Annotated in this window: 52 protein-coding genes (1 of these 52 cut by a window edge); 19 read left to right on the plus strand and 33 right to left on the minus strand. The window is 70.2% G+C overall.

What is annotated here, in order from left to right; all coding sequences use genetic code 11:
* Positions 1–126: 126 nt before the first annotated feature.
* Together trxA and HNV26_RS12605 are read right to left on the minus strand one after the other, a co-directional pair.
* On the minus strand, positions 127–513 hold the full coding sequence (trxA, locus tag HNV26_RS12600) for a thioredoxin (protein ID WP_090490239.1): 387 nt from the start codon (positions 511–513) through the stop codon (positions 127–129).
* A 141-nt stretch (positions 514–654) separates the two neighbouring features.
* A complete protein-coding gene (locus tag HNV26_RS12605) occupies positions 655–1,614 on the minus strand; it encodes a hypothetical protein (protein ID WP_171442094.1) in 960 nt (319 codons plus the stop codon).
* A gap of 463 nt (positions 1,615–2,077) precedes the next feature.
* On the opposite strand from HNV26_RS12605, the gene HNV26_RS12610 reads away from it, so the two are divergent.
* On the plus strand, positions 2,078–3,427 hold the full coding sequence (locus HNV26_RS12610; protein ID WP_171442134.1) for a sigma 54-dependent Fis family transcriptional regulator: 1,350 nt from the start codon (positions 2,078–2,080) through the stop codon (positions 3,425–3,427).
* Positions 3,428–3,508: 81 nt separating this feature from the next.
* Here the strand turns inward: HNV26_RS12610 and HNV26_RS12615 are convergent, their stop codons facing one another.
* From HNV26_RS12615 to HNV26_RS12625, 3 genes are all read right to left on the minus strand, one after another.
* A complete protein-coding gene (locus HNV26_RS12615) occupies positions 3,509–3,673 on the minus strand; it encodes a hypothetical protein (RefSeq protein WP_171442093.1) in 165 nt (54 codons plus the stop codon).
* Between the two features lie 119 nt (positions 3,674–3,792).
* Positions 3,793–4,944 (minus strand): hypothetical protein, encoded by a 1,152-nt coding sequence (locus HNV26_RS12620; RefSeq protein ID WP_253816512.1) that lies wholly within the window; start codon positions 4,942–4,944, stop codon positions 3,793–3,795.
* A gap of 177 nt (positions 4,945–5,121) precedes the next feature.
* A complete protein-coding gene (locus HNV26_RS12625) occupies positions 5,122–5,814 on the minus strand; it encodes a fimbrial protein (RefSeq protein WP_171442095.1) in 693 nt (230 codons plus the stop codon).
* Positions 5,815–5,950: 136 nt separating this feature from the next.
* On the opposite strand from HNV26_RS12625, the gene HNV26_RS12630 reads away from it, so the two are divergent.
* The 5 genes from HNV26_RS12630 (at position 5,951) to HNV26_RS12650 (ending at position 9,743) form a co-directional block, all read left to right on the plus strand.
* Complete coding sequence (locus HNV26_RS12630; RefSeq protein WP_090490243.1) at positions 5,951–6,964, plus strand: DUF2157 domain-containing protein; 1,014 nt, start codon at positions 5,951–5,953, stop codon at positions 6,962–6,964.
* Between the two features lies 1 nt (position 6,965).
* The gene (locus HNV26_RS12635; RefSeq protein ID WP_171442096.1) at positions 6,966–8,063 is read left to right on the plus strand and encodes a DUF4401 domain-containing protein; all 1,098 of its coding nucleotides are present in this window, start codon (positions 6,966–6,968) and stop codon (positions 8,061–8,063) included.
* Entirely contained in the window at positions 8,063–8,551 is a 489-nt protein-coding gene (locus HNV26_RS12640) for a GDYXXLXY domain-containing protein (RefSeq protein ID WP_171442097.1), read from the plus strand. The genes HNV26_RS12635 and HNV26_RS12640 overlap by 1 nt, the downstream gene beginning before the upstream one ends.
* Before the next feature lie 137 nt (positions 8,552–8,688).
* Entirely contained in the window at positions 8,689–8,943 is a 255-nt protein-coding gene (locus tag HNV26_RS12645) for a hypothetical protein (protein ID WP_171442098.1), read from the plus strand.
* A complete protein-coding gene (locus tag HNV26_RS12650) occupies positions 8,940–9,743 on the plus strand; it encodes a biliverdin-producing heme oxygenase (protein WP_171442099.1) in 804 nt (267 codons plus the stop codon). The genes HNV26_RS12645 and HNV26_RS12650 overlap by 4 nt, the downstream gene beginning before the upstream one ends.
* An 18-nt stretch (positions 9,744–9,761) precedes the next feature.
* Here the strand turns inward: HNV26_RS12650 and HNV26_RS12655 are convergent, their stop codons facing one another.
* The 8 genes from HNV26_RS12655 to HNV26_RS12690 all read right to left on the minus strand — a co-directional run bounded on the left by HNV26_RS12655 (position 9,762) and on the right by HNV26_RS12690 (position 18,623).
* A complete protein-coding gene (locus tag HNV26_RS12655; RefSeq protein ID WP_171442100.1) occupies positions 9,762–11,486 on the minus strand; it encodes a sigma-54-dependent transcriptional regulator in 1,725 nt (574 codons plus the stop codon).
* A 338-nt stretch (positions 11,487–11,824) separates the two neighbouring features.
* A complete protein-coding gene (locus HNV26_RS12660) occupies positions 11,825–12,709 on the minus strand; it encodes a class I SAM-dependent methyltransferase (RefSeq protein ID WP_171442101.1) in 885 nt (294 codons plus the stop codon).
* A 9-nt stretch (positions 12,710–12,718) separates the two neighbouring features.
* On the minus strand, positions 12,719–13,507 hold the full coding sequence (locus HNV26_RS12665; protein ID WP_090490250.1) for a ZIP family metal transporter: 789 nt from the start codon (positions 13,505–13,507) through the stop codon (positions 12,719–12,721).
* 30 nt (positions 13,508–13,537) lie between these two features.
* Positions 13,538–14,794, minus strand: a complete 1,257-nt coding sequence (locus HNV26_RS12670) for a COG3014 family protein (RefSeq protein WP_171442102.1) — start codon at positions 14,792–14,794, stop codon at positions 13,538–13,540.
* A 15-nt stretch (positions 14,795–14,809) separates the two neighbouring features.
* Positions 14,810–15,418, minus strand: coding sequence for a penicillin-binding protein activator LpoB (lpoB, locus tag HNV26_RS12675; RefSeq protein WP_090490447.1), 609 nt, complete (start codon positions 15,416–15,418; stop codon positions 14,810–14,812).
* Positions 15,419–15,432: 14 nt separating this feature from the next.
* On the minus strand, positions 15,433–16,260 hold the full coding sequence (locus HNV26_RS12680) for a hypothetical protein (RefSeq protein ID WP_090490252.1): 828 nt from the start codon (positions 16,258–16,260) through the stop codon (positions 15,433–15,435).
* Between the two features lie 14 nt (positions 16,261–16,274).
* Positions 16,275–16,841 carry a hypothetical protein gene (locus HNV26_RS12685; protein ID WP_011555639.1) on the minus strand — a complete coding sequence of 189 codons (567 nt, stop codon included), beginning with the start codon at positions 16,839–16,841 and terminating at the stop codon, positions 16,275–16,277.
* Between the two features lie 123 nt (positions 16,842–16,964).
* Positions 16,965–18,623: a mechanosensitive ion channel family protein gene (locus tag HNV26_RS12690; RefSeq protein ID WP_171442103.1), complete on the minus strand. Its 1,659-nt coding sequence runs from the start codon at positions 18,621–18,623 to the stop codon at positions 16,965–16,967.
* Between the two features lie 182 nt (positions 18,624–18,805).
* Here HNV26_RS12690 and HNV26_RS12695 point away from each other — a divergent pair, with 182 nt between their 5' ends.
* The 4 genes from HNV26_RS12695 (at position 18,806) to HNV26_RS12710 (ending at position 24,074) form a co-directional block, all read left to right on the plus strand.
* On the plus strand, positions 18,806–19,189 hold the full coding sequence (locus HNV26_RS12695; RefSeq protein ID WP_002634498.1) for a response regulator: 384 nt from the start codon (positions 18,806–18,808) through the stop codon (positions 19,187–19,189).
* A 5-nt stretch (positions 19,190–19,194) separates the two neighbouring features.
* Positions 19,195–20,748, plus strand: coding sequence for a multiheme c-type cytochrome (locus HNV26_RS12700; protein WP_171442104.1), 1,554 nt, complete (start codon positions 19,195–19,197; stop codon positions 20,746–20,748).
* Between the two features lie 151 nt (positions 20,749–20,899).
* The gene (locus HNV26_RS12705) at positions 20,900–23,014 is read left to right on the plus strand and encodes a LysM peptidoglycan-binding domain-containing protein (protein ID WP_171442105.1); all 2,115 of its coding nucleotides are present in this window, start codon (positions 20,900–20,902) and stop codon (positions 23,012–23,014) included.
* A gap of 64 nt (positions 23,015–23,078) precedes the next feature.
* A complete protein-coding gene (locus HNV26_RS12710) occupies positions 23,079–24,074 on the plus strand; it encodes a L,D-transpeptidase family protein (protein WP_171442106.1) in 996 nt (331 codons plus the stop codon).
* Positions 24,075–24,133: 59 nt separating this feature from the next.
* Here the strand turns inward: HNV26_RS12710 and HNV26_RS12715 are convergent, their stop codons facing one another.
* The 11 genes from HNV26_RS12715 to HNV26_RS12765 form a co-directional block, all read right to left on the minus strand.
* Positions 24,134–25,585 carry a DNA/RNA non-specific endonuclease gene (locus tag HNV26_RS12715; RefSeq protein ID WP_171442107.1) on the minus strand — a complete coding sequence of 484 codons (1,452 nt, stop codon included), beginning with the start codon at positions 25,583–25,585 and terminating at the stop codon, positions 24,134–24,136.
* Positions 25,586–25,654: 69 nt separating this feature from the next.
* Positions 25,655–26,212, minus strand: a complete 558-nt coding sequence (locus HNV26_RS12720; RefSeq protein WP_171442108.1) for a gamma-glutamylcyclotransferase — start codon at positions 26,210–26,212, stop codon at positions 25,655–25,657.
* Positions 26,213–26,272: 60 nt separating this feature from the next.
* Positions 26,273–28,030, minus strand: coding sequence for an ATP-binding protein (locus tag HNV26_RS12725; protein WP_171442109.1), 1,758 nt, complete (start codon positions 28,028–28,030; stop codon positions 26,273–26,275).
* A 75-nt stretch (positions 28,031–28,105) separates the two neighbouring features.
* A complete protein-coding gene (locus tag HNV26_RS12730; protein WP_171442110.1) occupies positions 28,106–30,607 on the minus strand; it encodes a protein kinase domain-containing protein in 2,502 nt (833 codons plus the stop codon).
* Between the two features lie 100 nt (positions 30,608–30,707).
* Positions 30,708–31,487 carry a hypothetical protein gene (locus tag HNV26_RS12735; RefSeq protein ID WP_171442111.1) on the minus strand — a complete coding sequence of 260 codons (780 nt, stop codon included), beginning with the start codon at positions 31,485–31,487 and terminating at the stop codon, positions 30,708–30,710.
* Positions 31,484–32,767, minus strand: coding sequence for an ABC transporter permease (locus HNV26_RS12740; RefSeq protein WP_171442112.1), 1,284 nt, complete (start codon positions 32,765–32,767; stop codon positions 31,484–31,486). Before HNV26_RS12740 ends, HNV26_RS12735 begins: the two co-directional genes overlap by 4 nt.
* Entirely contained in the window at positions 32,764–33,465 is a 702-nt protein-coding gene (locus HNV26_RS12745; protein WP_171442113.1) for an ABC transporter ATP-binding protein, read from the minus strand. The genes HNV26_RS12740 and HNV26_RS12745 overlap by 4 nt, the downstream gene beginning before the upstream one ends.
* Positions 33,462–35,117: a hypothetical protein gene (locus HNV26_RS12750; RefSeq protein ID WP_171442114.1), complete on the minus strand. Its 1,656-nt coding sequence runs from the start codon at positions 35,115–35,117 to the stop codon at positions 33,462–33,464. The genes HNV26_RS12745 and HNV26_RS12750 overlap by 4 nt, the downstream gene beginning before the upstream one ends.
* A 120-nt stretch (positions 35,118–35,237) precedes the next feature.
* Positions 35,238–36,041: a hypothetical protein gene (locus tag HNV26_RS12755; protein ID WP_171442115.1), complete on the minus strand. Its 804-nt coding sequence runs from the start codon at positions 36,039–36,041 to the stop codon at positions 35,238–35,240.
* A 15-nt stretch (positions 36,042–36,056) separates the two neighbouring features.
* Positions 36,057–37,244, minus strand: a complete 1,188-nt coding sequence (locus HNV26_RS12760) for an ABC transporter substrate-binding protein (protein ID WP_171442116.1) — start codon at positions 37,242–37,244, stop codon at positions 36,057–36,059.
* A gap of 10 nt (positions 37,245–37,254) precedes the next feature.
* Entirely contained in the window at positions 37,255–37,992 is a 738-nt protein-coding gene (locus HNV26_RS12765) for a PspA/IM30 family protein (RefSeq protein WP_011555655.1), read from the minus strand.
* A gap of 261 nt (positions 37,993–38,253) precedes the next feature.
* On the opposite strand from HNV26_RS12765, the gene HNV26_RS12770 reads away from it, so the two are divergent.
* A complete protein-coding gene (locus HNV26_RS12770) occupies positions 38,254–39,621 on the plus strand; it encodes a sensor histidine kinase (protein WP_171442117.1) in 1,368 nt (455 codons plus the stop codon).
* Positions 39,622–39,624: 3 nt separating this feature from the next.
* Here HNV26_RS12770 and HNV26_RS12775 read toward each other — a convergent pair whose 3' ends face one another.
* The 4 genes from HNV26_RS12775 to HNV26_RS12790 form a co-directional block, all read right to left on the minus strand.
* Positions 39,625–40,971 (minus strand): 5'-deoxyadenosine deaminase, encoded by a 1,347-nt coding sequence (locus tag HNV26_RS12775; protein ID WP_141254986.1) that lies wholly within the window; start codon positions 40,969–40,971, stop codon positions 39,625–39,627.
* A gap of 20 nt (positions 40,972–40,991) precedes the next feature.
* Positions 40,992–41,396 carry a cytidine deaminase gene (locus HNV26_RS12780; protein WP_140865829.1) on the minus strand — a complete coding sequence of 135 codons (405 nt, stop codon included), beginning with the start codon at positions 41,394–41,396 and terminating at the stop codon, positions 40,992–40,994.
* Positions 41,397–41,430: 34 nt separating this feature from the next.
* Complete coding sequence (locus HNV26_RS12785; RefSeq protein WP_228560323.1) at positions 41,431–41,796, minus strand: TIGR02266 family protein; 366 nt, start codon at positions 41,794–41,796, stop codon at positions 41,431–41,433.
* Positions 41,797–42,094: 298 nt separating this feature from the next.
* A complete protein-coding gene (locus HNV26_RS12790; RefSeq protein ID WP_171442118.1) occupies positions 42,095–42,505 on the minus strand; it encodes an SET domain-containing protein-lysine N-methyltransferase in 411 nt (136 codons plus the stop codon).
* A 426-nt stretch (positions 42,506–42,931) separates the two neighbouring features.
* On the opposite strand from HNV26_RS12790, the gene HNV26_RS12795 reads away from it, so the two are divergent.
* Positions 42,932–43,525 (plus strand): DUF4328 domain-containing protein, encoded by a 594-nt coding sequence (locus tag HNV26_RS12795; protein ID WP_366816858.1) that lies wholly within the window; start codon positions 42,932–42,934, stop codon positions 43,523–43,525.
* An 82-nt stretch (positions 43,526–43,607) separates the two neighbouring features.
* Here the strand turns inward: HNV26_RS12795 and HNV26_RS12800 are convergent, their stop codons facing one another.
* The gene (locus HNV26_RS12800; RefSeq protein WP_171442120.1) at positions 43,608–44,912 is read right to left on the minus strand and encodes a thymidine phosphorylase; all 1,305 of its coding nucleotides are present in this window, start codon (positions 44,910–44,912) and stop codon (positions 43,608–43,610) included.
* A 74-nt stretch (positions 44,913–44,986) separates the two neighbouring features.
* Here HNV26_RS12800 and HNV26_RS12805 point away from each other — a divergent pair, with 74 nt between their 5' ends.
* The 5 genes from HNV26_RS12805 (at position 44,987) to HNV26_RS12825 (ending at position 51,249) form a co-directional block, all read left to right on the plus strand.
* Positions 44,987–46,177: a BMP family lipoprotein gene (locus tag HNV26_RS12805; protein ID WP_171442121.1), complete on the plus strand. Its 1,191-nt coding sequence runs from the start codon at positions 44,987–44,989 to the stop codon at positions 46,175–46,177.
* 65 nt (positions 46,178–46,242) lie between these two features.
* Positions 46,243–47,697 (plus strand): ABC transporter ATP-binding protein, encoded by a 1,455-nt coding sequence (locus HNV26_RS12810; protein ID WP_436410038.1) that lies wholly within the window; start codon positions 46,243–46,245, stop codon positions 47,695–47,697.
* Positions 47,690–48,805, plus strand: a complete 1,116-nt coding sequence (locus tag HNV26_RS12815) for an ABC transporter permease (RefSeq protein ID WP_171442122.1) — start codon at positions 47,690–47,692, stop codon at positions 48,803–48,805. The genes HNV26_RS12810 and HNV26_RS12815 overlap by 8 nt, the downstream gene beginning before the upstream one ends.
* Complete coding sequence (locus HNV26_RS12820; RefSeq protein ID WP_171442123.1) at positions 48,798–49,727, plus strand: ABC transporter permease; 930 nt, start codon at positions 48,798–48,800, stop codon at positions 49,725–49,727. Before HNV26_RS12815 ends, HNV26_RS12820 begins: the two co-directional genes overlap by 8 nt.
* Before the next feature lie 352 nt (positions 49,728–50,079).
* Positions 50,080–51,249: a sensor histidine kinase gene (locus HNV26_RS12825; RefSeq protein ID WP_171442124.1), complete on the plus strand. Its 1,170-nt coding sequence runs from the start codon at positions 50,080–50,082 to the stop codon at positions 51,247–51,249.
* Here HNV26_RS12825 and HNV26_RS12830 read toward each other — a convergent pair whose 3' ends face one another.
* The 4 genes from HNV26_RS12830 to deoC form a co-directional block, all read right to left on the minus strand.
* Positions 51,250–51,891: a hypothetical protein gene (locus HNV26_RS12830; RefSeq protein ID WP_225888076.1), complete on the minus strand. Its 642-nt coding sequence runs from the start codon at positions 51,889–51,891 to the stop codon at positions 51,250–51,252.
* A 65-nt stretch (positions 51,892–51,956) separates the two neighbouring features.
* Positions 51,957–53,684 carry a phospho-sugar mutase gene (locus tag HNV26_RS12835; RefSeq protein WP_171442126.1) on the minus strand — a complete coding sequence of 576 codons (1,728 nt, stop codon included), beginning with the start codon at positions 53,682–53,684 and terminating at the stop codon, positions 51,957–51,959.
* Positions 53,685–53,748: 64 nt separating this feature from the next.
* Entirely contained in the window at positions 53,749–54,141 is a 393-nt protein-coding gene (locus tag HNV26_RS12840) for a TraR/DksA family transcriptional regulator (RefSeq protein ID WP_090490279.1), read from the minus strand.
* A 14-nt stretch (positions 54,142–54,155) separates the two neighbouring features.
* The gene (gene deoC / locus HNV26_RS12845) at positions 54,156–54,977 is read right to left on the minus strand and encodes a deoxyribose-phosphate aldolase (protein ID WP_171442127.1); all 822 of its coding nucleotides are present in this window, start codon (positions 54,975–54,977) and stop codon (positions 54,156–54,158) included.
* A 113-nt stretch (positions 54,978–55,090) separates the two neighbouring features.
* Between deoC and HNV26_RS12850 the strand changes: the two genes are divergently transcribed.
* On the plus strand, positions 55,091–56,287 hold the full coding sequence (locus tag HNV26_RS12850; protein ID WP_171442137.1) for a ComEC/Rec2 family competence protein: 1,197 nt from the start codon (positions 55,091–55,093) through the stop codon (positions 56,285–56,287).
* On the plus strand, positions 56,284–57,253 hold the 5' portion of the coding sequence (locus HNV26_RS12855; protein WP_171442128.1) for a ComEC/Rec2 family competence protein. The gene runs 374 nt beyond the window's last position; only the first 970 of its 1,344 coding nucleotides appear in the window; the start codon lies at positions 56,284–56,286; its stop codon lies off the right edge, out of view. Before HNV26_RS12850 ends, HNV26_RS12855 begins: the two co-directional genes overlap by 4 nt.

Here is a 57,253-nt window from a genome sequence, read left to right on the forward strand (position 1 = left end):
CTGCGGACCCGCTCCGCCTTGCACCAGGGCATAAAGCTCGCTCTGGCGGCCATCTCCCCAAGCGACGCAGCAGGCTGGTTCGCCTACTGCGGTTACTCCGTCGCTCAGCCCAGATGAACTGCGCTATCAGGCCTGGGACGGCGCGCCCTGCTGCGCCTGGCGATCCACCAGTTGTTTGCGCACCTCGTTCATGTCGAGCGCGCGCACCTGGCGGATGAGGTCATCCAGCGCGTTGGCTGGCAGCGCTCCCGCCTGTTCGAACAACATGATGCCGTCACGGAAGACCATCAGCGTGGGGATGGAGCGGATGGCGAAAGCCCCCGCGAGTTCCACCTCTGCGTCGGTGTCGAGCTTGCCGAAGACGAGGTCCGGATTCTTCGCGCTCGCCTGTTCAAACACGGGCGAGAAGGTGCGGCACGGTGCGCACCACTCGGCCCACCAGTCGAGGAGGACGATTCCCTCCTTCGAGACGATTTCCTTGAAGTTGGCTTTGGTGATGTCGATGGTTGCCATGCCCTGACACTGGGCCCTCCCCCCTGGAGGCGCCAGTGTCAGGAGGTGGCCAGCCAGGCTCCCCCCAGGGCCCGGCCCCCAGTCACCTCCAGCTCAGCGCGGAGGCCCATGACGGGTGGGCCGCCGGGACAGCGGTCGGGCTCAGCCCCAGACGCTCGCCCGGCCCATGAACTGCGCCAGGTCCAGGCGGTTGGACTGCGTCTCGCGGCGGGGCGCCTTCGCCGTGAAGGACTCCAAATCCTGGAGGCTGATGTGGACCTCCTTGCTGGACTTGGACTTGCTCGCGCCCTGGTCCACCGAGCGCAACGCCGTGGGGTGGTTGATCAGGAACTGCGCCGCCTCACGGAGCTCCTTCGGCGCGCCGCTGCTCGGGTCCGCCACGCGCTTGAGCTCCGACATGCCGATGTTGTTGTCCCCGGCGCCCTTTCCGCTGGCGTTCATTCCCACGCCCTCGGCGAAGTGAAAGTGGTCCTTGAGCGTCTGGGCCGCCTTGTAGACGTCCATGGGCTCGTGGCGGCCAGCGCCGAACGGCGGACGGGACGGTGGGCCGAACGAGGGGCCGCACAGGTCCAGCCGCGGCGGCAGGTTGGGACGGTGGGGGTTGGGCAGGCCGCCCGGGCCACCGAGTCCGCAGCCGCCGCCGAAGCCGGAGCCGAACAGCGGCGGACGCAGCGGGAAGCCAGGCCGCTGCGGAGCCCCGGAGCCCGACGCATTGCCCGCGCGCGCCTGGAGGTCCGCCTTGCTCAGGTGCACCTCGTTGTTGCCGCCATGGGCCTTGCTGGCGCCCTGGTCCAGCGAGCGCAGGGCGATGGGGTGGTCGAGCATCCACTTCGCGGCGGCGCGGACGTCGGGCGGGAAGCCACTGTTCGGGTCCGCCACGCGCTTGAGCTCCGACGTCCCGATGTTGTTGTCCCCGGCGCCCTTGCCGCTGGCGTTCATTCCCACGCCCTCGATGGCGTCGAAGTGCTTGAGCACCGTCTGCGCCGCCTTGGACGGGTCCATCGACTGATAAGCCGCCTGGTAGCGGTCCGTGGGGCCGCAGCCACGGGTGTTGCCGGAGAAGCCGTTGCACAGAATGGACTTCGCGATGGACATGCTCATGGTCGTGACTCCTGATATCGATTGCGACGATGGTTTGGATTGGGGACAGGTGGCTGTCTCAGCCGAAAGCCCCGCGCGCTGACTACATGAACATTCTCCGTCGGATACGCGCGGTGTTTCGCGCCGTGTTTCTGTTTATTTTCCACGCACCCCCGAGGAGAGCGAGCACAAAACAAAGACAAACAAGCTCACCCACGAAGTGCCTTGCCATTCAAGGCAAGACATCGCGGGCGGGCGGCGCGGAGGTGTCGTTCTCGATGCGGCCCCAGGTCATTGCAGTGGGTGTGCCAGGGCCCTCCAGCGCCTCCTGAGCCGAGGAGAGGCGCGCGGGATAGAGGAGAACGCGCGGCAAGGCGCTCCAGCGGGACTGGCAACCGCGGTTGTCAGGTGGCAACAACAGTTGTCACCCCCTCCCCTGCCTGGGTGCGGTGGTAGCCTGCCCGCCGTGGCGGACCCAGGTGACATGGACACAGAGGTGGACGCGCTGGTCCAGACGGCGCCCGTCCCGGTGGCTCGGCGCGGCCCCTTGCGGTTGAAGCTGCTGGTGCTCTCCGGGGAACAGGCGGGCCACAGCCACGTCCTGCGCCCGGGGGTGGTTCGGCTCGGCACGTCCTCGGCGTGCGACATCGTCTTGACGGACCGCGTCGTGTCCCGGCAACACCTCCAGTTGGAGGTGACAGACGAACGGGTGGTAGCCACCGACCTGGGCTCGCGCAACGGCTCCTTCCATGAAGGGGTGCGCTTCGCCGAGTTGGAGGTGCGGCCCGGGGCGTCGCTGACGCTGGGCACCGTCGTCCTCAAGGTGGTGCCCGAGGACTCACGGGAGCGGCCGATGCCCCTGTCCTCGCGGCGGAGCTTCGGCGCGCTCGTGGGCGCCAGCGTCAGGATGCGCGAGCTGTTCACCATCCTGGAGCGGGTGGCGGCGGGCGGTGGAGACGTGCTCGTCCAGGGCGAGACGGGGACGGGCAAGGAGCTGTGCGCGGAGGCGCTCCATCAGGAGAGCGCCCGGGCCAGCGGCCCCTTCATCATCGTGGACATCGCCGGGATTCCGCCCTCCTTGATGGAGTCGGAGCTCTTCGGGCACGTGAAGGGTGCTTTCACGGGCGCCCAGGCGGAGCGCGCCGGGGCCTTCGAGCGTGCCCAGGGAGGCACCGTCTTCCTGGACGAGGTCGGCGAGCTGCCGCTGGAGCTGCAACCCCGGCTCCTGCGTGTACTGGAGCGCCGGCAGGTGAAGCGCGTGGGCGCCAACGACTACCGCACGGTGGACATGCGCGTCGTCGCCGCCACGCACGTCGACCTGGAGCAGGCCGTGCAACAGGGCCGGTTCCGCAAGGACCTCTATCACCGGCTGGCGGTGCTCAAGGTCGTCCCGCCGCCGCTGCGGGAGCGGGTGGAGGACCTGCCGCTGCTCATCGACGCCATGCTGGAGCGACAGGGCCGTCCGCCCAGCGCCCTGTCCGAACAGACACGCGCGCTGCTGGCCCAGTATCCCTGGCCCGGCAACGTGCGCGAGCTGCGCAATGTGGTGGAGCAGGCCATCCACCTGGGCGAGGATACCCTGCCGCCCATGGCTGCCCCCTCCGGCTCGCTCCGGTCGCCACCAGGCGCGCTCGACGCGGAGCTGCCCTTCAAGGAGGCCAAGGAGCGGCTCATCGAGGTCTTCGAGCGGGACTACCTCCAGGGCCTCATCGCGCGCTGCGACCGGAACATCTCCCGCGCGGCCCGCGAGGCAGGCATCGCCCGGGTGTACCTGCGCAAGCTGCTCACGAAGCACGGGATGATGCTCGTGGACGACGACGACTCACGGGATTGAGGGAGACGGCGCATACGACCGCCCGTCCGCGCATGAAAGCGTGCGCGTCAGTCCTTCAGGTCGTTCATGAAGTGGAGGGGCTCACTCGCCGAACTGGATGGCCTTCAAGGCCGGGGGCGTCGCCACGTCCACGCCCACGGCGACGGCGTCCTCCACTGGGGTGGCCTCAGCCGTGTCACGAACATCCACCGGCTTGCGCCCCGCCAGGAAGGCGAAGTGCGTGCCCCGCGGAACTTCATGGTTCAACTTCGCGCAGGCAGGCGCATAGGCGTCGTGCGCGGCGTAGCCTGGGAGGACGGCTCCGCCTGGACCGCGCGGAGCCCCCGCTCAAACCCCAGTCCCCCCACGGCCGAGCCCGTCTCCGCTCAGCGCGTCTGCTGCTCGCGGCTCGACTCGCGCGTCGAGTGGATGCTCTGGAAACCCGCGATGCACAGCTCGGCGCGCAACGGCGCGGAGTTGTAATACGGGCCACCGTCATACGGCGTGTCGATGCCGTCGCGGCGGTCCGGGTGCGAGTAACCGGCGATGTGCATCATCTCGTGGATGAGTGTCTGGGCAATCTCCGTGTCCCCCTGCGGGAAGAGCACGCCGAAGTTGATCCAGATATCATCTCCACCCAACTCCGCCCGCGCGTTGATGCCGGCCTCGTTCGTGCCCGAGTGGCGGATGGCCTTGCGGTAGGCACTGCGCAGCGCGGACTTCTCCAGGGTGGTCAGGTGGGTGCAGGTCTGGATGGAGTCCTGCGCGGCCTCGTGGCGCCGCAGCGTCCGGGCCCAGTTGTCGCCCGTGACGGTGGCGTTGTCGGAACTGAAGCGGTCGTGCATCGCCAGCACGTCCGCGAGCACGTCCCGCGCCTCCGCGTAGCCCGGACGGACGAGGTGCATGCCGTACACCCTCGTGCCGCTGTAGGTGGTGGAGTGGAAGGTGGGCAGGCCCGCGGCGAAGCCGTTCGCGGAGGCGTAGTCGTTGGCGGCGCGCATCATCGCCCCGGCGTCCGTCACGTCCGGGTAACCAATGGCCCACCCCGGGACGTCACGGAACTCGACGACGCTGGGGTGGAGGAAGTGGATGCCGTACTCCACAACGGAGCCGTTGAGGCCCTGCTCGAACGCGGGCAGCGCGATGCCCAACCCGTAAGCGTTGCCGTAGTCCTGCGCGCGGCGGAACAACTCCGGGATGTTGCTCAGCGCCGTGTTGCCCAGCGAGGAGCGGGGCACCGCGAGGTAGTGCGCCACGGTGCCCGGCTTGAGCAGCATGGTGCCACGCACCACGCCCGCGCCGTAGTTGGCCTCATGGAAGTTGCCGAAGCCCGCCGCGTAGCCGTGAACGCCCGCGTAGCGGTTGGCGGTGCGAAAGCGGAAGTCACTGGCTGTCTCCAGCGAGGCCTCGGTGGTGCCCACGGATTCCTCGGGCAGCGCCATGTCCGCCATGGCGTCGGCGTCCATCATCTCGCCGCCGCACCCCAGCAACACCATCGACGTGGAAATGCACACACCCAGGGAGAGACGCTTCATCATCGAGCGCACGGTTGAAACCTTTCTGTGGATTGGCGGGCGAGGTGGAGCGGGACTCAGGCCCGTCCATCCATCGCCCTCGAAGTCAGATACGAAAAGCGCGGGATTTCCGGGTCGTCCGCCCACGGCGATTTCGCCGGGTGACGAAACGGAGCATCCGCGCACCTCGAACCGCGCGCGTCAGTTGTCGACGTCATTCACGACATTCGTCGGGGTGCCGGGAGGAACGGCCTCGCCGGACTCATCCTTGAGCGGCTTCGTGGAGATGAGCCAGACATCCACCGTGTCATCGATGTCGATGTTTCCCGCGCAGGCCATGGTGACGTAGCAGTCCGGACACGTCCCAAAGGCGCCCACCTGCCGGGACACCCACGCAGGAAGGTCCGCCAGGGAGATGGCCCGGCGGCTCGTGTCCCGCGAGCGGTCCACGCCAACACCCTCCGCGTCCACCGGAACCGCGTCCTCTTCCGCGTCGCGCGTCACCAGCGGCCCCGTGCCCGTGAAGTACGCGTAGCGGTTGCCTCGCTCTGGGATGAAGCCCGCATTCACGATGCGCGGCTCGAAGGTGCCTTGCTCGGAGCGATGGTGGCGCTGGGCGGCGTAGAGGCCACGGAGGTTCGCCTTGCACTCCTGCTGCTTGGAGCGCACCGGGAGCTTCTTGTAGTTGGGGATGGCGATGGCGGTCAGGCCGCCCACACACGGGCAGAGCAAGAACACCCCCAGGGCCAGCGCCACGCCGCGCGGGCTCGCCCAATAGGAGCGCTTCGGGACGGCTGACAGGTTCCCGCAGGCACAGCGAATGATGGCGCCCGGGCCCCGCCCCGCTACGTCGAGCTCGCTGCCGCACTTCGGGCACTCCAGGTTCGCCGCCATGGACAGGGCCCCTTGACACACGTACGAGTCTCACACGAGGGCGGGCAGCCTAGCATGGCCCACGGGCCGACCTTCGGACAGGCGCGGCAGGCATGCGGATGGACGCGCCACCCGGCCGGACAGCTAGACTGCGCCGGTGTTGAAACCCTTGCTCGACCTTGACGCGACGCCGGAGCGACTCCGGGCGCTCGCGGACGCTGGCATCCTGACGCCGACCACCCTGGAGCGCGCGCTGCACCTGTCCGTGGCCACCCCGCCGCGGCAGGACTGGCGGCGCTTCCTCTCCACCACGCTGATGGGCCTGGGCGCGCTGCTGGTGCTCGCGGGCGTCATCTACTTCTTCGCGTACAACTGGGCGGACATGCACCGCTTCGCGAAGCTGGGCCTCATCGCGGCGGCCATCACCGGCACGGCCGTGGGCGCCTGGAAGCAAGGCGCGACGCTGGGCGGGCAACTGTCCCTGTTCGCGGCCTCGGTGCTCGTGGGCGCGCTGCTGGCCGTCTACGGGCAGGCGTATCAGACCGGCGCGGACCCGTATGAGCTGTTCATCGGCTGGACCGTGCTCATCCTTCCCTGGGTGGCGGTGTCCCGCTTCGCGCCTCTGGGGTTGCTGGCGCTGGTGCTGGTCAACACCGGCATCCTCCTCTTCTGGGAGCAGGTGCTGGATACGGAGTTGGACCAGACCTACTGGCTGGCGGTGGTGCTGGGCGGGCTCAACGGCTTCACCTGGGCCACCTACGAGCACTTCGCCAACCTGCGCGTGTCCTGGCTCCAGGCGCGCTGGGTGCCGCGGGTACTGGCGGTGATGGCGGTGGGCCCGGTGCTCATCGCCTCGGTGCCATTCATCATGCACCCGGCACGAGCCCCCACCGGCGCCGTGGTGGCGCTCCTCCTGGTGCTGGCCTCGCTCGCGGCCGAGTACGCCCTGCACCGGCACCTGAAGGGCGAGCTGTTCATGCTCACGCTCGGCGCGGTGAGCGTGATGACGCTCCTGACCTCCGGCGCCGTCAGCATCGTCTTCGACTCCTACCAGGACGTGGAAGTCCTGGGCCTCTTCGTGCTGCCGCTCTTCGTCATCGCCCAGGTGGCGCTCGCGGTGTGGTGGCTGCGGCACGAAGCCCGCGTCACCGGCGCCACGGAGGAGTCCTGACATGGCCCTGCGTCCCTCGTTGCAGGACGTGTTGAACGCGCTCCAGGCCGAAGGCCAGCTCGAGCCCGACGCCGTGGACCGGGCCCGCGTGGCCCTGGAAGCCCATCAGCGCCAGTCCGTGGCCGTGCCCTGGTTCGTGAAGGCCTTCGCTGGCGTCGGCGCCTGGCTGTCCGCCATCTTCGTGCTGAGCTTCTTCGCCTGCGCGGGCCTCTGGGAGGAGCAGGTAGTAATGGGCGTGGTGGGCCTGGGCCTGTGCGCGGGCGCGACGATGCTGCGCCGCACGCTGCGCGGCGTCTTCGTGGAGCAGCTCGCGCTGGCGCTGTGCCTGGCCGGCGCCGCCATGGCCTCCGCCAGCTTCGGCATCGAAACGGAGAACGAGAACGTCGCCGCGACACTGGTGCTGGTCATCAGTGGCGTGCTGCTCTTTGTCTACCCGGACGCCATCCTCCGCTTCCTGAGCACGTTGGGGGTGGTCGGCGCAGCCGGCTTCCTCGCATGGCACGTGGTGGGCGGCTTCGCGCTGGACCTGCTGATTCTGGGCTGCGCTGCGCTGATGTACTTCCTCTTCCTGGAGCAGGCCCGGCTGCGACGGGGACCCACGGGCGAGCTGGTGGGGCCGGTGGCCTTCGCGCTCGCGTGCGCCATCCCCGGCGTGCTGCTGGCGCGCGGGATGCGAGACGTGGCCCGGCACCTCTTCGACACCGTCTCCGCGCTCCCGGATGCCGTGCTGACGCTGGGGCTGACGGCCCTGACGCTGTACACGGCGTGGCGGGTGCTGCGTGAGCTGGCGCTGGAGCCCACCGGCGTGGCGGGCGCTGCGGTATTCGCGGCGCTGACGCTGGTGGCCGTGCTCACGCCCCATACACCGGCGGTCATCACCGCCGTGGGCATGCTGGTGCTCGGCTTCCACCGGCGCAGCAGCGTGCTGCTGGGACTGGCGGTGGCGTACCTGCTCGCGTCCGGCAGTTGGTACTACTACGACCTGGGCCTCACGCTGCTGGCCAAGTCACTGGCGTTGATGGGCAGCGGCCTGGTGTTCCTGGGCCTGCGTTCGTTCCTGCTGCGGCGCTTCCCCGCCCCGGCGTCGGAGGTGCGGTGATGGTGCGCACGGCGGTCATCTTCGGCGGGCTGGCCTTCGCGCTGCTCGTCCCCGCGGGGCTCGTCGTCCAGAAGGAGCACGTGCTGCGCTCGGGCACGCCGGTGCTGCTGGAGCTGGCCCCCGGCGACCCGCGCTCGCTGATTCAGGGCGACTACATGGTGCTGGACTACGCCATCAGCCGCGACCAGGGCGCGAATCCCGCCACCACCGCCAAGGACGGAAACATGGTGCTGCGGCTGGACGCGAATGGCGTGGGCTCCTTCGTGCGCTTCGACACGCCCGACACTCCGCTGGCGCCCGGCGAGCTCAAGCTCCGGTACCGCCTGCGCAAGGAGCGCTTCCGCCTGGGCGCGGAGGCCTTCTTCTTCCAGGAAGGTCACGCGGACCGCTACGAGGGCGCCCGCTATGGCGAGCTGCGCGTGGCGGACAGCGGAGCCAGCGTGCTGGTGGGCCTGAGGGACGCGCAGCGCCAGCCCCTGGGCCGCTGACGCCCCGCGGTCCCACGCCGACCTCCTTCCCTACACCCGGAGCACGTCGAGAAAGGCCGGGGCTTGCTCTCCGTCGGTCTTTGGCGCACCATTCATTTTGACTTCGACACTCAAAATCAAAATCAAGGATAGCGGCGATGCCCGGTCAGGGATGCGGCAAGACGGTACTGGCGCGAGGTCCATGCGCGGAAGTGACGCAGTGCTCGTGCGGGCACATCCACCTGGCCATGGGGCCGGTGACGATTCGCGTGGAGGAGGAGGTCCTCCGCGCCATCGGGATGACGCTGGCGGAGGCGCTCCAGCAACTGGGGACACCGCTGGAGGCCCTGCCGAACGAGGGCGCCGGCCCCCTGGCGATGAGCACGCTGGCCGGTGGCGGGTGGAAGCAGTGAGCGCCACCGGCACGTTGCGGCTGTCACGGACGGATGTGTCCGCGCGGGCGAAGCGGCTGGTGGAGCCCCAGCTCCCAGCATCCCCGCGGCAGCCCCGGGCCGCCACCCCGGCGCCCCTGTCCGTGCTGCTGGCGGAAGGCACGGCGACGCTGGCCGAGCAGGCGGAGCGCTCGCTGTTCATCCAGTCCCTCTTCTTCGACGCGTGGGAGGGCGGCATCTACGGCCAGTACGTCCGGGCGCAGCACTACGTGAGCCACCTGCGGCAGCTCCACACCCTCTACACGGCGTTCGAAGCGGCGCTGCCCCACGTCATGGGCACCACGCTCACCACCGCGCTGCTGCTGCCCGAGCTGCGGCTGGCCTCCGCGCTGGAAGCGGACCTGACGTACTTCTGCGGCGAGTCCCGGGCGGACACCTTCGCCTGCGTGGAGACGCGGCTGCACGCCGAGCGCATCCGGGAGGTGGCTGAAGACGCCCCTCACCTGCTGGTGGCGCACGCCTACGCGCGCTGCGTGCTGGACGTCTTCAGCGGGCACCGCCGGGCGCGGCGAATCGCGGACGCCTTCGAGTTGGTGGAAGGCCAGGGCACCACCTTCTACGGCACGGTGCCCGAGGCCGGGCTGGCGGCCTTCCGTGTCCGCCTCCACTCGCGCATCGACGGGCTGGAGCTGGACGAGGACGAGGCGCGCGAGGTGGTGCAGGAAGCGCGCATGGCCTTCCGGCTCCACGCGCTCGTGTGTGACGAGCTGGCCCGGGGCGCCACGGGCATCGCCGCGGGCCCCCACGGCGACGCCCGGTAGTGTCCCGAGCGCCGCGGCTCAGACGGCTTCGACCTCCGACAGCAAGTCGGAGAAGGGCGAGCCCTCCTCGCCCAGCGCCTTGTAGAGCGAGTCCACCTTCTCCAGCTCGCGCTTGAGCGCCTTGTGGTGGTTGCGGTTCTTCACCAGGCTCTCGCGGCCCAGCAGCTTGAAGCCCTCGTCCCGCCCTACCTGGCGGATGGCGAGCCCCAGCACCATGCCGCGGAAGGCATCGGCCAGGTCCAAATCCAACGGGGCATTGCGGCGGCGTGCTTCGGAGACGAAGGCCTGCGCGGCCGCGCGCAGCGCCTCCGGCAGCGGCCGGGCTCCCGGGGCCTGCTCATAGTCGAGCGCCCGCGCGACATGCTTCTCGTGCAGCACCAGCTCGCCCGAGGCGTCCGCGTGCTCCACCATGGCCAGCGTGTAGGCGCGGCGGACGATGTTGTCGAGCTGCCGCAGGTTGCCCGGCCAGGGGCTCCCCACCAGCAACCGCTCCGCCTCCTTCATCAGCCGGGCGTGGCCGTCTGGCGAGCGCTCGCGGTGCCGGCGGTTCACCATGTACTGCGCCCAGAGGGGGATTTCGTCCTGGCGCTCCTGCAGGGCCGGCATGCGCACCGGCAGCACGTTGACGCGGTAGTAGAGGTCCTCGCGGAAGCGGCCGGCGCGGACCTCCGCATGCAAGTCCGCGTTGGTGCCGATGATGAAGCGCACGTCCGCCTGCCGCTCACCGGTGCCCTCGCCCAGCGGCCGGTAGCTGCGCGACTCCAGCAGGTGCAGCAGCCCCGCCTGGGCCTTGAGCGACAGCTTGTCGATTTCGTCGATGAACAGCGTGCCGCCCTCCGAACGGGCCACGCTGCCAGGGGCATCTCGCACCGCGCCGGTGAAGGCGCCCTTCTTCCAGCCGAAGAGCTCCGCCATCTGGAGGTCTTCCGGCACCGTCACCAGGTCCAGCGTCTCGAAGGGCTTGCCGCGGCGGTTGGAGCGCTCGTGGCACCAGCGCGCCAGCCGTGACTTGCCCGCGCCGGTGGCGCCGCTGATGAGGATGGTCTCATCCTGCAGCGCGAAGACGCGGAGGATGGGCAGCAGCTCCGCCATGGAGCGCCCCACCACCGGGAGGAACTCGTCCACCTCCGGCCGGGCCACGGGCCGCTGCGGCAGCCGGGCCAGGTATGGCGCCGCCACGTCCGCCAGCAGTTGGAGCCGATCCCCCGCCTCCAGCCAGACGAAGTCCTGCCCCATCGCGGCCAGGCAGTCCGCCTCCAGCGAAATCATGCCCTCGATGTCCCCACCCGGCGTGCGCAGCGGGAGCACGCAGACATGTGTCGCGTGACGCCCCAGGAAGCGCTGCCGGCTCTCATGGCTGTTGAAGCCCGCCAGGCTCGGGTCTCCCGTCACGGGGGCGTTGGGCGCATGGGGCTGCACCGTCCCGAGATTCACGTCGATGGAGACCGCGCACTGGTGCTCCACCACCGCGCGCCAGGCCGTGGCGGAGGTGAAGAAGGGCGCGCCTACACTGGCATCCGTAATCTCAGCAGCCCCTACCTCCAGCGCGGCCAGACTGCGGTAGGCCTCGCCTGGGCGGAGGTGGACGATGCCTCGCAACACCCGGCCCCGGGCTGCGTACCGGCTGGACGCAACGGCCTCCTGGGCGACGGCCTGCAGCCGCCGGAGCGTTGCGGCAGCCGCGGCCTCGAAGTCCTTGGCTCCCCGCAAATCCGTGAGGAGTTGCGCCATCTCGTCTTGCATCCACTCGCCTCCGTCCAATGCCCTCCGACAGGCTCTGTCAGGAACCACATCAGGGGGACGGAGTGTAGCGGAGATGAAGAACGCGGAAGGAGCGGCCCCTCCTTCCGCGTTCCCGAAGCTCCGATACTGCGGGGCAGCCCGGTTTCCCGAAGCGCCACGGCAAAGCGACATGCGTGTCCCGTGCCAGACGCGACATTCGTGTGATTCCACGAAGATGGGCGAACGCGGCCACCACGAGGGGCCTGTTTTGCGTTCCAGCAGGACGCGCCCGCGTCCCATCAGAACGCAGGCCACCTGAAATTCACCAAGAGTACTTCCCCGCCCCTCTCAAAACGCCCTCATCGTGAAATCTTGCGCGATATCTGGGGCGTCGAGGGCCTCTTGGGCGCTTTCCGCGTGGACGCACGCCCAGGCTCGGCAGGGTCCACGGACGGAGACTCGGGGTCCGGCTGGAGGACGAAGACGCGGTCCAACCGGAGACTGCCCCGCTCCACAGGTGCGCTGATGTCGTAGTCGAAGGTGTACCCGGCCAGCACCCGCATGCCCGCGTCGCGGAACAGCTTCGCCGCCTGGGCATTGCTGTACGTGCGGAAGTACCACTGGGTTTCAATGAGCCAGTCCTTGTCCGGCCCGGTGACGCGCAGGCGGTTGCGCATGGGCGAGCGCCGCGCCCGCTGCTCCGGAAGGCCCTCGTTCGTGTTGCAGACGACGCGGTCCTCCCCCACCTGCCCCACCCAGCGCTCGTGTTCGGGCCGGGCGCGCGCGTAGTCCGTGAGGTGGAAGCCGAGCACGTAGATGCCGCCCGGCTTCAAGAGCCGCCGCGTCCCCAGCAGGTGCTGGCGCGCCGCGGCCTCACTGTCCAGGTAGCGGAAGGTCGACACCAGACAGTGCGCCAGGTCCACCTGCCCCTCCAGCGATGGGTCGGCGAAGGACTCCATGCGTGACGGCCCCAGCTTCACGCGCCGCCGCTGCGCCGGTGTCAGGCGCTTTCGCGCATGGGCCAGCATCGCCTCGGAGATGTCATAACCCACCACCCGCAGGCCCCGGCTCGATGCCTCCTCCACGAGTCGCCCCGCGCCGCAGGCGGGCTCGAGCCACAACTTGCCGCCCGTGCCGAAGCGCTCGCTGAGCGTCTGGAGGAAGTCCACCTCGCGCACGGTGTCCGTGCCGAAGATGGCTTCGTAGTACTGCGGGTGCTCGTACCAGTCGGTGCGTTTTTCCATGGAGGGCGCTCAGTGGCCGGGGTGCTCGGGGTGCCCCATCAGCCGCGCGAGCAGGAACATCAGGAGCAGGCCCGCGAAGAGCGCCAGGACGTTGCGGCCCGGCTGGTCCTTGCCATGCCGGTGCACGTGGGGCAGCAGGTCCGACACGGCGATGTAGAGGAACGTGCCCGCGGAGAAAGCCAGGGCCTTGGCCGCGAGGCTTTCGAACTGCAGCATCGCGTCGAAGAGGAAGTAGAGCAGCGCGCCGGCCGGCACCATCATCCCGTACAGCGTGGACAGAGACAGGATGGAGGCCTTCGAGCGCCCCTCCGTCTTGAGGATGGAGGCCAGCGACAGCGCGGAGGGCACCTTGTGCGCGACGATGGCCAGCAGCGCCATGCCCCCCACGCCCTCCTCCACCGCTGAACCCAGGGCAATGCCGTCGAACAACGTGTGCGTGGACAGCCCGAGGAAGGCGGTGAGCCCCAACACGTGACCCGGATGCACTGAGTGCCCGGTGCCCGCCATGGTGTCTCCGTGGGAGATGTCCTCGCCCGCGTGCGCGACGAGGTAGCGCTCCAGCACCAGCAGGAAGGCGAAGCCCGCGGGCACCAGGGCGAAGGCCCACCATCCGCCCCCCAGATACGCCTCCGGCAGCATGTGGAAGAAGGCGGCGCCCAGCATCACGCCCGCGGCGAAAGCCAGGAAGCGCACCAGATGGGTGGGTCGGTCGTTCAAGACGACGACCACAGCGCCAGCCAGCGCGCCGAGGACGATGATGAGGGAATACAGGGCCACCGTGGCCAGGACCGGCGACATGGGGCGCGCACCCTACATCAAAAAACCAAATCAGTAGCGCCGGAGCACCAACAACCCTACCCGGCCCGGCTTCACCTCCACCGGATGCTCCGTCACCTGCCCCCAGCTCGTCACACGCACGGTGTGATTCCCCGCGGGCACGCGGAAGCGCGCCACCTGGAACTCCGCGGGCAGGGAGAGCCAGGAACGCAGGTCTGGCGCATTCATCGCGTTGAGGACGAGGAAGGTCAGCACGCCCAGCTCATCGCTCTTCGTCAGCGCGCCCACGCCCGCCGCCACGCCCGCCTTCACGGCCACGCCCGCGAGCTGCTTCGCCAACATGCGGCCAATCCGGTCATTCAGGTGGACCACGGCCACGTCCGCCAGGGACGTCACCGTCACCGCCTGCTGGGACTGGCCCTCCAGGGCGACACTCACGGGCGGCGCGAGCCCCCGGTTCCGGTAGGTGGGGACTTCAATCAGGTCGCCACCGCCGCCCGGGTCCCTGGAGCCGCGCTGCTTCTCGGGAGACAGGCCCGCCTCCACCACGACGACGAGCTGCCCTTCGTCCGGCGCCAGCGGCTCGTGCGGGACGTCCGGGTACTTCGCCAGCAGCTCCGCGTACATGTCATCGCGGCCCACCTTCTTCGCCAGCCGCAGCAGGGGCTCGGCCAACGCGTCCTTGCGGGGCGCGATTTCATAGGCCTTCGCGTAGTCGATGTAGGCCGAGTCCCAGTCCCGCTGATCCTCCCGGATGACGCCGCCCAGGTAGCGGGCAATCGCGAGTTGCTCGTACGGCTTCTTCTCCTCGGCGATCATCTTCTCCAGGCGCTCGTTGACCTGGCGGACCTCCACCATGGCGGCTTCGCCGTCGCCCAGCTCCGCGTAGTTGAGCGCCTGGAGGACGGAAATCATCAGCTTCTCGAAGTCCTCCCCACGGTAGGTGCGCTGACGCTCGTTGGTGACGAGCGTCTTCGCCTCCTCGCTGACGGAGACGCTGTCGATCTGCTCGCTGAGCCGCTCCGCCTCTTCGAGCACGGCGTTGCTCTCCGCCCACTGCCCGGCGGCGTGCAGCACCATGCCCTTGTCCATCAACACCAACAGGCGGTCCTGTTCGGGCCCTTCCTTCGTCGCGGCCTCCAGCGAGGACAGCGCGCGCGAATAGTCCCCTTGCTGGTACGCGGACCGCACGCCCCGGGTGCGCGCGACATAGTCACCCGCACAGCCCGACGACAGGAGGAGCACGCTCGCGAGCGCGAGCGCGCCCCACCCGCTCAGGCGGACCGGGCTGCGGGAGAGGATGGACATGGAAGGGTGCGCCCGTTACCAGCTCACGCCGCGCTTCTCGAACTTCTTGCGAATCTGCTTCTCATCCGTCCACTCGATGAGGCCGGTCCGCACGTTGCTGAGCTTCGCGGTCATCTTGTAATAGACGAGCTTGTCCCGGCCGACCTCCTGGATGATGGAGGCGAGGTCGCCCGTCATCAGGAAGTCCACCGACGTCTGCTGCCCCGGGCCCTTGGCGGTGTTCGGGTCGACGTAGCCGGACTGCTGGTACTCGTACTCCTCGGCGATGTCCTGGCGCGCCTGCTGGTCCACCAGGGCGAAGCGGCCCGTCTGCGCCAGCGCCGTCTGAATCTTGTCGCCCAGCGAGCGCATGTCGATGTGCTCGGAGGTGCTGTTCTTCAGCTTGCCCACCAGGACGATGGGCAGCGAGCCATCCGGCCGGGGCTGGGAGAAGCGCGGCGAGGTGGCGAGCGACTCCGCCATCTTCTTCGCGATGAGCTGCAGGTCGTTCTCGTTGAAGCGGTCCGACAGCATCTCGATGGTGTTCGGGTCCTCGTACGTGCCACGCGTGAAGGCGCGCGGGCCCGTGCAGGCGGACAGCGAAGCGGCGAGACAGGCGGACAGAAGCAGGCGGCGGGTGTTCATGGTGCGGGTCACTCCTAGTTCCATTCGCATTCGAAGCGGCTGCCTTCGAAGTTCCACTTGTAGGCGAGCACCGCGTCGCGGCGGTACCCGGCCGTCAGGCGGCAGACGTTCTGCAGCGACGCACGGGGGTAGTCGAAGGTGTAACGCTGCGCCCGCGACAGCTCCTGCGCGGTGAGCTGGGACGGGTGCGTGAGCGTGGGGCTCGCGCTGGCGACCACCAGCACGTTGTGCTTGCCGTAGGTGCGCAGCGGCACCTGGCCCGCCAGTTGGACGCGGCGCACGGTGCGCGCGACGAGGATGTCACTGCGGTCCACCGTCGTCTCGTGGCTGTTGCGGCGGCGCAGCAGCTCCGGGATGTTGGCGGTGAAGACGCGGGTGATGTCCCCGTCGTCCACGAAGAAGTAGAGGAACGCCTCGCGCGCGGTGCGGCTCTCTCCGGTGAAGTCCAACGTCACCAGCAGGTTCAACCCGCGGTTGGGCGCCAGGCCGTGCCGGGACACCGCGGCCAGCACGTCCTTGTCCACGCCGGCCTTCTTGAGCCGGATGAGGCCGTCCGCGCTGGCGTCGCAGGCGCAGCGGCGCTCTTCAATCATCTTCACGAGCTGGGCGGGCTCGAAGCCAGCCTGGGACAGCTTCGTCAGCTCCTCGTCGGTGAGGGGGAGCTGGTCGGAGCGCTCGTAGATGCGCGGGAGCTGGTTGGGGTCCCACTGGATGATGTTGTAGGTCTGCACGTCTCCGGCCGGAAACGGCAGGTTCACCTGCGGGCTTCCCCGGCCGGAAACAGAGACGGGCGCCTGGCTGGAGGTCAACGCCAGCGTGGCGGCAAGCAGCTGGGCAATCATGTCGAACCCCCTTGCTAGAACTTGTAGCCCACGGACATGCCCAGCCGGTGCGTGACGCCGCCACCGCCAATGGGGATGTCCGGGGTGTAGTTGAGGGCCATGAGGATGTTCTCGCGGTCACCCAGGAGGATTTCGGCGCCCAGCTGCGGGGAGATGCCGAAGCGCAGGCCCTCTCCCTCCGGGATGACGATGGCGCCGGCCTTCAGGCCCGCGGTGAACACCAGCGGCCAGCCCCAGGTCCGGAAGCGCGGGCCCACCATGCCGACGAAGCGGCCCCCGTCGAACACGTAGGCCCCACTCACGTCCAACTGGTACCAGTCCGCGCCCCACAGCGACAGCGTGGCGCCCACGAACAGCGGCGGTCCTTCCGGCGCGCCCCGAGGCGGCTTGCGGGAGTTGATGGCCGCGCCCCAGTCGAGCTGGAGCGACACGCTCCGGCCCCCGGGGCCGCTGTAGCCGCCCTTGCCGTACTCGGACTCCTCTGGACCGTCCGTGCGGCCTCGGGATTGGGCACTGGCGGTCAGCGGCACGGTGGCGGCCACCATCGCAAGGGCCCCACACAACCTGACATGACGCATCATCTCGAAGACTCCCCCGGGCGGTAGGTGCGAATTTCCAGCGCTATGACGGCGCGGCGCGCCGACTATTCAAAACCCCATGCCCCCAGGCAAGGGCTCACTGCGCCAGGGGGGCGCCGCCCGCCTTCACGCCCGAGGCGGCACGGGCGGCGTGGGCAGCGAATCCGGGGAAGCGGACAGCCGCGCCGGATCCAGCTCGGGCGGCGGGAAGGGACGCGCCTCCGTGCGAGTGACGGGCAGCCACAGCGGATGGGTGCGAAGGAAGGCGACCAGCTTCTCGCGCACCAGGGCCCGCAGGTCGAAGAGCTTGCTGAAGTCCGACACGCTGACCAGCGCGCGCACCGTGAGGGTCCGGTCCAGCACGTCCAGGACGACCACCGTCGCCACACGGCCGTCCCACATGGACTTGCCCTCGTTCTCCAGGATGCGGCGCAGCTCCGCGCGGAGCGCGTCGATGTCTGTCTGGAAGTCCACCTGGAGGATGACGGCCCCCAGCATCTCCGGGTTCCCCTTGCTCCAGTTCTGGAAGGGCTTGTCCAGGAACTGGACGATGGGGATGACCAGCCGGCGCTGGTCCCACGTCCGCAGCACCACGTAGGTGAGCGTGATTTTCTCCACCGTGCCCCACTCGCCCTCGGTGATGAGGGTGTCGCCAATGCTGATGGGCTGGGTGATGGAGAGCTGGATGCCGGCCAGCAGCGTACCAATGGACTTCTGCGCCGCGAGACCGAGCACCAGGCCGGCGATACCGGCGGAGGCCAGCAGTGACACTCCGACGTTGCGCACCACCTCGAACTGGATGAGCAGCAGCGCCGCGGCGATGACGTAGGTGGCGACCTCGAAGATGGCGCGGAGCACCACCAACTGCGTGCTCACGCTGCGCGCCCGGGCCGCGTCCTTCATCTCCGACGACACGCGGCTCTGCACGAAGGCGACGGAGACGTGGAGGATGCGCAGCGCGGCCCAGGCCAGCGCCACGACGCTCAACGAATAGCCAATCCGGATGAACACGCCCTGCGCCGGACGCGGCAGCCGCAAGAGCAGCGTGCCCACCACCAGCAGCGCGGAGAAGGTGAGCAGCTTCAGCGGCCCCTTCCCCGAGGAGACCACATTCTCCTCCCAGGTGAACCGGGTCCACCGCGCCACGCGGCGGGCGAACGCCAGGACCAGGCGCTCCAGCAGCACCGCCAGGCCCAGGCTGCCCAGCACCGTCACCAGCAGCCCCAGCCACTGCCAGGGCTCCAGTCCCAGCACCGTGTCACTGAAGAAGAAGGCCGGCAGGAGGCCCACCAGCCGGGGGCCATACTCCGCGAAGAGCGGGTCCACCTGCCGCACCGTGGACTCGCTGAAGACCCAGACCAGGTCCCCCTCAGTCGAGGAGACCCGCTGGACGCGAACGGGGACGTTGTTCCCCTGCAGCGGAATGGTGCCCAACTGGTCGTAGCGCGCGTCGGCCGGGTCGCCCTCCTGCTCCTTGCTCAGCGAGCTCACGTCCACGGGCAGCTTGCGGTCCAGCACGAACTTGAGCGCGCGGGCCAACTGGAAGCCCCGCTCCGCCTGCTGGGCGCGCGGGATGTAGTCCAGGTCCAGATAGTGCGCCGCCAGGGCGTAGTCCCCCCGGTGCGCGGCGGCCAGAAAGCCCTGCACGGTGGCCTGCGGCGTCTTCCGGTCCACCGAGGGGGGCGGCGGGTTGAGGCCCGCGTTGAGCGCGGCGGCAGGAAGGCTCCACAGCAGCCCCAGTCCCAGGACGAGTGCTCTCAGGGTCCATCTGTCACGGTGCATCATGGCTGACTTCCATATCCCTTTTCAGATGTCTCACTGGAAAGAAGTCGTCCCCGGAGACCCGGCGGGCGAGCGTGCGGCGGTGGACATCCGAAATCAGGGAAACACCGGCCCCGGGAGCGCACGGGAAAGCGTTGGTGCAGCGCGTGGGGGTAGGATAGATAAAGGAGTGAAGGAAGGTCGCCGTGTCCGAGAAGCGAAGAATCCTCCTGATTGATGACAGCGAGATTACGCTCGCGATGGAGAAGGCCGTGCTCGAAGCGCGCGGCTACGAGGTCATCGCCACCTCCACGCTCATGGAGTTCGAGAAGACGCTGCAGACCTGGCGCCCGGACCTCATCCTCACCGACATCCACATGCCCGAAGCCAAGGGCACGGACATCTGTCGCACGCTGAAGAACGAGTACGGCACGCAGGACATCCCCATCGTCCTCTTCTCCAGCCTCCCGGACGACGAGCTGTCCAAGCTGGCCGAACAGGTGGGGGCAGATGGCTCCCTGTCCAAGGTGAACGGACTGGAAGCCATGGGTGAGAAGATCGACGAACTGGTGCAGAGCATCCTCTGGTGAATCCCATGCGTGCCTTCCTCGCCGCGGCCCTGCTGGCCGCGTCGCTCGCTGGCTGTGCACGCAAGGACCCGCCCCCCAAGCCCGCGGAAGCAGACGCTTCGGCTTCGTCGGCCACCGCCGCCGCGAAGCCCGCCGTGGCGACAAGCCAGGGCCCGGGCGCCATCCTCTTCTTCTCCGCCGACACGCGTGGCTACCTGGGCCCGTGCGGCTGTAGCGAGAACATGCGGGGCGGCATTGCCCGCGCCGCCGCGCAGGTGCAGTCGGCGCGCAAGGGCTCGCTGCCCGTCCTCTATGTGGATGGCGGCAACAGCCTCTTCGGCGAGCAGCGGCTCAAGCCGGGACAAGTGCCCCAGGAGGAGCGCAAGGCCCAGGCGCTCGCGGACGCCATGCGGCACATGGGCCTGGCGGTGCGCGCCACCGGCCCGCTGGACGACACGCAGGGCGTGGACTTCCGCAAGGGCCTGGGGCTGCCGGAGCTGGCGCCGGGCGCGGTGAAGCTGCTGCCCGCGGGCGAACGGAAGGTGGGCGTGGTGGCGGCGACCACGGCCGCGCAGCTCGCGGAGGCCAGCGCTCAGGCGCGCGCGCAGGGAGCGGACTTCGTGGTCGGTCTGCTGGACGTCACGCTGGACGTGGCCCAGCAGGCGGTGGAGCAGCCGGGTCTGAAGGCCAACGTGGTGGTGGCCACCCGCACCGCCACCGAGTTCAGCGGCGAGGAGAACCGACTGGTGCGGTCCGCGGTGCCGGTGGTGGCGCTGCAGAGCAAGGGACGCTCGCTGCTGCGCGTGGACCTGGCCTATGCGCCCCAGGCGGGCCCCTTCGCGTTGCAGAAGGGTCAGGATGACCTGGAGCGTGAGGCCGCCGCCCTGGAGCAGCGCACGGCGCTGCTGGACAAGGACATCAACCTCCCCGGCACGGACCCGAAGCTCAAGGCGCTCAAGCAGGGCAAGCGCGACGAACTGGTGGCGCGCCGGCAAGCCCTGCTGGACGCTCCGCCCGTCACCCCCGACGGCGTCAACGCCTTCACGCTGCGCTTCGTGCCCCTGGAGTCCAGCCTTCCCTCCGACGAGGAGGCGGTCGCGCTGGTGTCCGCCTACGACGCGGACGTGGGGAAGATGAACCTCGCCTGGGCGAAGGCGCATGGACAGGACTGCCCCCCTCCGGCGCCAGGCCGCGCGGGCTTCGTGGGCAACGAGCCCTGCCGCACCTGCCACGAGGACGCCTTCCCCGTCTGGGAGAAGTCCAAGCACCACCACGCCTGGGAGACGCTGGAACAGGTGGGCAAGCAGTTCCATCTCAACTGCGTGGGGTGCCACGTCACCGGCTGGGAGCAGCCCGGCGGCGTTTGCCGGCTGGACAAGGTGGCGGGCCGCGAGGACGTGGGCTGTGAGAGCTGCCACGGTCCGGGCTCGGAGCACGCGGACGCGCCTGGCACCCACAACATCATCGCCTCGCCGGGCGAGAGCGTGTGCGTCACCTGTCACAACCCGGAGAACTCGCCTCACTTCGATTTCGCGACGTACCTGCCGCGCATCGTGGGGCCGGGACACGGGAAGCCCTAGTCATCCAGGAATCCAGGGCCTCGCCTGGGCGGTTGCTCCTACCCGGCGTCCGAACAAGACGCGCATGCCGCGACTCCTTGTTTGACTGTCAAGGAAAAGGGCGATTACTTCCCGCTTTCGCCTGCCTCCGGGCGCCCGTTCCCGCGACTGTATGCCGCCTCTACCTCTGCTCCTGCTCGCCCTGGCCTCAGCCCCTGCCTCGGGGCTCACCCCACCGCCCGTGGGGCCCGTTCCTGCCAGGGCTCAGGTGGAGGCATCCGAGGGCGCGCAGGCCCCCGCGGCGCAGTCACCGGCCGAGAAGGCGCCCACGGCCAGCCTGGAAGCGGCCCCCGTTGCCGTAAAGCCGGCAGGCGAGGCTCCGTCGCCGGTGGCTGGTGGCGAGAAGGCACCAACGGCCGCCACGGCACCTGGCACCGCGGACACCGCGACCGATGATGTCGATGAGCCCGGTTTGGAGCTGCTGGAGCCCGGCACGCCGATGGTGGCCGAGGACGCCTCCGAGCAAGGCGAGGCCACGCGCGACGCGGTTGAGTCCGAGTCCGCTGAGTTGGAGGAACTGCGCGCACTGGAAGGCGCCGCGCTGGACCCGGCGTCGCGCTCCACCGCGGAGGTGATGCAATCGCTGCGGCGGCTCGGGGTCGCCAACCCGCTGCGGATGCGCATGCTGGACGCGCTCGACGAGCACACCTTCCGTGAGGACGACGAGCTGCCGGAGATTCCGCTCATCACGGACCTGGCCACCTTCGACGTGGGGCAGATTCAGGACCGTTACGACATCCCAGTGGAGATGCAGCCGCTGGTGGCCCAGTACGTCCAGTTCTTCCAGGGGCCCGGGCGACGCTGGTTCCGCAAGTGGATGTCGCGCGCGGCCCGGTACGTGCCGGTGATGCACCCCATCCTGGAGCAGTACGGCCTGCCGAAGGACACGGTGTACCTGGCGATGATTGAGAGCGGCTTCTCGGCGCATGCCTATTCGTGGGCGCACGCGGCGGGGCCGTGGCAGTTCATCTCCAGCACCGGCAAGCAGTACGGGCTGAAGCAGGACTTCTGGGTGGACGAGCGACGGGACCCCATCAAGGCCACCCACGCCGCGGCGTCATACCTGAAGGACCTCAAGCGCGAGCTAGGGCACTGGTACCTGGCGTGGGCCGGCTACAACACCGGCTCCGGGCGCGTCCGGCGGATGGTGGAGCGGCACGGGACGACGAACTTCTGGCTCCTGTCCGAAGAGCGCGGCCTGGCGAAGGAGACGAAGCACTACGTGCCCAAGCTGATTGCCGCGGCGCTGGTGGCCAAGCACCCGGCGGCGTTCGGCTTCAACGAGAACGAGTTCGACCCCGAGCCCGTGCTCGACTTCGACGAGGTGCAGCTCACCGACGCGGCGGACCTGGACGTCGTCGCCCGCGCGGCCGGCGTGCCCGTCAAGGTGGTGCAGGACCTCAACCCCGAGCTGAAGCGCTGGTGCACCCCGCCGGCGACGGCCAAGAAGCCCTACACGCTCCGGCTTCCCAAGGGGACAGGGACGCAGTTCGCGGACAACTACAAGCGCATCAGCCCCGCGGAGCGGCTCACCTTCCGCATCCACAAGGTGAAGCGCGGCGACACGCTGTCCCAGATCGCGGAGACGTACGGCACGGCGTCCGAGGCCATCCTCCAGATGAACCAGCTGAAGTCGGCCCGGACGTTGCGCGTGGGCGGGGAGCTGGTGATTCCGATTCCCGCCGGCAAGAGCTCGGGCGGCGCGCTGGCGACGAAGGTGGCGCAGGCCCGCCGCAGCGGCGTGGTGGTGCGGCCCGAGGACGAGGTGCCGGCGGGCACGCCCAAAGGCCCGGTGGCCGCGGGCCCCGTGAAGAAGGAGACCATCAACGGGCGCACGCGCGTGACATACGGCGTGATGTCCGGCGACAGCCTCTGGGTGATTGCGAACAAGTTCAACGTGTCGGTGGACTCGCTGAAGCAGTGGAACAACCTCAAGCGGCGCAACCCGACGCTCCAGGTGGGCTCCACGTTGTTCATCTGGCCCGATGGCACCACGGCCACCGCCAGCGTGCAGGAGCGCGGCGGCACGGTGCTGGCGAAGCACTCGGTGAGCGTCGCCAAGCCCGCGGGCAAGGCCGGCAAGGTCCACGCGCTGGCGGAGGGCGAGACGCTCTGGTCCATCGCGCAGCGCTACGGCGTCAGCGTGGACGACATCATGCGGTGGAACAAGATCAAGGACCACCGCACCCTTCCCACGGGGAAGGTGCTGCTCCTCAGCGCGCCGTAGTCTCCGGCGCGAAGGCACGCCTCGCGTGGTTGCGTCGGGCGAGCGATTTGCACTGAGGCCGGGGATGACCTCATCCATCTCGCCACCGGAGTCACGTTTCTCGTTCCTTCCGCCTGACGCCCCCCCGGACGCGGCATCAACACCCGCCCTTGGGAAGACGGCGCGCAGTCCCAAGCCTGTCTCCCGAGTCACCGACGGGCAAGGTCCTCAGCCCGCGCTGGATGCACGTCCACGGTCCGGGACGCCCGTGCCTCCGGAAGGCGTGGACCGGCCCGCGCGCACACCAGCGCCCCCCGCCAACGCGCGCTTCACCGGACTGCCCCAACTGGCGGACGTCGCGTCAGGGGCTCAGGTCCTCGGCCCCGGCAGCCAGGGCGAGGGCCTCCGCGCCGTACAGGCCGCCCTGCTCGACATGGGCTTCGCCCTACACGGCGGCGCGGACGGACGCCACGGCCCGCACACCACCCGCGCCCTGCGCAACTTCCAGGTCCATGCCTCACGCACCATCCGCGCCGTCCTCCCCACGGGCGTGCTGGACGCCGCCACGTTGCGCGCGCTGGATGCGCTGGCGCCAGCGCCAGGGACGCGTGGGCAGACACGGGGGCTGCCTTCCGCCTTCTTCGACGGACAACAGGTCCGCGTGGTGGTGGCCCTCCGGGAGCACCGGACCTTCCTCTTCGACACCCGTGGGCAACTCGTGGACATCTTTCCCAACGCCACGGGCGCCGCGGCCTCCCCTACCCGCACCGGGCTCAAGGTGGTCCGCACGAAGTTGGATCAACTGGCCACCGAAGCGGCCGGCGCACGGCTGTGGAACGACCGCCATGTCTTCGGCGTGCGCATGCTCGACCTCTCCTGGGCGGATGGCCGGCACTCCGGTGAGGAGCTGCACGGAACGAACGCCCCCGCCCTCCTGGGCACGGATGTCTCGCACGGCTGCGTCCGCCACTCGAACGAGGCCGTGCGCGTGCTGCACGACGCGCTCTCCGTGGGAGACCGCGTGGCCGTCGTCGAGCACGTGGACGACCCGCACCTGGGCGTACCGCGCCCCGTGGCGTGAGCCCGTGCACCGTGGCAGTGCTTCCCCCGGAAGCGAAGCCCAGGCCACGAAGCTCCGCCTCAGTTGCCGGGCGCGAAACGGAACAGGCTGGCCGCGAAGTACAGGCTGTTGCGCTGGAAGACGCCTTCGGCCGACGTGCCCTTCTCCAGCTTGTCCTGCACCCGCTTGGGCAGGTTTGCGTAGAGGTCCTGCCCCAGCAGCTCCTCGATGCGGTCCACGGGCACGCGGTGCGAATCGAGCAGCGGGAGGATGTCCTCCTTCTTCGACGGCCCGTCCTTCATGTTGGGCACGAGGTACGCGTACATCGTGAGGCTGCCGTTCGGCAGCTCGTGGAGGACCGTCTTGAAGTTGTGCGTGGGGACGGCGATGCGGCGCTCCCCCGCCCCCGTCGTCTCCCGCTTCTCCGGCGGCAGCGGCTGTCCCTTGTCATCCAGGTACAGGTTGCCGGTGAGGATGTACGCCTTGCCGCCCTGCGAGTTCACGAGACCTGAGACGCCCTGCTCCAGCGTGCGCCACACCTGCTGGTTGTGGTTGCCGTGCTGGGGGGCGATGTTGGTCATCAGGTGGCTCTCGTTCATCGCCTCCTGCGTGGGCGAGTCCTCCGCCGGCTTCATGTGGCCCCGGTCGAAGCCCGTCCGCGTGTAGTCGGAGTCGGTGACGCCGGTGCGGCCCAGCTCGGGGTCGCGAACGAAGGTGCTCTCCAGCCGGGACACTGTCGCGGGCGTCTCCTGGATGTCCGACGCGGACAGCATGTAGCTCACGAAGGTAGGGACGTTCGCCCCCTGGTCCAGCGCCAGGCGCGAGTACTCCTTCACCAGGCTGAGCCCCTCCGAGCCCAGCGCTCCAGCGGGGCGCAGCGGGTCCAGCTCTCCGGCCGCTTCGGCCACGCGGCTCTGGAACGCGGCCATCTGCTGGTCCGGCACCCAGCGGGTGTCCGCGTGCTTGCCCGCCTTCGACGCCTGGATGAACGCGTCCAGTTCCTCCGCGCTGAGCTGGCCGTCGCCATTGCCCCCCAACAGATCCGCGCGCCGGGCCACCGTGGCCTGCCAGCCACGCTCGAAGGCGTCCACGCCCACGGCGGAGCCATTTCCCTCCGCGAGCTTCGCGTCCAGCGAGGAGCGCTTCTGCTGAAGCGCGGTGGACGTCAGGTACTGCCCGTCCTCGGGCGCGGCCAGGTAGCGCTCCAGCTCCGCCGCGGATACCTGCCCGTTGCCGCCGCGCGTCTTGCTGCCCGCCGCGTCGGCGGCCTGCATCAACCCCACCTGCCAGCTGTCATCCTTCCAGCCGAACTTCTCCTGGAGTTCGTTGATGGGCACCTCGCGGGCCGTCGAGCGTCTCCAGCTTCCTCCTGGCGTGGTGACGGCATTGAGGGGCGAAGCGGCCGATGCCGGGCGCGGGGGAACGGCTCGCGTCGTGGTGGGTCGCAGCGTCATCCTGAATGTCCTCGGGGCCGACGAGGTGAGGCACGAGGTGGAGCCCCTTCTCCCATCGTCGGCCGTTCGGCGCGCCAAGTTGCGTCACGGCTCCGTTTTCTTACGAAGAAAAAGAAACTGGGGGTCGCTTCGCACCTGGATACCCGCCTAACCCTTCTTTCCAGGGGCTTTCGACGGGCTCAGGGCCTCGGGGCCCGCCTTCTGGAGGGCCTGGACGATACGGGCCTCGGCCTGGAGCCGCTCCACGTGGTCCGGTGACAGCCCGGCCTCCTCGGCCGACAGCGCCAGGGTGACGAGGAAGGCCTCACTCACGAGCCCCTGCGCGGGCGTCGCGGGAGCCGTGGGCGTGAAGACATGGGCGCTGAGCACGGCCCCGGTGAAGGTGCGCACCTTCACCTGCCGGACCTCGGTGGCGCCCGCCATCGCGGACTCCAGGCGGGCCAGCGCGTCCCAGGCGTCCGCGGGAACGCGGCGGAGCATGCCAGGGAGCTTGTGGCCCGGCGCATCCACCAGCCGGGCCACCTTCCCGCCCCAGGCCGCCGACGCCACGTCGTAGACGACGTCCACGTCGAGCGCCTCGGCCAGCTCGCCCTCCAGCACGTCGGGAATGGGCGGGAGCCCCGGGAGGCGCTCGTGCGCAATCACCGGGGCCAGGTCGAGGGAGTACGCGAACCAGGAACGCGGAGCAGTGGGGCCAGCAGCCATGCCCCCAGTCTCAGCGGGCCGTGCGCCCAGGACAAGCGCCTGGGCGTGAGGCGGCACCGGCTACTGCGACTCCAGCAGCGCCTTCAGCTCGCGCACGCGCCGGGTGATGTAGTCCCGGTCCAGTTGGCGGAAGCCCTCGGGCAGCAGCTCGCGGCTGGTGCACTCCTGCACCGCCACCAGGTTCTGCAGCTCGATTTCCAGCGGGTAGCTGGGGGGCACGAAGTCCGCGAGCACCGCGGCCAGGTCGTCCTTCGTCACCGCCTCACGGCCGTCCGCCAGCGCGCGGAACTTCGAGCGCACCATGACGGCTTCGATGTCCGCGCCGCTGAAGGCGCGCACGCCCTCCGGAATCAGCGTGGAGAAGGACTCGATGCCCTCCACGGACACGCCCGTCTTCTTGGACATGACCTGGAACAGCTCGTCCCGCTCCGCGTCCGTCTGCGGATAGAAGAGCGCCAGGTGCTCCTCCGCGCGCCCCTGCCGCTTGAGGTCGATGGGCAGCAGGTCCGGCCGCGCCGTCATCAGGAACCAGACAATCTTCCCGCGGTAGAACGTGTTGCCCATGAACGAGGCGATGGAGCCGAACACGCGGCTGCTCGTCCCGGAGTCCCCGCCGGAGTCACGGTTGCCGAGGAACGTATCCGCCTCGTCAATCATCACCGCCACCGGCCACAGGGCCTTGAGCAGGTTGAAGATCTTCTCGAGGTTCGCCTCGGTGACGCCCTGCCACTGGCTGCGGAAGTTGAGGAACTTCACCACGGGGATTCCAATCTCCCCGGCGAAGCAGCTCACCATGAACGTCTTGCCCGTGCCCACGGGGCCCGACAGCAGGTAGCCCATGGGCATGACCTCCAGGCGCCCCTTCTTCAGGGCCCCGGCGGCCTGCCGCAGCATCTGCTTGGCCTTGGCGTGTCCCGCCACCGCGTCCAGCGTGTGCACCGGCTCGATGAACTCCAGCAGGCCGTGGCACTCCGCCTGGATGATTTCGCGCTTCTTCTCCTTGAGCAGCTCGGAGGTGATGCGCACCTCGCGCTCGAGTGCCTCGGTGAGCACGCGGTCCAGGTTGATGCGGGACAAACCCGCCGTCATCTTCGCCAGGCCCGCCAGCGGCACGTCCGACACGGACTGGAGCCGCTTGCCCTCCAGCTTGTAGCGCACGTACTCCAGCCGCTCCTCCTCGGTGGGAAGGGGCAGCTCGATGGGCGCCACGTACGGGTTGCGGCTGATGCGCGGCGACACGTCCGCCAGGTTCTCCGCCAGCAGCACCACGGACACGTCGGACGCGAGGAACTGCGGGTCGTGCGCCCACTTGTCCAACGTGGCCACCACGAAGCGGTCCTCGCTGGAGAGGTGGCTCATCTCTCCGCCCGGAACGAGCGTCTCCGCGAAGTCGACGATGAGCGCCAGCGAGCGGCCCTCGCTCAGGCGCATGCGCATGAAGTTCTCCAGAATCTGGAGCGCGCGGCCCGGGTCTCTGGGCATGACCTTGGCGTAGTCGGTGCCGTACATGGCGTCGTAGCCCGCCATGGCCCGCTGCAGGTCCTTCTGCGTCTCCGGCGTCGCGGAGCGGATGCCAGACGACCGGTCATAGAAGATGACGTGGTCCCGGCCGCCGAAGAGCTCCTCGGAGAGGAACGTCTTCAGCGTGCCGAAGCCGCGCCCGCCATCCTCCAACTGCAGGGGCTGCAAGTCCCGCACGGCCCCGTACAGCAGGAAGGCGCTGACTGTCTTCGTGTAGTACTTGCGGGCCAGCTGCTGGGCCCAGCGAGGCAGATCCGCCAGGGGATCCGCCTTGTTCACCTTGCGCACCTTGCTCACGAACTCCCGCCTCCTCTCGCTCCACCCACAGGGGAGCTGGCGCGCCCGCCCCCTTCGCGGGAAGCGGGCCTTCGGCTAACGGCAGCGCGGCTGCCGCTTGAGGGAAACGCTCGCGGTGGCCGGCTCATTGCCTGGCGCTGCGTCCGGGACGTTCACCTCGGCCTCGTTGTGGCACTTCAGCTTCAGGGTGAGCTGCCGCGCGCCGGGGGGCACCTGCACGACGGCGGGCGTGGTGGCGCCCACGTCCTTGCCGTCCACGAAGATGGTGGCACCGGCCGGCTTGGACTCCACCTTCACCGACACCCGCGTCACCGATGGCTCCAGCTTGAGCGACACCTCCACCGGTCCACCGCCGGACACCGGCACCCGCTTGGACGCGGGCTTGTGGCCAGGCGCGCTCACCTCCACCACCCACTCCGACCCGCTGATGGGCACGTCCTTGACGTAGGCCGCCGACTTGCCCTGCTCGCGCACCACCCGGCCATCCACCTTCACCTCGGCCGTGGCGGGCTCCGTCGTGAGCACCAACGCCGCGGTGCGCACCAGGCTCTCCAGCACCGCCTGCACGGGCGTGACGTCCTTCCCCTCTGCGACCTCCACCGTCTTCGTGAAGGTGTTGTAGCCCTCCGCGCTCACCACCACCATGACCTTGCCGGCGGGCACCTCGCGCAGGAGCGTCGCGCTGCCCCCCTCCAGGGGCACCAGCTGCGTGTCCAGGCGCACCTGCACGCGGTTGCGGACCTCCGAGGGCACGCCCTGCAGGTCCACCAGCACGTAGCCCACACCGGGCCCCGACACCGCCCAGCCAATCAGCACCAGCACGAGCACGGCGACCGCGCCGATGCCGCCGAAGAGCACCTTCCTGGGAATGGGCGCTCGGCCGCCCACGGACGGCGTCGCGCCGGTGGGCCGCTCCGGGGCATCCCCGTCGTCTTCATCGTCATACGCGGGGGCCACGGGGGCCGGCGGCGGCAACGGGCGGGCCGCGGCCTGCGAGGCGTCGAGCACCTGCACATCCCGCGTCATCCGCGGCAAGCCCCCACCCCGGCTCGTCCGAGGCGTGGCCCCCGAGGCGGGCGGCGCGTCCGAGGGCGACAGCGTGGGCACGGACATGGACGGCCGCACCACGGGGATGCTCGCGTGCGACAGCCGTGGCGGGCCGACGGGAGGCGACAGGGGCGCGGGCGGCGAAATGACCGCCGTCCTGCCGCTGACGGGCTCGTCGTCCGCGTCGCGCCCCGGCGTCGACGGCACCTCCAGCGGGGTGATGGCACGCCCGACGGCGGCCCCCGGCTGCGTGGTGGGCTCTGGCGTGTCCGCGAACTCGTGGTCGCTGGAGACGAGCTGCGTCGCCCCGCCCTCGTCCTCATCGGGAGGGGGCGCGGCGGTGGCGGCCGTCAGCTTCGGCAGCGCGGCCAGCGTGGGCGAGCGGCGCACGCCACCTGGAGGCACCGTCGGCATGGAGCCCGTCATCCGGGGCTGCGGCGCCACCGGCTGCACCACCGGCACGGGCGCCGGCGGCGGCGCGGAGGGCATGATGGGGCTGTTGAAGGACGCGGCTTCCAACGCGGCCTGCATGCCTTCGGGCGGCTTGATGTCCGCGTAGTCCAGCAGGCGCTGCTTCTCCCGCTCCACGTCCTCCGCGAACGTGGACTTCATGTACTGCGCCAGGTCCTTGCGGCTGAAGATGGTGTCGCTGGTGATGAGGAAGCGCTGCAGGTCGTCGCCCAGCTCGCTGGCGTACTGGTAGCGCTCGTCCACGTCCTTGGCCAACGCCTTGAGGACGATTCGCTCCAGCGTCTCCGGGATGCGCCGGTTGTACGTGCTGGGCGACGGCACCTCCGCCTTGCGCACCTTCTCCAGCACGCTGAAGTCGCTGTCGCCCACGAAGAGGCGCTCACCGGTCAGCATCTCGTAGAGGCACACGCCAATGGCGAACACGTCCGAGCGCCGGTCCAACGGCAGGCCGCGGATCTGCTCCGGGCTCATGTAGCCGAACTTGCCCTTGAGGATGCCGGCCTGCGTCTTGGTCGCCTTGCCGGCCGCCTTCGCGATGCCGAAGTCGATGACCTTGACCTCGCCCTCATAGGAGATGAGGACGTTCTGCGGCGAGATGTCGCGGTGGACGATGTTCATGTCCCGCCCCATCCCGTCCTTCTTCCGGTGGGCGTAGTCCAGGCCCTCGCACATCTTGGACACGCAGAAGGCCACCAGCGGCACCGGAGCGGGCTCCCCCTTCTTCCGGCACCGGTCGAAGATGGCCCGCATGTCCTTGCCGGGGATGTACTCCATCGAGATGAAGTAGCTGCCGAGGATGTTGCCCAGCTCGTAGATGGACGCGACGTTGGCGTGGGTCAGCTGGACGCTGATCTTCGCCTCGTCGATGAACATCGAGATGAACTCGTCGTCCTCCGCGATGTTGGGGAGGATGCGCTTGATGGCGACGAGCCGCTCAAAGCCGCTCGCGCCGAACTGCTTCCCGCGCCACACCTCCGCCATGCCGCCAATGTTGATGCGGTCCAGAAGGAGGTACTTCCCAAACGGGATGGGCTGCCGCTTCGGTTGAGTGGTCGTCACGTGGGGGAGGGTCCGTTCCCGGCGAGCCTATCGACCGGGGCTCCAAGGGGTCAACCTCGTGAAAGCCCCGCCCAAGCTGACCCGGCAGGCAAGCGGCGGATCAGGGCCCGGCCCGAGGAGAGCCCGCGTCCGTGTCACCGGCGGGTGACGGCGGGGCAGCAAGGCTGTCGCGGAATGCGGCTCCTGGCTCCGCCTCATCGGCTGGAATGGGGCGAACCAGCAGGAAGCGCGCCTCGCCCGCGACGGACACGACGGCCGGCGGGCCGAAGCGCTCCTCCGCGGGGAGGCCCACCATCGTCACCCAGGCGCCCTGCCGCGCTGGCGCCACGCAGTAGAGGATTGTCCCGGCGCGCACGCCGGGCGCATCTCGCACGGGCCCCTCGCAGTCCTTTCTGACCTGGAGGGTGTACGCCGGGAGTGACTCCCCCCGCACGAGGTACGGCGGCCGGCCCAGTTCCTCCAGCAGGGACTGGAGGAGGCGCGGGTCATCCGGTACCTCCAACGCGGAGGTCCGTTCCTGCGCCGATTGGTGGAAGCGCTGGAGCGCCATGGACGCGATGTCCGTGGACGTCAGCGGCGTGCGGCTCTCCGACAGCACGAGGTCCACGAAGAGCGCGCCCACCAGGACGATGGGCAGCAGCCGGTAGCCCTTGAAGCCCTCCTCCTTGCGCTGGAGCAGGCCCACGACGAACGCGAGCGCGGCCACCGCGGCCACGGCCAGCACCACGGCGGGCCGCTCCAGGGAGGGCACCGTCATGAAGGCGGACACGTCCGCCGTGCGGGCGCGCACGGCGTCGGAGAGGTCGCCGCCGTAAATCCAGGCGATGGCCATCAAGCTCAGCGCATTGCCAAGCAGCGTCTTGCGAGAAGGAAGTGTCATCCGGCGAGCGTGCGTGCGGGGTCGGTGGCGGCGGCGCGGCGGCTGGGGAAGTACGCGCCCGCGAGCGCGGCGACGAGCCCCAGGGCGACGCCTCCGGCCACCACCGGCCAGGGGAAGGAGAAGAAACTGTCGGGCTTGAAGGGGAAGTTGGGCAGGTAACCCGCCGCCAGGCGGTTGACGCCCAGGGCCAGCAGCAGCGCGGCGATGGTGCCCGCGGCGCCGCCCGCGAGCCCCACCACGGCGGCCTCCGCCAGGACGATGGCGCGGATGTCCGCGCGCGAGGCCCCCACCGCCTGCATGACGCCAATCTCCTTGGCGCGCGCCCGGACGGAGGCGGACAGCGCGTGGGCGATGTTCACCGCCGCGAGGATGCAGATGAGCAGGGACAGCAGCGCCAGCGCGGACGTGGTGAGCGCCACCGCCGCGCCCGAGTTCTCCGCCATCCGGCGCTCCTGGTCGTCGATTTCCAGCCCCATGCCCTTCACCGCGTCCACGATGGCGGGCACCTGCGACGGGTCCGTGGCCACCAACGTGACACCGGAGTAGTTCTCCGCGTCCACGCCGAACGCGCGGTTGAGGCGGATGGCCGCGTCCAGCGGAATGGTGATGCCGGCCAGCAGCGCCCGGTCCGACGCGCCCACCACCTGCGCCTGCCCGGACTGCGTGGGCCCCGACGCGGACGCCGCGGCCACGTAGGAGCGGTTGAACTCCACCGGGAAGCCGAAGCCCACCAGCATGTTGGCGGAGAGCTGGGGCAGCTTGCGCGCCGGAGCGAACGTCTTGTTGTACAGCTCCAGGAGCCGCGTGGACACGAGCGCCGGAATCGGCTGCCCCTCCCCCGCGTCCTTGAACTCGCCCATCTGCACGTCGCCCTGCACCAGCGCAGGCTCCACGCCCAGGGCCAGCACCTCCATGCCCATGCGCAGCCGGGTGCCGAAGAAGACGCCGTCGTAGCGCGTCACCGCGGGCACGCGCACGTTCATCTTCCGGTAGGCGGCCTCCACGCCGGGCAGCTCGCGCAGGCGCTCCACCGTGGGCGCGTCCAGTTGGCCACCGCCCAGCAGCGAGCCCAACGACACCGCCGGGGGCACCACGTCCACCAGCCGCGCGTCCGTGGGGAAGACCTTCTCCCGGATGACGGCGCCAACGCCCAGGCCCAGGCCCACGAAGAACACCAGCGCGCCCACGCCCATGGCCACGCCGAAGGCGGAGAAGAACGCCCCCTTGCGCTCGCGGGCTAGGCTCAGCCGGACCAGCCGGGACAGTGCGTCCAGCCTCATGGCGCACCTCCCGTGGCCACCTGAAGCCCCGCGCGCTCCTCCACGAGTTGCCCGTCCTTGAGCCGCAGCACGCGCCCGGCCGCCGCGCTCATCCGCTCCTCATGGGTGACGCACAACACGGTGAGTCCTTCGCGATGCAGCTCCTGGAACAAGGCGATGACGCCCGTTCCCGTGGCCGCGTCCAGGTTGCCCGTGGGCTCGTCGCACAGCAGCAGGCGGGGCTTGCCGAACAGGGCTCGGGCAATGGCCACGCGCTGCCGCTCGCCGCCGGACAGGCGCACCGGCGCGCGGTCCTTCTTCGCGCCCAGGCCCACGCGCTCCAGCAGCGCCTCCGCGCGCTTGCGGGCATCCGGGGGCGCCACGCCGAAGTGCGACGGCAACAGCACGTTCTCCACCGCGGAGAGGTTGGGGATGAGGTGGAAGGACTGGAAGACGAAGCCCACGTGCGTGTTGCGGAAGTGCGCCAGGGCCTTGTCGCCCAGGCCTCGCAGCTGCACGCCGCCCACGCGGATGTCGCCGCGGTAGTCGACGTCCAGGCCGCCCAGCAGGTGGAGCAGCGTGGACTTCCCGCTGCCGGACGAGCCCACCACCGCGACGAACTCCCCCTCCGCCACGTCCAGCGACATGCCGTCGAGCACGCGCACCTGGGTGCCGTCCCCGTCCACGTACGTCTTCACGACGTCCCGCGCTTGAATCACGGCGCGGCCGACGGGCTGGAGGTAGCGGCGGAGGGCGCCAGCCGCAGGGACAGCTCCGCCTGGAGCGCCTTGTCCTTGCGGGACACGGCCAGCGTCACGGCGCGCAGGTCATCCACGGCCTCCAGCCAGCGCACGGTGGTGGCCTTGATGGCGAAGCCGCCAATGCCCCAGGCCTCCGACGGCAGGTTCTTCACCGCGTCCGACAGGCGCCGCAAGTCCAGCACGGCGCTGAAGGCCGCGTCTTTGCCAGCGTCCTTCAGGTCCGCGGCCATCGGCCCGTCGCCCGAGGGCTTCGCGAGCGAGGCCAGCGTGGACTCCAGCCGCGCCTTGGGCGAGGCCACCATCAGCCGGCCGTTGGGCGCGAGCGCGAAGTGCGCGCCTTCGCCCGCGCGGTAGGACGTGAGGTACACGCGCTGACCGCTCAGCTCCGACGCCTCCACCTTCGCGCCGAAGTTCTCCGCGATGCGCGGCAGTTGCTCCAGCGTGGACTGCATCTTCGCAGCGTCCTCGGCGTCCGCGAGCGCCACCAGGTGGACGAAGCGGAAGGGGTTGGTGCGGCGCAAATCCAGCACCGGCATGCCCGCGCCCAGATTCACGGTGGGCGACAGTGACAGGCCCAGCACCGTGCCCGGCTTGAGGTTGTCGAGCAGCTCGGTCTTCACGTTGAGGCCGCTGTTCTGCACCGCCCGGGTCAGGTAACCGCCGGCCAGATAGGGCCACACGCCGTCGAGGTGCGACGCGTCCCCGCGGAACCGGGCCACCAGGAAGCTGTCTGCGGGCAGCGCGGTGAGGAGCGTGCTCGCGGCGGGCGCCACCGCGTCCAGCGCCGCCAGGGACGCCTGGGTATCCGGCCAGGGCGCGTCCGCGTTCAGCGTCACCGCGCGGTCGTCGATGCGGCCCGTGAGCGTGACACCCTGGACGGTGCCCGGCGGCACGAGCCCGGCGCCGCCCGGGAGCCAGACGTGGAAGTCACGCTGGGCCGGGAGCCGTTGCAGCGACGCCGCCATCACCGGCTCCTTCGCGAGCGAGCGCTCTTCCGGCTGCGTGGCCAGCGTCCCCAACGTGGCGGCGGTGGGCCCCGCGCCGAGCAGCGCGAAGGGCGTCCCCTTCACGAAGAAGATGCCCAGCGCGGGCGTGGCGCTGCCGGGCCGGCTGAAGGTGACCAGGTCCCCACCGTCCACGGAGGACTGCTTCTTGTCGGACGCGCCCAGGCGGCTGCGCGCGAAGTTGCCGAACGTCTCCTCGAGCTTGCCCGCGTCCTTGACGCCCACCACGGAGATGGCTCGGTGGCCCCCGAGGAACGCCGCGCCCGCGCCGAGCTCTGGCGCGATGCCAGCCGTTTCGAGCGCCTGCCGGCTGCGCAGGTCCACGCCAATCTGGCGCATCACCGCGGAGACGTAGCCCTCCGCGGTGGAGAAGTTCTGGAGTTGCGCGGCGAACGAGGCGGCCTTCAGCTTCTGGAAGCGGGCGAGCTTCTCTCCCAGCGCTCCCAGGTCATTGATGACCACGGCGGCCTGCGCGTCGCGCGGCAGGTAGCGGGCCACCCCCGCCGTCGAAGCCGGGGCGGCGGGGTCCACGTCCTTGCCACAACGGGAGCAGCCCGCGACGGCGAGCACGAGGAGGAGGGACGGAAGCCAGACTCGGCGGAGCATGCGGGCACCTCAGGCTGCCTGGGGCGGAGAGTCAACCGATTCGTGGAGGCTCCAGAGCCAGTCCAGGAGCCCGGAGGATGGGCAGGCGACGGCCAGGAGACGGCCCCCGGCCGTGGAGCTTCAACGCACCCGGCTGCCGTGGGGCAGCGGGCCCCGCGTCTCCTCGGAGAACTCGAGGAACTGCTCCATCTGCCGCACGGACTCCTCGGTGGCCTCCGCCTCCGCGCTCAGCATGGTGAGCTGGCGGTTGACGACCTCCGGGTCGCGGATGGCCACGGATTGTTCGTGCGTCAGCCGCATCAGGTCCTCGATGCCCGCCAGCTGGTGGCTCACCACCTCGCGGCTCTCACCGGCCTGTTCGAAGCGCGCCAGCCGCTTGCGGAGGATGTCCACGCGGTTCTGCTTCACGTCCTTCAGCCGCGGGTTCGTCTCCCCCGCCACGTCCACCTCCAGCTCCGCCACCTCGCGCTGCAGGTGCTCGCGGTCGGAGCTGTTCAGGTACGTGCGGTACTGGTTCAGCGTGGAGATGAGCCGCAGGAAGGACGTCAGCAGCGCATCCAACCGGGGCTCGCTGTCCGCCTCCAGCACCTTGCCGCCCGGCAGCTTCCGGTAGTTGGCGAGGATCTTCTCCTTCAGCCCGACGAGCTGCTGGTAGTGCTCGCGCTGGGAGGGCGCCAGGTCCGCCTGGAGCGCGTCCAGCGCCTTGCGCGCCGCTTCAGGGTCGTCGAGCGTGTTCGCCCGCACCGCCCGCTGGAAGCGCTTCATGGACGACATGACGCCCAGGTAGAGGCCTTCCAGGCCCAGGGCCACCAGCAAGGGCAGCGGCTCGCCCGTCATGGCCGCCGAGGCAGCCGCCGTGCCCAGCCCCACCAGGTTGGCGGGCATCATGAAGGCGGCCTTGATGTAGTTCGGCGACTTCGCCACGTCCGTCCTCCAGCGTCAGGGGCCTCGAGCCTCCGACACGTACTTCAAGGCCCCCAAATCCTTCGTGTCCTCCGCGGGAGGCACCGGAGGCCCTTGCTTCAACTTCTGGAAGAGCGCCGCGGCGCTCTGGAAGAGTTCGTCATAGGTGACAGGCGCCTCGCCGGAAAGCCCGAAGAAGGCCCGATTGTCCGCCAGCGTGGCCGGCGGCGCGCTGCGGATGGCTTCAATGGGGTCGCCCAGGTACGGCGCCACCTCCCCCAGCATCCGGGCCCCAGCCGTCGGGTCCTTCAATACGCTCTGCCCCGCGTCCAGGAGCCCCCGCAGCACCCGCCGCACGGCATCCGGGTAGCGAGCGGCGAAGTCTCCCCTGGCGACCAGCACCGTGGCCACCAGGTGCGGCGCATCCGCCGTCGTCGCCAGCACCGCGCCTCCCCGGTCCCGAGCCGCCAGCTCCACGTCACCCCACAACCCCACCACGGCGTCCGCCCGGCCCTCGCGCAACGCCCGTCCCGCATCCAAGGTGGTGGGTAGCTCCACCCAGCGCACGTCCGTGATGCGCAGCCCCACGCGCGACAGCAGCCACAGCGCGAAGTAGTGGGACGAGCCATACGGATACACGCCCAATCGCCTGCCACGCAGGGAAGCGAGGTCCGGCACGCCCACCGCGGCCAGGGCCTCCTGCCCCCGGCTGCGCCCCACCAGCAGCAACGTGCGAGGCGCGGCGTCCCGCAGCAACGGCGCCCACGCGGCCAGCCGGTCGACGGACAGGGTGGCCATGTCCACGCCGCCGTTCTCCGCGCCGATGGACAGCGCGTGGCGCAGGTCCTCTTCCTTGGCGAAGAGCACCGCCCGCGCGTCCAGCGCATAGGCCGTCTTCAGCAGCCCCTGGGCCGCGCCGGGCGGAGGCACCGGGTTGTCCAGGGTGGTGGCCCCACCCGTCGCCACCAGCAGGCCCGCGGAGGCACCGCGCGGACTGAAGCCGATGAGCACCGGCCGCAGGGGAACGGAGGCCACGTCCGCCACCGGGGCCGCCACGCCGGCCGGGAAGTCTCCCGGCGACAGGCGGACCGCCTCACGCGTGGATGGGAAGTACCGCTCCTGCAAGCGGTCCAGATACCCCATGCGCGACGCGAGCGCATAGCTCGCGCCGAGCGCACAGAGGAACAGGAAGAGGAAGAGACCTGGACCGCGGTGGAGCCTCATTCAAGACGGACTACTCGACGCCGACCTTCTTGCCGATGGTCTTCTCCGGACCACTGCCCACCTCGGACACCGGCGCCGGGCTGCTGACGAGCCCCATCTCCATCTTGAACTGCTTCACCAGCTCGTTGGCCTGGATCTTCTCGGCCTCTTCCTCGATGGATGCCGCGGTGTGGTCCACCGACTCGAGGGCCATCTGCATGCGGGCCTCGTTGATGGCGGACTTCTCCTGCACCTTGCGCAGCATCTCATCGTGGGTCGAGTCGATGCCCGCCACGGTGAAGGACTCCATCGTGTCGGCCACCTTGGCCTGCCACTTGGCGCGGCGCGCCTCGCGGATGGCGTTCATGGCCTCCTGCGTCTTGCGCTCCTTCTCGCGCATGAACGCCTTCTTCACCGACAGGGCCTTCTCGTACGCTTGGCGGGCCGTGGCCAGCTGCTGCTCGTTGCGGGCCAGCGCGTCCTTCTCAATCTGGAGCTTGGAGGCGTACTGCGCGGCCAGGTCGTCACGGCCCGCCTGGATGGCGGCCTTCACCTTGGCCGTCAGCGAGCGCACGTCGTCCTGGTACTTGGCGTTCTCCTTCTCCAGCAGCGTCACGTTCGCCCGGACCATGGCGATGGACTCGTTCATCTTCGGGACCTGGTCGTTCAGGTCACGGACGTTCTGCTCGAGAATCAACTCCGGGTCCTCGATGGAGGAGACGAAGAACCCGGCGAAGCTACGCATTGCCCTCTTGAATCGTTGCCACATATCGGCGGTCTACCTCCGTCCAGACCTACTTGCAGCCACCTTACACGATCCCCGGGGCGAGCAAGCAGACACAGTCCCAATGTCTTCTCAGTACTTACGCGCTTCTACCTAAGGCGATTGCGGCGTTTCCAAAAGCGTGACGTGACGGTTCTACGTCGGAAAATGGAGCCCGCCCGCGCTACGCCCGCCCGTCCGTCCGCTTCCGCACGACAGGAGGCAGGGCTTGCAAGCCGCGAAGGAAGCAGGGAAAAACCACGTCTCGTGACGTCTCCGCATCCCGTGCCCGGCCCGCTCGAAGAGACGATGTCCCGGGCCATGGACGCCCAGCGGAGGAGCGTGGTCGGCGCGGGCGCGGCGGTGCGGCTCGTCGGCGCGGCCCTGTTCCTGGCCATCAGCACCACGCTGTGGCTGGCTGGAGGCCCGGACTGGGGGATGTACCCACCCGCGTTGGGGCTCTACGCCTCGGTCGCCGGCGTGCTGTTCATGCTCCGTCAGCGGCGCGTGGCCCGGGGCCTGGGCGCGGTGCAGTCCCTGGTGGACGTGGGGCTCGTGTACTGGCTTCAGTCCACGGCCCTGCCCGTCTCGCCCTTTCCCGCGGGCGTGGCGGGCTTCAGCCTGGGCCTGTTCGCGCTCGTCGTCGCCCTGAGCGGGCTGGGCATGCGAGGCACCGTCGTCTACGGCACCGCGCTGTTGTCCGCCGTGGCCCAGGCGGCGCTCATGCGGCAGGCGGACGTGGGCTGGGGCGCGGTGGCCATCGCCGTGGTGGCGCTGGTGCTGGTGGCCGTGGTGAGCCACTACGGCACCGGGCGGCTGCGCAACCTGGCGGTGACGCTCTCCCGCCTGGAAGTGGACCGGGCGCTGGAGGCCCGCCGCTTCCAGGAAGTGGAGGAGGCGCGCCGCACGATTGAGCGCATGCTGGCGGACGCCCAGGCACAGAACGCCGAACTGCAGCGGCTGCAACGGGACAAGGAACAGCTGACCGAGTTCCTGGTCCACGACCTGCGCTCGCCCCTGTCGGCGCTGACGCTGTCCTTGTCGTGGATGGAGCAGGAGGTGCCCCCGCAGGGCATCCTCGGCGAGTCCGTCCGTACGGGACTGGCCGTCACCGCGCGGCTCGACCGGATGATTTCCGACCTCCTGGACGTGCCCCGCCTGGAGGAAGGCCGGCTGGAGCCGCAGCGGACCACCTTCCCCGCCACGCGCATCGTGGAAGACGTGCGCCGCTCGCTGGAGAGCGTGGCCCGCGCGCGCAAGCTCACCCTGGACGCGGAGGTCCCCGTCCAACTGGAGCTGGAGGGCGACGCCGACCTGTTGGTCCGCGTCCTGGAGAACCTCACCACCAATGCCCTGCGCTACGCCCCGTCAGGCGGGAGGGTGCGCCTGGAAGCCGGCGCGGATGTGAACGGCCGCTGGCTCGCGGTGCGCAACGACGGCCCGCCCATCTCCGAAGAGGCGCGCGGGCGCATCTTCGACAAGTACGAGCAGGCCGACGCGGAGCGGGACAGCCGCCGTGGCTACGGCCTGGGGCTCTACTTCTGCCGGCTCGCCGCGGAGGCCCACGGCGGGCGGTTGGCGGTGGAGGACGCGCCCGGCTGGTCCACGTCCTTCGTGCTGCGTCTGCCGGCCTGAGCCTCAGCCGCTGCGCGCCTTCTTCTGGCGGCGCTTGAGGATGCGCGCCACCTGCGCGTTCGCGTTCGCCAGGACGGAGGGCGCGTCCAACGTGGTGAGCACCCCATCGCGCAGCACCGGCTGGCCGTCGATGAAGACGTGCGCCACGTCGCTGCCCCGCGCGGAGTGCACCAGCGGCACCAGCACGTCCTCGGGCGTGGGGCCCGCGTGCAGTCCGCTGACGTCCACCACGGTGATGTCGGCGCGCTTGCCGGGCTCCAGCGAACCCACCTCGTCCTCCAGGCCCAGCGCCCGGGCGCCGTGCAGCGTGGCCATCTCCAGCACGCGCATGGGCGTCATCGCGCACGGGCCCACGCGCGGGTTGTGCATCACCGCGGCGAGCTTCATCTCGTAGAAGATGTCGAGCGTGTTGTTGCAGGGCGCGCCGTCCGCGCCCAGCGCCACCGCCACGCCGGCCTCCAGCAGCTCCGGCACCTTCGCGATGCCCGACGCCAGCTTGAGGTTGGAGCCGGGGCAGTGGCACACCACCGTGCGGGTGTCGCGCAGGATGTCCTGCTCCTCCTGGGACAGCCACACGCAGTGGGCCATCGTCACGTGCGGGCCGGACATCCCCACCGTGTGGAAGAAGGCCACGTTGTCCTCGCCGCCGGTGTACTGGCGGACCGCGTCCGTCTCCTTCGCGTTCTCACTGGCGTGGGTGTGGATGCGCAGCCCGTGCTCCTTGGCCAGCCGCGCCACCTCGCGCAGCAGCTCCGGGGTGCAGGACAGCACGAAGCGCGGGGCGAAGGCGTAGCGCAGCCGGCCGCCGTGCGTGCCGTGCCAGCGCTCCTTCAACGCCAGGCTCTCCCGCAACGACTCCTCGGTGCTCTCACGCAGGCCCGCGGGGACACCCGCGCCCGCGTCCATCATCGCCTTGCCGCCCACCAGCCGGAAGCCGGAGTCCCGCGCCGACTCGAAGACGGCGTCGTAGTGGTACACGCTGCCCATATCGAGCGCCGCCGTGGCACCCGAGCGGATGAGCTCCGCGAAGGTCAGGTCCGCCGAGGCCCGCATGGACGCGGCGTCGTGCGAGGCCTCGAAGGGCCAGATGCGCTCGCGAAGCCAGTCCAGCAACTCCAGCCCGTCCGCGCGGCCACGGAAGAGCGTCTGACACGCGTGGAGGTGGCCGTGGATGAGGCCCGGCAGCACCACCTTTCCCGTCACGTCCACCACCCGCCGGGTGCCGCGAGGCTTGAGGCCCCGGCCCACCTTGGCGATGCGGCCATCCTGTACGAGGACGTCCGCATCCACGAGCACCTCGCGCTCGCGGTTCATCGTTACAACCGTGCCACCAGTCAGGAGCAAATCCACGGCGTGCTCAGGCTCTCTCGCTAGAAGAAGTCTTTGGTGAAGGCATGCGGCAGCAGGCCTCCCAGGGTGTAGCGCGCCTCGCCGCCCTTGGGCGTCCGGCTGCGCACGGGCAGCTCCTGCCCGCCAAACTCGGCCATGACCTGGCGGCACATGCCACACGGAGGACAGGGCTCTGGGGTGTCCACGACGATGGCCACGGCCACCGGCTGGGTGTGCCCCTGGGCCACGGCCGCCGCGAAGGCATTGCGCTCCGCGCAGACGGTGAGCCCGTAGGTGGCGTTCTCCACGTTGCAACCGGCCACCACGGCGCCGTCCGCGAAGAGGACGGCGGCCCCTACGGGGAACCGCGAATAGGGCACGTGGGCGCGCGCTCGCACGCGCGCGGCTTCCTCGAACAGGCGCTCCCAGGGAATCTCGTCCGCCATGACGCCCTCCTACACGAAGCTGGATTGAGGTCCGTTACGAGCGGGCCGTGCCGCTCTGCACATCATCCAGGTGGCGCGCGATGGCCAGCTCGGACTCCACCGGCAGGTCCACGAAGCGGACCCTCGCCGCCGGGCCGTTGGCGCCCGGCGCGGCCTGGAGCACCTCGCCCTTCGCTTCCACCTCATCGGGAAGGATGGGCAGCCGGAAGCGCACTTCCACGCGCGTCCCCTGCTCCCAACCGGAGCCCTGCCAGGCGCAGCCGCCCAGGGACAGGTCTCCCTCATGCTGCTCGAAGTCCCCCGAGCTGCCTTCCCGGCGCACCTTCAGGCGCATGGGGACCCGGGGCGAATCCCGTCGGTCCTCGGCCTTGTCGCTCATCGAGTCGTTCCTCTCGGCCATCGCCGTTACCTCCCTGCCGCTCATGCTCGCGCCACCGCCAGTCATTGGAAACCCACGTGGGTCCTGGCCCGCGAGCCCATACCGTAGACGCGTGCCGCCGTCTCGTCCGAGGCGACGTTCCCCCCTCCGCCAACCCGCCCCGCCTTGTCACGACGCCCCGTCACCCGGCCATCATACGGGGGAACACCGGCCCGCGAGGCTGGGAAAAATTGGGGCCCCCACCGTTCCAGGCGGGGCCACCTGGCGGATTGCCGGCGCCCCCGCCCGGTGCTGGCCCCGTGAGACCTGGGGGTGGCGCTCAGGCTGGAACGCCCTGATCCCGGGACGCCCACCAGTCCTCGCCATAGCTGATGCAGAGCTGCTCGCCGGGGTGGATGTCCCGCAGCGCGTGGTAGCAGAAGACGTCCCGGGTCGCCTCGCGGTGATAGGACGTGTTGGGCTCTCGGGCGTGGTTGTAGATCATCCCATACCCCAGCACGAGCGCCACCCATTCCCCCTCGCGGGGCACCTCGTGCGCGGCCCATTGGAGCAGGAAGACGTAGTCCTGGAGCTGGGGGTTCTGCGAGAGAACACGCGGCAGCTTGAGGTAGTGGCATTCCTCGATGAGGTCGCCCGCCTTGATGAAGGCGTCCGTGAAGACGCCGTAGCCCCACTCGCACGGACGGACCTTCACGCCCGGATGGATGTACAGCGCCGCGCCCTGGTTCATGGCCCCTGCCCCGCATGGCTCCGGGCTGAAGGATGGCGCCTTCCCGGTGCGGGGTGAAGCCACAAGTTGCCGCCATGCCTCCAGTGCCAGGGCGGGTCCGGACCGCCTCTGTGCGGCGGTGCGTCAGGCCACTAGAGTGCGCGTCCGAAGTTCTTCCCCGCCCGCCCCCCATCCCATCCAACGCGCGATGCGTGCGCGGCGGCCCGCGCTTGCCCTGACAACACCATGCTGACCGAATCCGCCGTTCCCGAAACAGCCCCCGTCTGCCCTGACCATGCTGGCGAACCGTCCACGGGGACGTGTGAGCGGTGCGGGCGCTTCATCTGCGCGAAGTGCCGAACAGCCCAAGCGGGTGTCTGCGCCGCCTGCTCAGCCCGGCAGGTCCAGGCACTGCCCCTCACCCGGGCCCGGACGCGGTGGGCGAGCGTGGCCCTGGCGGCGAGCGCGGTCCTCGCCGTCCCTGTCGCCGTCCTCAACCTCTGGCTCTACCTGCGCTTCGACAATGGGAGCCCCAGCATCGAGGACGCCGAGTCCTTCGACCAACTGAACGCGCTGCTCGCGCTCCCCGCCCTGCTGACGATGCTCGCCACCGTGGTCCTCTACCTGCGCTGGCTGCGCTTGAGTGTGAAGACCGCCAATGCCCTGGGGTTGAGCAACGAATCCACGGGCTGGGCCACGTTCTGCTGGTTCATTCCGTTCGCCAACCTCTTCAAGCCGCTCGAGGTGGTGCGAGACCTCTGGCAAGGCTTGGGCGGCCCCCCGGAGAGGCAGTCCATGCTCACGGCCTGGTGGGCGACGTGGATCCTCAGCAACATCATCAGCAACGTCGGCAGCACCTTCGCCAGGGCGGATGCCGCGAGCCCCACTTCGCTGTCCGTGTCGCTCCTCGCCGGGATTCTCTCGGAGGGTCTCTCCATCGCAGCGGCGGTGCTGTGCATCCGCGTCATCAGGGACATCGAGTCGCTGCTCGTGGCTCGCAGGACGGAGGCGGAGGCGACCCTGAACGGCGCCACTCCCTGATGCGCCACGCGAAAGGAGCCCCACGCCGAGCCCTGGAAGGGCATCGACGGGGGGCTCCTAAATCACCACACGGCTCGGCGCCCTACTCCACCCGCTCGCGGATGAGCGGCCGGGCCTCGGGGGCCACGTCGCCCAACCGGTAAGCTGCCAAGAGGCGCGCCTTCACGTTCTCCAACTGGGCCGCGTCGTTGTAGTGCACGCGCACCATGGGCTCGCCCTGCTTCACGGACTCGCCCGACTTCTTCAGCAGCGTGAAGCCCACGGCCGGGTCGATCTTGCTGTCCGTCCGCTGCCGGCCCGCGCCCAGCGCCACCGCCGCCATGCCCACGCCCTCCGTGTCGATGCCAGTGACGAAGCCATCCCGGGGCGCCACCACGTCCACGGTGGCCTTCGCCTGGGGAAGCAGGGAGTAGTCGTCGATGGAGCGCGGGTCTCCGCCCTGCACCTGGACGATCTCCTTCAGCTTGCGCACCGCGCTGCCGTCCTCCACCACCTTGCGCAGCTTCTCGCGCGCCTCCTCCACCGTGGCGGCCTTCTTGCCCAGCACCAGCATCTCCGCCGTGAGGGCATACGTCACCTCGGTGTAGTCCTCCGGCGCGTTGCCGCGGAGCATGTCCACCGCCTCGATGACCTCCAGCGCGTTGCCCACCTTGCGGCCCAGCGGCTGGTCCATGTCGGTGAGCAGGGCCACGACCTTCTTCCCCATCTCCGCGCCCAGGCCAATCATCGTCTTCGCCAGCGTGCGCGCGTCCTCGTCGCGCTTCATGAAGGCGCCACTGCCCACCTTCACGTCCAGCACCAGCGCGTCGATGCCCTCCGCCAGCTTCTTGCTCATGATGGAGGACGCGATCAGCGGGATGCAGTCCACCGTCGCCGTCACGTCCCGCAGGGCATAGAGCTTCTTGTCCGCCGGGGCCACCTGCGCCGTCTGGCCAATCAGGCAGCAGTTCACCTCGCGCACCAGCCTCCGGTACTCCGACGTCGGCAGGTTGACGTTGAAGCCGGGGATGGACTCCAGCTTGTCCAGCGTTCCCCCCGTGTGCCCCAGGCCCCGGCCCGAAATCATGGGCACCGGAACGCCGCACGCGGCGGCCAGCGGCGCCAGGCTGAGGGAGACCTTGTCGCCCACCCCGCCCGTCGAATGCTTGTCCACCTTCACACCCGGCGTGTCGGACAGGTCCAGGACCTCACCGGACTCCAGCATGGCGCGGGCCCAGGCGCCCAGCTCCCGGGAGTCCATGCCCCGGAAGAAGATGGCCATGCACATGGCCGCCATCTGGTAGTCCGCCACCGTCCCCGCCGTATACGCCTCGATGAACGCACGGATGTCCGCCGGTTCCAGCCGGCCGCCATCCCGCTTGGCCTTGATGAGTTCGTAGGGTTGCACGAGGCGAGCCCATAGCAGGAACCCCCCCTTCATGCACTCCGGGAAAGGGCGGGCATCTGGTAGATAGGCGGCTCATGATGCTCCGCCTCCACGTCCTTGCCCTCACCGCCCTCCTGTGCGCGTGTTCCAAGCAGAAGGAAGAAGCGCCCCCCTCCGGCGCCCAGCCCCCCGCCGCCGGGAAGACGGAAAAGAAGGCCCTCCCCGTGGGGCTCGTCATCGACGTGGGCGGGCGCGGAGACCACTCCTTCAATGACGCGGCGCTCCGTGGCCTGGAACTGTGGGCCGCGGGCAAGCGCTACGAGGGCGGCAAGTATGTGGACGCCACCCCCGATGAGGTCCGCCAGTCCCTGCCGCCCCACCTGAGCTCGGACGCCGCCAGCCTCAAGGCGCTGGCCATCCAGCCCATCGTCCTGCAGAGCAAGGCCCAGGAGGACTACGTCCCCAATCTCCAGCTCCTGGTGGACCAGGGCGCCCGGCTCACCGTGGGCAATGGCTACATGCTGGCCAACGCGGTGCGGACCTCCGCCCAGGAAAACCCAAAGGCCCAGTTCCTGCTCATCGACAGCCAGGTGCTGGACGCGCAGGGCAAGGCCATGAAGCTGCCCAACGTGCGCACCGTCCTCTTCAAGGAGCAGGAGGGCAGCTTCCTCGTGGGCGCGCTGGCCGGGCTGGTGACCAAGACGAACAAGGTGGGCTTCGTGGGCGGCATCGAGGTCCCCCTCATCCAGCGCTTCGAGGTGGGCTACCGCGCGGGCGTGAAGACGACCAACGCCCAGGCGTCCCAGGCGCTCATGTCCGTCTACACGGGCAGCTTCAACAACATGGCCGCTGGCAAGCAGGTGGCGCAGGACCTCATCGCCAAGGGCGCGGACGTCCTCTTCCACGCCGCGGGCGCGGACGGCATCGGCGTCATCCAGGCGGTGAAGGAAGCGCGCGCCGCGGGCAAGAGCGTGTACGCCATTGGCGTGGACTCCGACCAGTCGCACGTGGCGCCGGACGCCATCCTCACGTCGATGATGAAGTACTCCGACCTGGCCGTGTATCAGGCGGCGAAGGACCTGGTGGACGGCACGTTCTCCGCGGGTGAGCAGGTGCTCGGCCTCAAGGAGAACGGCGTGGGCATGGCGGAGGTGCGGGTGGACTTCCCCGGCAAGGCGGAGGCGCTCCAGAAGGTGGAGGCCCTGCGTCAGCGCATCATCTCCGGGACGATCCAGGTCCCTGCCGTCCCGGCGGACCTCGCCACCTTCCAGGCTGCCGCCCCCTGATTTCCCTCCAGAACATCCACAAGGCCTTCGGCACGTGCGTCTCGCTGGCGGACGCGTCGCTGGACGTGCGCCGTGGCGAGCTGCTCGCCGTGGTGGGTGAGAATGGCGCGGGCAAGTCCAGCCTGATGAACGTCCTCTACGGGCTCTACCAGCCGGACTCGGGCGTGCTGTCGCTGGACGGCCAGCCCGTGCGCTTCAAGAGCCCCCGGGACGCGATTGCGCGAGGCATCGGCATGGTGCACCAGCACTTCATGCTCGTGCCCACGCTGTCGGTGGCGGAGAACGTGGTGCTGGGCCGCGAGCCCACCCGCAATGGACTGCTGGACCTGGAGCGCGCGGTGCAGGAGGTGTCCGCCACCTGCGCCCGCTTTGGCTTCCAGTTGGAGCCCCGGGCGCGGGTGGACACGCTCAGCGTGGGCTCGCAGCAGAAGGTGGAGATCGTCAAGGCGCTGCACCGCGGCGCCCAGGTGCTCATCCTGGACGAGCCCACCGCCGTCCTCACGCCGCAGGAATCCGACGAGCTGGCCCGGGTCATGCGCGGACTGGTCGCGCAGGGCCACACCGTGGTGCTCATCAGCCACAAGCTGAAGGAGGTGCTCGGCGTGGCGGACCGCATCGCCGTCATGCGCCGGGGCCGCTGCGTGGCGGAGGTCCGCGCCGCCGATACCACGGCCGAACAGCTCGCCGCGCTCATGGTGGGTGAAGGCCAGCGCGCTCCGGCCACCACGTCCCCCCCGGCCGTGTCCCAGGCCCCGGGCGAGTCGCTGCTGAACGTACGAGGGCTCCAGGCCACCGGCGACAACGGGCGCCCTGCCCTGCGCGGCGTGGACCTGGAGGTGCGCGCGGGTGAAATCGTCGGCATCGCGGGCGTGGACGGCAACGGACAGCGCGAGCTGGCGGAGGTCCTCACCGGCCTGCGCCCGCTGACGTCAGGGAGCGGCGCGCTCCTGGGAGGCCCCTTGAGTGGCCTCACGCCAGCCCAGGCGCGGACGCGCGGCGTGGGGCACATCCCCGAGGACCGGCTCCACCGCGCGGTGGTGAAGGCGCTCAGCGTGGAGGAGAACGTGGCCCTGGGCCGGCACACGCGGCCGCCCTTCGCGAAGGGCCCGTGGATTGATTTCAAGGGCCGCCGCGAGCGCACGCGCGAGCTGACCGTGGCCTACGACGTGCGGCCTCCCGACCCGGAAGTCGCCCTGCGGGCCCTGTCCGGGGGCAATCAGCAGAAGGTGGTGGTCGCGCGCGAGCTGGATGCGCGGCCCCGGCTGCTGGTGGTGGTGCAGCCCACGCGCGGGCTGGACGTGGGCGCGGTGGCGCAGGTCCACGCGAAGCTGCGCGAGGCGCGCGACCAGGGCACGGGCGTGCTGCTGGTGTCACTCGATTTAGAAGAGGTGCTGGCCCTGTCGGACCGCGTCTATGTCTTCTTCGAAGGCCGCGTGACGGGCCACTTCCTCCGTCACGAGTTCGATGAACGCGAGCTGGGGCGGCGCATGCTGGGGACCACGGAGCCGGGCCATGCCTGAGCGCGTGAGACAGATGCTGCCGTCGGTGCTCTCCGTGCTGCTGGCGCTGGGCGTGTGCTGGGCGCTCATCGCGCTCACCCTGGAGCCGGGCACCGCGACGGACGCCTATCTGCAGATGCTGTGGGGTGGCATCGGCAACTGGCCCGCGTACCTGGACGGCGCCGCGGCCACCGTCATCACCCGCCCGCTGGGCGAGTCCGCGATGAAGGCCGCGATTCTCACCCTCACCGGCCTGTCCGTGGCGGTGGCGTTCAAGGTGGGCCTGTTCAACATCGGCGCGCAGGGGCAGATGCTGCTGGGCGCGCTGGCCGCCGCGGTGATGGGCGCCCAGGTGTCACTGCCCGGCGTGCTGCACGTGCCCGCGGCCCTGCTGGGCGCGGCGCTCGCGGGCGCGGCGTGGGCGGGCATCGCCGGGCTGCTGCGCATCTACCGGGGCGTGCACGAGGTCATCTCCACCATCATGCTCAACTGGGTGGCGCTGAGCCTGGTGGACAACTGGCTGGTGGTGGGCCCGCTGCGCGGCGCGGCCGAAGGCGGCCAGTCCATCACCGGCACCGCCGAAATCCAGGCCACCGCGGTGCTGCCCCGGCTGCTGGGGGAAGGCTCGCGGCTCAACCTGGGCTTCCCGCTGGCGCTCGCCGCGGCGCTGGCGGTGTGGGTGTGGCTGACGCGCACGCGCTCCGGCTTCGAGACGCGCGCGGTGGGCCTGGGCGCCGAGGCCGCGCGCGCCGCGGGCATCCCCGTGGCCCGGCGCATGGGCCTGGCCATGGCGCTCGCGGGGGCCATGGCGGGGCTGGCGGGCGCGGTGCTGGTGCTGGGGACGGAGGGGCGCTACCCCGGCACCCTGGGCGCGCCCTACGGGTTCGACGGCATCGCCATCGCGCTCATCGGCAACAACCACCCGCTGGGCGCCACCGTGTCCGCGCTCTTCTTCGGCGTGCTGCGCGCGGGCGGAACGCGCATGCAGTTGCTCGGCGTGCACAAGAGCTTCCCCGAGCTCATCCAGGGCCTCGCGCTGCTCTTCGTCGCCGGGCGCATGGTGTGGCTGGCGCTGCTGCGCCGGCGGAACGTGGCGCCCGCGGCGTCGGCGGAGGTGCCCCGTGCTTGATGTCCTCCACTCGCTGCTGTTCTCCACCTTGGACGCGGCGCCAGCGCTCATCTTCGCCGCCCTGGGCGCGGTGCTCTCCGAGCGCGCGGGCGTGATTGCCGTGGGCATGGAGGGGATGATGCGCGTAGGCGCCTTCTGCGCGGCGGTGGCGGCGCTGACGATGCCCACGCCCCTGGCCGTCGTCATGGGCATGCTCGCGGGCGCGGCCCTGGCCGGCGTGCATGGCTTCCTGAGCATCCGCTGGCGCTCGGACCAGGTGGTGTCCGGCATCGCCCTCAACCTGGTGGCCCTGGCCGGCGGCACCTTCCTGCTGGAGTCGCTCTACGGCCCCAACGGCACGCCGCCCATCCAGCAGCTCACCCGCTGGCACATCCCCGGGCTCGGCTCCGTGCCGGTGCTGGGCGCGCTGTCCGGGCACTCGGCGCCCACGTACCTGGCGCTGCTGCTGCCCTTCGCCTTCCAGGGCCTGCTGACCCGCACGCCCCTGGGCCTGCGGCTGCGCGCGGTGGGCGACAAGCCCCAGGCCGTGGCGACGCTGGGCCTGTCGGTACCGGGGCTGCGCTGGGGCGCGGTGCTGGGCAGCGGGCTGCTGGCGGGCCTGGGCGGCGCGGTGCTGTCCACCGCCGTGCTGGACCGCTTCGAGCAGCACACCCCCGCGGGCCTGGGCTTCATGGCCCTGGCCGCCATGGTGTTCGGCCGGTGGACGCCCGTGGGCGCCTTCCTCGCCGCCGCGTTCTTCGCCTTCGGCAACGCGCTGCGCATCGGCCTGGTGTCGAGCGCCCCCGGACTGGTCGAGCTGATCCCCCAGGGCGTCCTCCTGGCCCTCCCCTATCTGCTCACCTTGGTGGTGCTGACCCTCCAGGGCCAACGCAGCAGCGCCCCCGCCGCGCTCGGAACGCCCTACGAACAAGAGTCGCGCTGACACTTCGCGCGCGAATGGTGTCATTCAGCACCCGGGTGAAAATCGATTTCGGGTCAGGAGCGACCTCGTCTTTCGTTGGCCGGATTCCAGTTGAGCCAACTTTCTCCAGTGCAGCAACGATTCAACCCCCTGACGTTACAGGGCTTCCACCGTTGGTGGTGCAAGGGGTGGCTCCGACGCGCCAGGACGAAGCGCGGCATGAGCCTCGCATAGACACAGCGCGGTATCGGATCACGTACCGGACTGGACGCAGGCGCCCGGGGGGCAGCTCCATCCAGGGCGAGAGGGGTCCGTAGGACGGCCTGGAACACCCGGGTGAAGGCTCACCTGGTCACCATGTAGGGGTGGCGTGATGCTGGAGACGACGGAGACCGCGACGTATCGGCCCCGGGTTCTGGCCGTGGACGTGGAGTCGGGCGGCATGGAGCGGCTGTGCTCCATCCTCGCGCCGGCGGGTTATGACGTGCTGACCGCGAGCGGGCTGGCGGCTGCGGCGGCCGCGGCGGCCCACCAGTCCGCGGACCTGGTGCTGCTCGACGTGGAGCGCCCTGGCACGGACGGCCTCGCGACGTACCGGCGCCTTCAGGACGCGCTGGGAAGCCCGGCCCTCCCCGTGCTCATGCTGACGCCCAGCGCGGACCGGGAGACGCGGCGCGAGGTGCTCGAGGCGGGCGTGGATGACCTGCTCATCACCGAGCCCCTGGACCCGCTGGAGCTGAAGGTCCGCATCCACACGCTGCTGGAGCTCAAGGCGCACCGCGAGCGCGGTGGCCAGCGCGCCGAAGCGCTGCAGGACCCGCGCGTCCGCTGGGTGGAGATGGAGCGGCTGGCCCGCGTGGGCACGCTGGCCGCGGACGTGGCGCAGAACCTGGGCCGCGTGGGCGAAGGTCTCCAGCGGGCGCTGGAGCACGTTCGCGCGCGCGCGCTGCAGGGCCTGCCGCCGGACGCTGACGAGCTCAAGAAGCTGGGTGTGGCCGGCGAACAGATGCGCCTGCACGGCCAGCACCTGCTGTCGCTGGGCACCACCAATCCGAAGGACATCCAGCGCTTCGACCTGCGCGACCTCGTCCCCGCGGTGGTGGAGCGGATGCGTGACGCCGGCCGCCTCGGCACCGTCGAGGTGAAGGTGCACCTGCCGGACGAGGCCATCGCCGTCGTCTTCAACCGCCGTCAGTTGGAGCAGGTGCTGGTGGAGCTGCTGGCCAACGCGGTGGACGCGGTGGAGGACGTGACGGACCGCCCGCGTCGCATCCATGTGGGCGTGGAGCTCCCGGACATCTTCGGGGACTTCGGCCCGCGCCTGTACGTGAAGGACACGGGCATCGGCATCTTCGAGGACGAGCTGCAGGCCGTCTTCGAGCCCTACTACACGACGAAGGCGCCGGAGAAGGGCGCCGGGCTGGGCCTCACCGTCGCGCGCACCCTGGTGGAAGCCATGGGCGGCGCGGTGACGGTGCACAGCCGCGTCAACCTGGGCAGCACCTTCACGGTGGAGCTGCCCGAGCAGACGTCGTCCTGGTAGCTAGAAGCGGTAGGCGACGCCGAAGAGCGCTTCCAGTGTGAACTCGGTGTCGTCGATGTCCGGGATGACGGCGGGCCCCAGCCGGACGTTGAACGTGACGCCCAACTGGCGGTTGACGAAGTACTCCAGGCCACCGCCCACGAGGACGGGGAACACCGGGCCGATTCCCTCGCCGAAGTAGACGTGGAAGGGGATGTCCAGGCCCAGGTTCACCATGACGGCGCTGCCGGCGGGGATGCCCACCACCACGCCCACGGGCAGCGCCAGGCCCACGTCGGTGTCATGTCGGTTGAAGTAGAAGAACGGGCCCGGCTGGAAGGTGAGCGCCAGCGAGAAGTTGCGCTCCTTGACGAGCTGCAACCGCATCCACGCCTGGAGCTTGATGCCCGGGTCCGTGTAGCGGACCCAGCCCTCGCGGCCCCAGTTGAAGCTGAACTTGCCGCCGATGTCGAAGCGCTCCGAGCCACCGTGCAGCAGGCCCAGGGAGATGCCGGGCCAGCCAATCTGGCCGTGGAAGGCGGTGTTGCCACCTCCCAGCGTTTCACCGGCGAGGACAGACCAACCCTGACCGCGCTGCGCCAGCGCGGTGGCCGGGAGGGCCAGGAAGCAAGCGAGGAGGACTCCGGGGAGCAGTCGCTTCACACGGTACCTTTCTGCGGGGGCCGCCGAGGAGGGCGGGCGGTGGGTGCGGTGCTGCGTCTCTAGACTCACGCCGGCTGCCCGCGCTCACGCGCGAGGCCGAGGAAAGCATCGATGAAGCGGGCCAGCCGGGACTCGGCGCGCGCACGGGCCTGAGCCAGGGGCTCACCGCCGGCGAGCGTCTCCTTCAGCTCGAAGTAGTATTTGATTTTCGGCTCGGTGCCGGAGGGGCGCAGCGTGACGCGGCCGCCGCCCTCCAACTCGAGCGCGACGACGTTGGACGGAGGCAGGCCCCGCTCGCCCTTCTTGTAGTCGCTCACCGCGCGGACGGCGTCACCGCCGATGTCCTTCGGAGGCGAGGCACGGAACGCGTCCATGATGCCGCGGATGACCTGCGCGCCCGCCGCGCCGGGGAACGTGAAGTTGCGCTGCGCGCCCACGTACAGGCCATGCGCGCGCTGAATCTCCTCCAGGTAGCCCAGCACCGTGGTGCCGCGCGCCTGGCACCACGCCGCCAGGTCCGCCATGACGAGCGCCGAGCCCACGCCGTCCTTGTCCCGCGTCACCGTGCCCACGGTGTAGCCCAGCGCCTCCTCGTAACCGAAGACGAAGCGGGTGCCCTCGGCCTGCTGGCGCTCCAGCGCGCGGTTGGCGATCCACTTGAAGCCGGTGAGCACCTCGTCACACGCGGCCCCCAGCGAACGCGCGATGTCTCCCAACTGCGCCGAGGAGACGATGGTGGTGACGACGTGGGGCTTGCCCTGCTTCGACCCCTGGGTGAGGACGTAGTGGCCCAGCAGCACGCCCACCTCGTTGCCCGTCAGCAGCCGCAGCGCCCCGTCCGCGTCGCGCGCCATGACGGCCAGCCGGTCCGCGTCCGGGTCATTGGCCAGCACCACGTCCGCCTTCACGCGCTCGGCGGTGGCGGTGGCCAGGTCCATGGCGCCCGGCTCCTCCGGGTTGGGGAAGCGCACAGTGGGGAAGCGGCCATCCGGCTGCTGCTGCTCGGCCACGGGGGTGACGCGCGGGAAGCCCGCCTCGCGCAGGGCGCGCACGGCCCAGTCGCCGCCCACGCCGTGCATGGCGGTGTACACGATGGACAGCGACTCGGAGCCCTTGCCCACCACGCGAAGCCCGAGGATGGCGCGCAGATAGGCGTCGCCGATGGCCGCGGGCAAATCCCGCCACAGGCCCTTGGCGCGCGCGTCGGCCGGCGTCAGCAGCGGCACGCGGTTGGCGGGCTCCACCCGGGCGATGGCGGAGGCGATGCCCGTGTCATGCGGCGGGATGATCTGCGCGCCGTTGCCCCAATAGACCTTGTAGCCGTTGTACTCGGGCGGGTTGTGGCTGGCCGTCACCATGACGGCCGCGGCGGCGTTGAGGTGCAGCGCGGCGAAGGCCACCAGCGGCGTGGGCACCGGCTCCGGGAAGACATGGGCGGGGATGCCCTCGGCGGCCAGCACCGCGGCGGTGTCCTCGGCCAGCTCCGCGCTCAGGTTGCGCGCGTCACGGCCTACCACCACGCCCCGGGTGGCGACGTCCGGCACCTGCTGCTTGAGGTAGCGCGCCAGGCCCGCGGTGGTGCGGCGGATGACGGCGCGGTTCATCCGGTTGGGACCGGCGCCCAGCACGCCGCGCAGGCCCGCGGTGCCGAACTCCAGGTCCTGCGAGAAGCGGTCCTCCAACTCGGCCCAGTCCGCCTTCGCCAGCAACGCGGCCAGCTCCGCCGCGGTGGACGGGTCCGGATCCGCCTGACGCCACGCCTCCGCCCGCTCCTTCAGTCCGGTGGTGTCCATAGCCCTCGAAGCCTCGTGTAGCCGTTGGGGGCGCGCGCGGCACACAGGCTCGCACGCCGGTTGTTCAGGTATAGTCGGTCAGCTTGCTGCGGGTGGCGCGGCCCTTGGGGCCGTCCTTGTTGCCCTGGCACGTCACGCAGAACTCCGCGTAGGGCATGGCGCGCAGCCGCCCGAGCGGAATCTCGTCGCCGCACTCCTCGCACTCACCGAACGCGTCTGGGTCGTCGCGCAGCTTGCCCAGCGCCTTGAGCACGCGGGCCAGCACGCCGTCCATGTTCCGGTTCCGGTTGGAGGCGATGGCCTGCATCATCTCATTGAGCGGCTGCTCGTCCTCGTCGCCGCCGATGCGCGCGTCATCGGTGCGGTTGGGCTCGATTCTCGACGGCGTCTTCTCCGTCAGCTCCGAGTGGAGCGCGAGCAGCAGCGCCTTGAGCTCGTCTCGCTGTTTCGCGTTCACGGTGTCCGCCCCGGTCAGTACTTCGCGGAGGAGGTCTGCCCGGACACGATGGCCACCGACGCGGACGCGCCCAGGCGGTTGGCCCCCGCGCGCAGCATCTTCATCGCGTCCTCGGCGGAGCGGATGCCGCCCGACGCCTTCACGCCCACCGTGTCGCCCACCACCCGGCGCATCAGCGCCACGTCCGCCTCGGTGGCCCCGCCCGGACCGAAGCCCGTGGACGTCTTCACGAAGGCGGCGCCCGCCGCCTTGGAGAGCGAGCAGGCGATGACCTTCTCCTCGTCCGTCAGCAAGGCCGTCTCCAGGATGACCTTCACCGGCACGGGCCGGCTGGCCTCCACGACGGCGGCGATGTCCTGATGCACCAGCGCGTAGTCGTGCGCCTTGAGCGCGCCGACGTTCAGCACCATGTCGATTTCCCGCGCCCCGGCGCGGATGGACTCCCGGGCCTCGAAGGCCTTGGCGGACGGCAGCGAGGCGCCCAGCGGGAAGCCCACCACGGCGATGGGCACCGTGGACGTGCCGGCCAGCACCCGCGCGGCGGTGGCCACGTGCGTGCTGTTCACGCAGACGGTGGCGAAGCCGTACTGGCGGGCCTCCTCGGCCAACTTCACCACGTCCTCGGCGCGAGCCTCGGGCTTGAGCAGCGTGTGGTCGATGTACGGCGCCAGGTCCGCGTGGGAGCGCACCGTCTCCATGGCCACCCGGGCGGTGGACGGGCCCGACGCGGGAGCACGGGCCCCGGGCGTCTGCCCCTCCTTCCACGCCTCGAGCCGGCGGCGCGCCTGGTTGGCAATGTCCTCGACGAAATGGAAGAGGTCTTCGGAGTCGGACATGCCCGGCCCCTTAGCCCACTTCCTGGCCCTCGGGAAGCGCTCGCGGGAGAAGCGCGCATCATCGGCGCCCCTGGGTGCCAGGGGGGGGACGGAGCGGTAGAGTCCGCCTCGTGATGTCCTTTGTCCGGTGGCTCGCACTCCTCGTCCTTCTCCTCGCCTCGGTTCCGAGCCAGGCCCTGGCCCCATCGGAGGGCCAGCCGCTCACGGTGCATTTCTTCGACGTGGGACAGGGGGACGCCGCGCTCATCATCTCCCCCACCGGCAAGACGGTGCTCATCGACAGCGGCCCGCCCGACGCGCGGCACCGCCTGGAGCAGCGACTGCGGGAGTTGGTGAAGGGGCCGCTGGACCTCGCCATCCTCACGCACCCCCACCTGGACCACCTGGGAGGCATGTCCACCGCGCTGCGCTCGGTGGGGGCCCGGCGCTTCATGGACCCGGGGTTCGACCACCCGAGCGAGGCGTACCGCGACCTGCTCAACGTCGTGGGCGACGAAGTGGGCCAGGTGATGACGCCCGTTCCCAACCCCCAGGACCCGCGCTCCCTGGTCACCATTGGCCTGGGGGATGGCGCGGCGCTCACCGTGCTGTGGCCTCGCGTGCCGGAGGACCCCTTCCTCACGGGCACCCGCTCGGACCCGAACTCCAACTCCATCGTCGCCAAGCTGACCTACGGCAAGACGGCGTTCCTCTTCACTGGTGACGCCGAGCCGGACACCGAGGCCACGCTGCTGCGCAAGCCCATCGACCTCACCTCCACCGTGCTGAAGGTGGCCCACCACGGCGGCCGGCACTCGTCCACCGCGGCCTTCCTGGCCGCGGTGAAGCCCCAAGCCGCCGTCATCTCCGTGGGCGCGAAGAACGACTATGGCCACCCCACCTCCGCGGTGCTGGAGCGGCTGCGCGCGGTGAAGGCCGCCGTGTTCCGCACCGACCAGGACGGCGAGGTGGTGGCGACCAGCGACGGCAACGTCGTCTCCCTGCGCGCGGAGAAGCGCGGCGGGGCGTCGGAGCTGGTCCCCGGAGGCGTGAAGCCCGGCTCGGTCGCGCTCGGGCCCATCACCCGGGGAACGCGCCGGACCAGCACGCCCCGTGGGCGCGGCGCCGCGTCCGCCCCGGCGGAGGCCCCCGGCGCCGACTCCACGCAACGCGGCACGGACGCGCCCCGATACTTCAGCCTCAAGGGCAGCAAGGTATTTCATGAAGAGAGCTGCCGGACCCTGAAGCGCTCCAAGTCAGACCGCACCGCCTATTCGAGCCGCGCCGAAGCCATGCGCGAGCGCCGCCCTGCCGAGGACTGCCATCCATGAGCTTCCGCCCGCGCGTCCTCCTCGCCGTCCTGCTGGCCCTGGCCGCCTGCAAGGAATCGCCGCCACCGCCCCCGCAGCCGGTAGCCACGCGACCGGCGGAGCCCCCTCGGCGCTACTTCGGTGGCACCCCGGACGGGAAGCTCCACGTCTACTTCTTCGACGTGGGCCAGGGCGACGCCGCGCTCATCGTGTCGCCGGACGGGTACACCGCGCTGGTGGACACGGGCCCCGCTTCCGCGGCGGAGCACCTGGTCAACCGGCTGCCCGAGCTGCTCACGCAGCGGCTGGACCTGGTGGTGCTCACCCACCCGCACTCGGACCACCATGGCGCGCTGGAGCCGGTGCTGAAGCGCGTGGGCGCCAGGCAACTGCTGGAGCCGCAGCTGGGCGCCACGCCCAAGGCCTATGACGCGCTGCTCGGCGCTGTGGCCAGCCAGGGCGTGGAGTTCATCTCCCCGTCCCCCTCCCCCGCCACGCCCAACGCGCTCCAGCGGCTGCCCCTAGGCGCCGGCGTGTCCCTCACGGTGCTGTGGCCCCGCGCGCCCACCGAGCCGCTGCTCGACGTGCCCGAGGCCGCGCTGGAGGCCAACTCCGTCATCCTCCGGCTCACTTATGGGGACACCGCGGTGCTCTTCATGGCGGACGCGCATGCCCGGACGGTGGACCACCTGCTGGCGCGCAACGCCCCCATGCAGGCCACGCTGCTCAAGGTGGCCGCGCACGGCACCGAAGGGCCCACCACCGCCGCCTTCCTGTCGGCCGTGGGGCCTCGCGCCGCCGTCATCTCCGCGGGTGAAGGCAACCTGATTGGCGCCCCCGCGCCGGCCATGCTCGAGCAGTTGGAGGCCACCGGCGCGCAGGTGTTCCGCACCGACCTTCACGGCGAGGTGCAGGTGGTGAGCGACGGGAAGACGCTCGTCGTCACGCCGCAGCGCCTGTCGGCGGGCGTCCCGGAGGACACGCGCT

The organism is Myxococcus xanthus, assembly GCF_013116825.1.
GTDB lineage: Bacteria > Myxococcota > Myxococcia > Myxococcales > Myxococcaceae > Myxococcus > Myxococcus xanthus_B.

Bases quoted from the DNA above. Each gene is read 5' to 3' on its own strand.
- HNV26_RS12605 (WP_171442094.1), bottom strand. From the start codon at position 1,614: ATGAGCATGTCCATCGCGAAGTCCATTCTGTGCAACGGCTTCTCCGGC.
- HNV26_RS12765 (WP_011555655.1), bottom strand. From the start codon at position 37,992: ATGTGGCAACGATTCAAGAGGGCAATGCGTAGCTTCGCCGGGTTCTTC.
- HNV26_RS12635 (WP_171442096.1), top strand. From the start codon at position 6,966: ATGGCCCTGCGTCCCTCGTTGCAGGACGTGTTGAACGCGCTCCAGGCC.
- HNV26_RS12660 (WP_171442101.1), bottom strand. From the start codon at position 12,709: ATGGAAAAACGCACCGACTGGTACGAGCACCCGCAGTACTACGAAGCC.
- HNV26_RS12680 (WP_090490252.1), bottom strand. From the start codon at position 16,260: ATGATTGCCCAGCTGCTTGCCGCCACGCTGGCGTTGACCTCCAGCCAG.
- HNV26_RS12685 (WP_011555639.1), bottom strand. From the start codon at position 16,841: ATGATGCGTCATGTCAGGTTGTGTGGGGCCCTTGCGATGGTGGCCGCC.
- HNV26_RS12700 (WP_171442104.1), top strand. From the start codon at position 19,195: ATGCGTGCCTTCCTCGCCGCGGCCCTGCTGGCCGCGTCGCTCGCTGGC.
- lpoB (WP_090490447.1), bottom strand. From the start codon at position 15,418: ATGAACACCCGCCGCCTGCTTCTGTCCGCCTGTCTCGCCGCTTCGCTG.
- HNV26_RS12735 (WP_171442111.1), bottom strand. From the start codon at position 31,487: ATGACACTTCCTTCTCGCAAGACGCTGCTTGGCAATGCGCTGAGCTTG.
- HNV26_RS12620 (WP_253816512.1), bottom strand. From the start codon at position 4,944: ATGATGAAGCGTCTCTCCCTGGGTGTGTGCATTTCCACGTCGATGGTG.
- HNV26_RS12640 (WP_171442097.1), top strand. From the start codon at position 8,063: ATGGTGCGCACGGCGGTCATCTTCGGCGGGCTGGCCTTCGCGCTGCTC.
- HNV26_RS12805 (WP_171442121.1), top strand. From the start codon at position 44,987: ATGATGCTCCGCCTCCACGTCCTTGCCCTCACCGCCCTCCTGTGCGCG.
- HNV26_RS12645 (WP_171442098.1), top strand. From the start codon at position 8,689: ATGCCCGGTCAGGGATGCGGCAAGACGGTACTGGCGCGAGGTCCATGC.
- HNV26_RS12785 (WP_228560323.1), bottom strand. From the start codon at position 41,796: ATGGCCGAGAGGAACGACTCGATGAGCGACAAGGCCGAGGACCGACGG.
- HNV26_RS12750 (WP_171442114.1), bottom strand. From the start codon at position 35,117: ATGCTCCGCCGAGTCTGGCTTCCGTCCCTCCTCCTCGTGCTCGCCGTC.
- HNV26_RS12790 (WP_171442118.1), bottom strand. From the start codon at position 42,505: ATGAACCAGGGCGCGGCGCTGTACATCCATCCGGGCGTGAAGGTCCGT.
- HNV26_RS12835 (WP_171442126.1), bottom strand. From the start codon at position 53,684: ATGGACACCACCGGACTGAAGGAGCGGGCGGAGGCGTGGCGTCAGGCG.
- trxA (WP_090490239.1), bottom strand. From the start codon at position 513: ATGGCAACCATCGACATCACCAAAGCCAACTTCAAGGAAATCGTCTCG.
- HNV26_RS12690 (WP_171442103.1), bottom strand. From the start codon at position 18,623: ATGATGCACCGTGACAGATGGACCCTGAGAGCACTCGTCCTGGGACTG.
- HNV26_RS12740 (WP_171442112.1), bottom strand. From the start codon at position 32,767: ATGAGGCTGGACGCACTGTCCCGGCTGGTCCGGCTGAGCCTAGCCCGC.
- HNV26_RS12670 (WP_171442102.1), bottom strand. From the start codon at position 14,794: ATGTCCATCCTCTCCCGCAGCCCGGTCCGCCTGAGCGGGTGGGGCGCG.
- HNV26_RS12720 (WP_171442108.1), bottom strand. From the start codon at position 26,212: ATGGCTGCTGGCCCCACTGCTCCGCGTTCCTGGTTCGCGTACTCCCTC.
- HNV26_RS12815 (WP_171442122.1), top strand. From the start codon at position 47,690: ATGCCTGAGCGCGTGAGACAGATGCTGCCGTCGGTGCTCTCCGTGCTG.
- HNV26_RS12850 (WP_171442137.1), top strand. From the start codon at position 55,091: ATGTCCTTTGTCCGGTGGCTCGCACTCCTCGTCCTTCTCCTCGCCTCG.
- HNV26_RS12625 (WP_171442095.1), bottom strand. From the start codon at position 5,814: ATGGCGGCGAACCTGGAGTGCCCGAAGTGCGGCAGCGAGCTCGACGTA.
- HNV26_RS12705 (WP_171442105.1), top strand. From the start codon at position 20,900: ATGCCGCCTCTACCTCTGCTCCTGCTCGCCCTGGCCTCAGCCCCTGCC.
- HNV26_RS12610 (WP_171442134.1), top strand. From the start codon at position 2,078: ATGGACACAGAGGTGGACGCGCTGGTCCAGACGGCGCCCGTCCCGGTG.
- HNV26_RS12760 (WP_171442116.1), bottom strand. From the start codon at position 37,244: ATGAGGCTCCACCGCGGTCCAGGTCTCTTCCTCTTCCTGTTCCTCTGT.
- HNV26_RS12655 (WP_171442100.1), bottom strand. From the start codon at position 11,486: ATGCAAGACGAGATGGCGCAACTCCTCACGGATTTGCGGGGAGCCAAG.
- HNV26_RS12780 (WP_140865829.1), bottom strand. From the start codon at position 41,396: ATGGCGGACGAGATTCCCTGGGAGCGCCTGTTCGAGGAAGCCGCGCGC.
- HNV26_RS12665 (WP_090490250.1), bottom strand. From the start codon at position 13,507: ATGTCGCCGGTCCTGGCCACGGTGGCCCTGTATTCCCTCATCATCGTC.
- HNV26_RS12825 (WP_171442124.1), top strand. From the start codon at position 50,080: ATGCTGGAGACGACGGAGACCGCGACGTATCGGCCCCGGGTTCTGGCC.
- HNV26_RS12710 (WP_171442106.1), top strand. From the start codon at position 23,079: ATGACCTCATCCATCTCGCCACCGGAGTCACGTTTCTCGTTCCTTCCG.
- deoC (WP_171442127.1), bottom strand. From the start codon at position 54,977: ATGTCCGACTCCGAAGACCTCTTCCATTTCGTCGAGGACATTGCCAAC.